This window comes from Janthinobacterium sp. GW821-FHT03C10, assembly GCF_059420865.1.
In genome coordinates this window covers 225242-282105 of record NZ_JBWKUN010000003.1, presented here as the reverse complement: position 1 = coordinate 282105, position 56864 = coordinate 225242, and the positions used below count along the sequence as shown (strand labels likewise).

Sequence of the window (56864 nt, the reverse complement as noted above, 5' to 3'; positions counted from 1 at the left end):
CGGCGTCGGCCACGGCGCGCACGGCGCGGGAGATCGCCGCGTCGTCGTAGTCGGCCAGCAGCAAGGCGCGCGCCGGCAGGTCGCGCACATGCAGCTTGGCGTAGCTGTGGCCCTGCAGCGCCAGCTGTTCGCCGATATGCAGCAGCAGGCGGCTGGAACTCGATGGGAGTTGCGGGCTGCCGCCCAATAACAAGATGCTCATGTGATGCCCGTCCCTGTACGTGATGGTTTGATTTGGCTACTTGGATGCCTGCAGCCTATCGCCATCAGCGGCCCGGTAAAACGAATGCTTTCGCGCTTCGATATGCGTTTTTTGTCTATCCGGGCCTGACGCCCCGCACGCCATGGCGCCGGCAGCCGCGCGGCTTTTTTCGCATATCCATGCGCGGTTTTCTTCGTGTACGGCGCGCGCCTGGCGGTGCAATATCGGCCTCATCGTCTTTCTGGAATGTCACTCATGTCTAGCGTTTTTCTCCATGCCGCCCGTCCCCAGCCGCCTGTGCAGGAACCCCTGCGGGACGCCATCAGCATCGCCACGTCGCTGGCCGCGCGCCTGGCCGAAACGGCCAATGCCCGCGACCAGGCCGGCGGCCATGCGGCGCAGGAACGCGAATGGCTGCGCGATTCAGGTCTGCTGACCCTGTCGATTCCCGTGGAATTCGGCGGCCAGGGCGCGTCGTGGCCCCTCGTGTATCAGGTGATCCGCATCCTGGCGCGGGCCGACAGCGCGCTGGCGCACGTCTTCGGCTTCCACCATCTGCAACTGGCGGGCCTGCAGCTGTACGGCAGCGCGCAGCAGCAGCGCCGCCTGCTCACCCTGACCGTCGACGAACGCCTGTTCTGGGGCAATGCCTTGAATCCCCTCGACAAACGGGTCACGGCCAGCGACAGCGATGACGGCTATCTCCTCGACGGCATCAAGAGCTTTTCTTCCGGTTCCGTGGGGTCGGACTGGCTGACCGTCTCCGCCTGGCATGCGCCCACGCAGACGGCGCTGATCGCCGCCCTGCCCACGCGCCAGGACGGCGTGACCGTGCAGGCGGACTGGGACGCCTTCGGCCAGCGCCAGACGGACAGCGGCAATGTCCACTTTGAAGGAGTCGCCCTGCCGCGCGAGCTGGTGCTGCAGGCGCCCGCGCAGGCGGCCACGCCGCAAGCCACCGTGCGCTCGCAGATCGCGCAGCTGATCATGAGCAATCTGTATCTGGGCATCGCCGAAGGCGCGTTCGAGGCGGCGCGCCGCTACACGGACGAGCAGGCGAAAGCCTGGTTTGCCTCGGGCGTGGCGCAAGCGACGGATGACCCTTTGGTGCAGCACCGCTACGGCCAGCTGTGGCTCTTGCTGCGCCCCGCGCAAGTGCTGGCCGACGCGGCGGCGCAGGAACTGGAAAAGGTCTTCCGCAAGGGCGCGCTGGTCACGGCGCGCGAACGGGGCTTGCTGGCCGTGGCCGTGGCCGAAGCCAAATGCCTGTCGCACAAGGCGGGACTCGAGATCAGCAGCCAGATGTTCGAACTGACGGGCGCCCGTTCCACCTCGGCCCAATATGGCTTCGACCGCTACTGGCGCAACGTGCGCGTGCATACCCTGCACGACCCCATCGACTACAAGCTGCGCGACCTGGGACGCTTTGCCTTGACTGGCACGGTGCCTGAGCCGACGGCATATTCATAATTCACACACCAAGGAGCCACCATGACCATCGCCCGCCGCAGCATCGTCCTCACCGCCCTGGCCCTGGCCTTGACGGCCAGCTTCGCCCACGCCAAGGACCCGAAAGAGATCACCATCGGCACCAGCGCCGGGCCGTACGCGGACCAGATCAAGCTGGGCATCAAGCCTATCCTGGAAAAGCAGGGCTACAAGGTCAAGCTGGTGGAATTCAATGACTACATCCAGCCGAACTTCGCGCTGGCCGAGGGGTCGCTGGACGCCAACGTGTTCCAGCACATCGTCTACCTGAAGAAATTCGCGCTCGAGCACAAGCTGGCCCTGACGGACCTGATCACGATACCCACGGCGCCGATCGCCATCTACAGCAAGAAGCACAAGACCCTGGACGACGTGAAGGAAGGCACGACGGTGGGCTTGCCGAACGATCCGACCAACCAGGCGCGCGCGCTGGTGCTGCTCGATCAATTAGGCTGGATCAAGCTGCGCGCCAGCTTCGACCCCGTGCGTGCGTCGGAAAAGGATATCGCCGTCAATACGAAGAAAATCAAGCTGCTGCCGCTGGAAGCGGCGCAGCTGCCACGCTCGCTGGGCGACACCGATTACTCCTTCATCAACGGCAATTACGCGCTGGCGTCGGGGCTGAAATTGACGGACGCGCTGGTGGCCGAGAAGATCTCGCCCAACTACATCAACCTGGTGGCCATCCGCACGGCGGACAAGGACAAGCCGTTCGCCAAGGACCTGGCGGCCGCCTACCGTTCGCGCGAATTCCTTGACATCACGAACAAACACTTTGCCGGCTACTCGAAACCCGATTACCAGCAAGCCTTGCAGACGGCGGCAAAATAAGCCATGGCCAAGACGATACGCTTCAACGCCTTCCAGATGAATACCGTGGGCCACCAGTCGCCGGGACTGTGGACGCATGCGCGCGACCGCAGCCACCGCTACACGGATCCTGCGCACTGGACGGAACTGGCGCAGCTGCTGGAAGCGGGCCTGTTCGACGCGGTGTTCCTGGCCGACGTGCTGGGCGTGTACGACGTGTACCGGGGCAGCCTCGATGCGGCCCTGGAACACGGCGTGCAGGTACCGCTGAACGACCCGCTGGCCCTCGTGCCCATCATGGCGCAAGCCACCACGCACCTGGGCTTCGGCGTCACCTGCGCCCTCACCTACGAACACCCGTACACGTTTGCGCGGCGCATCTCCACCCTCGACCACCTGACCGACGGGCGCATCGGCTGGAATATCGTCACCGGCTATCTCGACAGCGCGGCGCGCAACCTGGGCTTGCAACAGCAGCTGGGCCACGACGAGCGCTACGACCTGGCCGACGAGTACCTGGACGTCGTCTACAAACTATGGGAAAAGAGCTGGGACGACGACGCCGTCGTCAACGACAAGGCACGCGGCATCTATGCCGATCCGGCCAAGGTCCATCCGATCAACCATGCCGGGCGCCACTACAAGGTGCCCGGCATCCATCTGTGCGAGCCGTCGCCGCAGCGCACGCCGCTGCTGTACCAGGCGGGCACCTCGCCGCGCGGCACGCGTTTCGCGGCGCGCCACGCGGAAGCGACATTTGTCAGTGGCCCCAGCAAGACGGTCGTCAAACGCTACGCGGACGACTTGCGCGCCGCCGTGCGGCAAGCGGGGCGCGATGGCGATGCGCTGCTGATCTACGCGCAGGCGCTGGTCATCACGGGCGCCACGGAAGCGGAAGCGCGCGCCAGGCACGCCGACTATCTGCGCCACGTGAACATCGAGGCGGCGCTGGCGCTGCTGTCGGGCTGGACGGGCGTCGATTTCAGCCGCTACCCGCTCGACGCCACCATCGACTACATCGATTCCCCGGCCGGCCGCTCGGCGCTGGCCTCGTTCAGCCAGGCCGACCCGGACCGGCAATGGACGGTGCGCGAGGCAGCCGAATACATCGGCCTGGGCGGGCGCGGCCCCGTCATCGTCGGCGATGCGCGCCAGGTGGCCGACCAGCTGGAAAGCTGGCTGGACGAAACGGACATCGACGGCTTCAACCTCGCCTTCGCCGTGGCCCACGACAGCATGGCCGACGTGGTGGCCCACATCGTGCCGGAACTGCAGCGGCGCGGCCGCTACCGCACCAGCTACGAGGAAGGCACCCTGCGCCACAAGGTCTTCGGCCAGGGCCCGCGCCTGCCCGCCGATCACGCGGGCCGCCAGGTCAGCATCGCGCCAGAAGAGGCCACGCTCGCCGCGGCCTGAACGCCGCCCGCGTCCCCGCGGGCATTTGCATCCAGGCCCGTTCCGTGTCAGCATACGCCACCTTGGCAACACGGATAAGGACTGCAATGCCCCCCACTCCCCTACGCGCGCTGGCCCTGGGCCTGCTGCTGGCCGGTCATGGTTCACCGGCGCTGGGCACGCCGCCGACGCCTGGCTGCGAAGTCTGCGCCGCCTGGAATGCCGACCAGGCGCCGTTCCGCATCTTCGGCAATACCTATTATGTGGGCGTGAAGGGCCTCAGTTCCGTGCTCATCACGTCGCCGCAGGGCCATGTGCTGATCGACGGCGGCTTGCCGGAATCGGCGCCGAAAATCATCGCCAATATCGGCGCGCTGGGTTTTCGCATCGAAGACGTGAAACTGATCCTCAATTCGCACGGCCATATCGACCATGCGGGCGGCCTGGCCGAACTGCAGCGGCGCAGCAATGCGCTGGTGGCGGCCAGCCCGTCGGCCGCGCTGGACCTGGCGTCGGGCGAAGTGGGGCCGGACGACCCGCAATACCATGCACTGCCCAAGTACCCGCCCGTGAAGGACATGCGTCTGGCGCGCGACGGCGGCCAGTTCGATGTCGGCCCCATTACAATGACGGCGCACGCCACGCCGGGCCACACGCCCGGAGGCCTGAGCTGGACGTGGCAGTCGTGCGACGGCCCCCGCTGCCTGAACATGGTCTACGCGGACAGCATCAACGCCGTCTCGCGCCCCGGCTTCAGGTTCAGCGCCAGCAGCGAGTATCCGAACGCGGTGGCGGACCTGCGCCACAGCTTCGAAACGCTGGAAAAGCTGCCCTGCGATGTGCTCATTTCGGCGCATCCGGAAGCGTCGCAATTGTGGGAACGGCTGGAAGCGAGCGCCACGGCCGGCAGCGAGGCCTTCGTCGACCCGCAGGCCTGCCGCGCCTACGTGGCGGCGGCGCGCACCCTGCTCGAGGCGCGGCTGGAGCAGGAAAAGCAGCCGTGAACTTGTCAACCGTGCACGCCGGCGCGGCGCGTATCTGCTAATCTGGCGCCATTCATTTGAAGAAGGAAATGCCATGTTCAAGATCGCCAGACTGATCCCCCTCGCCGCCATCGTCGCCATCACGGCCGGCTGCGCGCAAACGCCCGTGCGCAGCGATGCTGCCGCCGCCGCGCCAGGCGCCACCTCGCCCGCCAAGCCGGCGCCGAAGCTGACGGGCACGCAGTGGAAACTGAAGGAATTGAAGGGCAAGAAGATCGTGCGCAAGGCGCCCGAGCAGCGCGAAGTCACGCTGCTGCTGGCCGAAGGCCGCGCCAGCGGCAACAGCGGCTGCAACCAGATGATGGGGGGCTATACCAGCGATGGCGTCAGCACCCTGGCCTTCTCGCAGCTGGCCGGCACCATGATGATGTGCCAGCCGCAGGACATGGACCTCGAACGCGAACTCCTGACCACCCTGGGCGAAGTCAATGGCTACCGCTACGCGGACCAGGAATTGCTGCTGCTGAAGGATGGCGTGCCCGTGGCCCGCTATGAAGCGCTGGCGGTGAAGTAAGGTTTTTGCAAAGCCAGGCGCCACGCCCGGCTTGAAGAGTGCCCGAAAAACGTTCAGGGCAAGGCGCAGCGCCGCAGGCAGTACGCTAGTACGGCCAGGCGCTGTAACGCCGCCATGGACGTTTTCTCGGCCACTCTTCAATCGTTGCGCATCTGCGCCTGCGATACATTGCTATTCGCTGGCACGCTCTGCGTCAGCCACACATTCCCCCCGATGGTCGATCCCGCACCGATGGTGATGCGCCCCAGCACGGTCGCGCCCGCGTAAATCACCACGTCGTCCTCGACGATGGGGTGGCGCGGCGTGCCCTTGATCAGCGCGCCGGAAGCATCGGCCGGAAAACGCTTGGCGCCCAGGGTGACGGCCTGGTACAGGCGCACGCGCTGGCCGATGATGGCCGTCTCGCCGATCACCACGCCCGTGCCATGGTCGATGAAGAACGATGCGCCGATGTGCGCGCCCGGGTGGATGTCGATGCCCGTCAGGGTGTGCGCGATGTCGGCGATCAGGCGCGCCAGGAACGGCGCGCCGAGCGCGTGCAGCCGGTGCGCCAGGCGGTGGTACAGAATGGCGATGGTGCCCGGATAGCACAGCATGATCTCGGCCACCGAGGTGGCGGCCGGGTCGCCCGCATAGGCGGCCTGCACGTCCGACACCAGCAGGGCGCGGATGTCGGGCAGGCTGGCGGCAAACGCGCGCGTGATGTCGCGCGCCTGCTGCGCCAGGGCCGCGTCGTCGCCGGCGCCCTCGCCCTCATCGCCGGCCGGCACGGCGTGAGCCGGAGCGGAGAACAGCAGTCCGCGCCGCACCTGTTCGCTGAGGCGGTTCAAGGTGGTGTTGAGCGTATCGCCGACAAAATAATCGATGCTTTCATCGGTCAGGTTGGGCCGCCCGTAATGCGTGGGGAACAGGGCCGCCGACAGGCCGTTGACGATGGTGGTGAGCGCTTCGCGCGACGGCAGTTCGCGCACCCTGCCGTTATGGCGGATCTTGTGCTTGTCTTCGCGCGAGCTGCGCAAGGCCTGGATCACGGGCCCCAGGTTCCACTGGGCCGTGTCGTCGGCGGGTGCCGCGGGATAAATGCTGTGCATGGCGTATCACTTCCAAAAAACGGCAAACAGGCCGGGTCGCCCCAGCCTAACGGTGGCGCAGAACAAAACAAACGAAGGTTTGCGAGCTTGCATATGCGAAAAACGCATATACAAGGCCAGCAGAGGCGTCGGCAAACCCGATTACGTCCACTAGCGTAAAATGACGGACTAACAAAAACACTCTTCAACATGACTAAATTATTAACCTGGATTTTGGCGGGCCTGGCGATGGTCGGACCGCTTGCAATTGATACCTATCTGCCGTCTTTCCCCGCCATCGCGCAAGATTTGAATGCCAGCCCCCTGCTGGTGCAGCAGACCCTGAGCTTTTTCCTGTTCACGTTCGCCTTCATGATGCTGTTTTACGGCACCCTGTCCGACTCGTTCGGCCGCCGTCCCGTGATTCTGGTCTCGCTGCTGCTGTATGTGATCGCCTCCGTGGGCGCCGCGCTGGCGCCGTCGCTGGGCTGGCTGCTGGCCTGGCGCGTGCTGCAGGGCCTCTCGGCCGGCGCCGGCTCCGTGATCGGCCGCGCCATCGTGCAAGACCGCTATGCGGGCGCCGCCGCGCAGAAAATCCTCTCGCACATCATGATGGTGTTCGCGCTGGCGCCGGCCATCGCCCCCGTGCTGGGCGGCTGGCTGCAGGTCAGCCTGGGCTGGCGGGCGATCTTCTGGTTCCTGACGGCTTTCGGCGTGCTGATGTTCGTCGTCGTCTGGCGCGCGCTGCCGGAAAGCCTGCCGAAGGAGCAGCGCCACGCCTTCCACCTGGGCGACATCGCCGTCAATTACTGGAAAGTGCTGTGCCACCGCCAGTTCCTGCTGCTGTCGACGGCCATCGGCGCCGCGTTTGGCGGCTTCGCCCTGTACATCGGCTCGGCCGCCTACTTCATCATCAACATCCTGCATTTGCCCGAAACGGCGTTTGCCTGGCTGTTCATTCCCCTGATCAGCGGCATGGTGTTCGGTTCGGCCCTGTCGGCGAAGATCGCCCACCGCTACAGCCAGCGCCAGATGATCTGGGCCGGCTTCATCTTGATGCTGGTCGCCGCGCTGGCCAATATCGGCTATAACTACTTCTTTGCCGCCGAAGTGCCGTGGGCCGTGCTGCCGCTGTTCTTCTACTCGTTCGCCCTGTCGATCGCCATGCCGCCGATGACCCTGATGGCCCTGAACCACTTCCCCAACAACAGCGGCCTGGCGTCGTCGATGCAGTCGTTCATCCAGATGCTGCTGTTCGCGCTGGTGTCGGGCCTGGTGGCGCCGCTGCTGTTCGACAGCGCCCTGAATCTGGCGTATGGCGTGATGGCGGGGCTGCTGGTGAGTCTGGTTTGCTGGGTGTTTGCGCAGGGTAAGGCAGAAGCGTAGGTCGGATTAGCGGGGCCGCCGAGGCGCGCAAGCGCGTAATCCGACAACATTGTTGGCGGGTGACGTCGGATTACGCGCAAGCGCTAATCCGACCTACGGCCACGGTGCCGGCGTCACATCCTGGTATTGCGCCCCGCCCTGCTCCGGCTCGGCCTCATCCTTCTGAGACGGCTGGTTCAAGGAACCGGCCGGCGAACGCAAACTCAATATCTCCTTGCGCGTCTCGACGAAGTCGGCGGAACTGAGGGGATGCTGCTGATCGGGCCAGTGGCTGACGGCCCATTCCTGCAAGGCTTCGAAACGCCGCCACAGTTCGGCGATGAATTCGCGGCGCGCCTCTTCCTCCTGCTGCGGCGTCTTTTCGGCGCCTTCCCCGATATGTACTTGCATGGCTGCTCCCTGGCTGATCAATCGTCCTGCCAGCCTACGCAGGGACCAGCCAGGCGTCTGTTCGCGAACGAACAAAGAGCTTATTCAGGCATCTTGCGGAAACCCACGGCCAGGCGGTTCCAGGTATTGATGGAGCCGATGGCCAGGGTGACGTTGACCATTTCCGCCGGCGTCAATTGCTCCGCCAGCGCCGCATACACGTCATCGGGCGCCTGGCTTTGCGGCAGCAGGGTCAGCGCCTCCGTCCAGGCCAGCACGGCCCGCTCGCGCGGCGTGAAGAACGGCGTTTCGCGCCAGACGGACACGGCATACAGGCGGCGCTCCGTTTCGCCCGCCTTGCGCGCATCGCTCGTGTGCATGTCCACGCAAAAGGCGCAGCCATTGATTTGCGACGCGCGCAGGCGGATCAGCTCGAGCAGTGCGTGTTCCACGCCCAGTTTGGCGATCGCCGCTTCCAGCGCATACATGGCCTTGACGGCGTCCGGCGAAGCTTGCGTGAAATCGAGTCGTTGCTGTGTCATGATGCATTCCTTGATGTTGAGAGATGCATCATTGTAGAAGCGCAAAAAGAGCGCGCGGCAGGCCAATCTCACCGAAAAACAGCAGACCACCAGCAAACACACCATGGAATTACATATCCTGATCGACGGCACGCGCGACCTGGGCGGCCAGCTGTACCGCCAGCTCAGCGAAGCCATCCGCTCGGGCCGCCTGACGGACGGCCAGCAATTGCCGCCCTCGCGCCTGCTGGCCAGCCAGCTGGGCCTGTCGCGCAAGACCGTGTCCGATGTGTATGACAAGCTGGGCTATGAAAAGCTGCTGGTCGGCAAAGTGGGCGTGGGCAGCTTCGTGCAGACGCCGCATGCCTCGCCGCAGCGCCGCCATGCCAGCGCGCCGCTGGCCAGCGCGCAGCGCATCGCCCGCTGGGAAGCGACGCCCACGCCCCTGCGCCGCGCCAGCCAGGAAACGCCGGCACGCTACGCCTTCATCGGCGGACGCGCCACGCCCGCGCACTTCCCGCAGGATGAATGGCGCGCCTGCATGCTGCATGCACTGCGCCAGGGCGGTCAGGCGCGGGGACGCTATGGCCCCGCGGAAGGCTTGCCCGCCTTGCGCGCGGCGATCGCCGGCCATGCCGCCTTCAGCCGCGGCATCCATTGCACCGAGGAGCAAGTGCTCGTCACCAGCGGCGCGCAGCAAGCCTTGCACCTGCTCGCGCTGACCCTGCTCGAGCCGGGCGACACGGTTGCCGTGGAAGAACCCGGCTATCCCGTGGCGCGCGCCGTGTTCGCCAGCCAGGGCGCGCGCGTGGTGGGCGTCGAAGTGGACGAGGATGGGATCATCGTCGCGCAAATCCCGGACGGCACGCGCTTGATCTATGTCACGCCCGCCCATCAATTTCCGCTCGGCATGCCGATGAGCATGGCGCGCCGCCATGCCCTGCTGGAACGGGCGCAGCAGCTGGGCGCCATCATCATCGAGGACGATTACGACAGCGCCTTCCGCTACGAGGGCCGGCCCGAGGATGCGCTGCAAAGCATGGACCGCTACGGCATCGTCGCGCACGTGGGCAGCTTTTCCAAGATCATGCTGCCGGAATTGCGCCTGGGCTATGTGGTGCTGCCGCAAGCCATCGTGGCCGCCATGCAGACGGTGAAATACCTGAGCGATTGCCATACGGCCAGCCTGGGCCAGCATGCGCTGGCCAAATTCATCGGCGATGGCCATTTGCTGCGCCATATCCGCCGCTGCCACGATATCTATGCGGGGCGGCGCGAGCGGCTGCAGCACTGGTTCAACGGCCCCTTGGCCCCATGGTTCCGCCTGGTGCCGGCCAGCGCCGGTTTCCACGTGGCGGCACTGGCGCAGGCGCCGCTCGATATCGCCGAATTGCTGCGCCGCGCGCGCCTGGCCGACGTCAGCCTGTATGCGCTGGCCAGCTTTTACCATGGCCCCGCCCGCCATGAAGGCCTGTTTCTCGGCTACGGCGCCATCGACAAACTCGATATCGACACGGCGCTGGCCAGGGTGCTGGCGATCCTGCACGAGATCGCGCCCCTGCCCCTCAACGGGGTTGCCAACGATAGTGCCCCGTGATCGGATAGCTGAATAAAATATTCTCCTCGCGCGCGCCCTCGCCGATGTTGTGGATGATCAGCGGCACGCCGCTCCACGACTGCTTGTCGCTGACGATGCCGATGTGCGTGAGGTTGCGCGGCAGGCGCCAGGTGACGATGTCGCCCGCGCGGTAAGCGTTCGCTTCCTTGCTTGGCGGCAGGCTGGTGCCGTGGCGGGCAAAGTAGGTACCCAGGTTCGGCACGCGGCGGTGGTCGATATTGCGGTCCGGCCCCTTCATCTGCCAGCGTCCCTGCTGCTGGTACACCTGCCACGCCTTGCGCATGTCTTCGTGCACGAGCACCTGCAAATCCTGCCCAAGTTTACGGTAGGCACGCACGACCACGTCCGTGCACACGCCACGCTCGAGCGGCACGTCGCCGCCCGGATAGGCGAGGCGTTCGTAGCGCGGGTCGTACTGCAGGGTCACGCCCACCTGGCTGCGGGCGGCGGCAACGAGGGCTTGCGGGCCGGATGCCGGCGCGGCGTGCAGCGCCAATGGCAACAGGGCAAATAACACAGTGGACAGCAGTTTGAACGGCATGACAGTCAGGTAATTGTGGCAATACAGCAAACTTTACCCTATGCGCGGGAAAAGCGCCGCTTCAGCGCCAGGCAATCGGCTTGGCGCTGAAACGTCAGGCCAGCGAGCGCTGCGCCCGCTTGCAGATGCGTGCCGTGGCGGCAACGGGGCTTTCCTGCAGCCATTGCGCGCACAGGCTGCGCACCCAGTCCGGCCGGCTCTTGGCCGCATCGTTAATCCAGTTGGCCACGGAATCCTGCACGTAGACGGCCGGGTCGGCGCGCAAGGGCTGCAACAGGGGCAAGGCCAGCTGCGGCTCTTCCTTTAGCTGGGCGATATGCGCGCACCACACGCCGCGCGGGCGCAGCGCCTCGCAGGCGAAGCGGCGCACTCTTTCCGACGGGTCCGCCGTCCACGGCGCCAGCAGCGCGATGGCATCCAGCAAATGCGCAGCCAGCCTGGGCCGCAGCGCCAGCCAAGCCCATTCGCGCACGCCGAAGTGGCCATCGTCGGCCAGCGGCCGCATGGCGGCCAGCTGCCGCGGCAAGGTCAAGCCTGCTTGCGTGGCGATGGAAAAGCAGACCCAGCCCCGCACCGTGTCGGACGGGTGCGCCTGCAGCAGCGCCAGGTCGGCGCCGGCATCGAGCAGCAATTGCGCCGCCAAGGCCATGCGCCCGGTGATGCCGGCGGCGGCCTGAGCCCGCATTTGTTCCAGCCGGGCCCCGCCGATAGCGGGCACGGCGGCAGCCAGCAACTGGGCAAAATCGATGGCCAGCCCTTCCGTCAGGGTGGTGCTGGCTACCATTCCCTGGTTCAGCAGGGCCAGGCGGGCGGGGGCGATATTGGCGACGCCGCGGCTCATGCAGCCGCCCGGTCCGTCTTGCGCCAGGCTTTTTCCAGCAATCCACTCAACAACTGCATCTCGTCCGGCGTGAAATCGGCAAACAGGCTGGCGATCCACTGCGCGTGCTCGTCGACCAGGGTGGCGGCCGCCGCTGCTCCCTTGGCGCTCAGGCGCACCAGCAGCTTGCGCCGGTCGAGCTGGTCCGCGTGGCGTGCCAGGAAGCCGTCGCGCTCGAGACCATCGAGCAAGCCCGTGATGGTGCCGCGCGTCACGCCGGCGCGCTCGGCCAGCTCGTGCGGAGAGAGTCCATCGGGCACGTCGCGCAGCAGGGCCAGCAGCACGAATTTGCCTTCGGACAAGCCATGCCGGCCCAGGCGCGCGGCGCAATCGCCATCGATGGCCGATGCCAGGCCCAGCACTTCAAAGCACAGGCGCAAGCGTCCGACGGATGCCGGCATGTCGGGGCCGGGCGCACGGCGCCGCACGTCACCCAGCAAGGCCGTGTATTTCTGTTCGAGTTTTATCATATGGCGCAATATAATATGGCGCCATATTAAATGTCAAATGGAAAACCTCAGGGGTTTTCCATTTGGACTCAGAAGCGGGCCTTGTCCCTCGCCCACGCAATGATGGCGTTGGCGTCGACGGCACCCGGCTGGCGCGCCACTTCCACGCCGCGCAAAAACAGGGCCAGGGTGGGAATGCTGCGGATATTGAAACGGCTGCCCAGGTCCGGCGACGCTTCCGTATTCACCTTGACGACGCGAAAGGCCGGTTCCAGCGTCCTGGCCGCTTGCACATAGAATGGCGCCATGCTGCGGCACGGACCGCACCACGGCGCCCAGAAGTCCACCAGCACGGGAATGTCGCTGCGCTCGATATGCTTGAGGAAACGGGCGCTGGCCAGGTCCACGGGCTGGCCCGTGAACAGCTCCTTCTGGCACTTGCCGCAGGTGGGCTGCTCCGTGAGCCGGGCGGCCGGCAGGCGGTTGACGGCGTCGCAATGGGGGCACACGATGTGCAGGGAGTCTGGCGTGGTCGGGGTCATGGCATTCCTGGAAAGCGTAGCATCAAGTTGACGGACATTTTACGGCGTATCGCGCGGCAGCGCCGGCTCGCTGGCGGCACATTTACACATACTCGCCTATAGTGCGCTGGAACGGTGCGCATATTGCCCGGCCGGCCAAGGAGAAACATGCCTGATGTCACCATAAACATGGCGCAGAACGCCGAACTGGCTGCCGCCCTGGCCTTGCAGCGCGCCGCCTGTCTGGCCCACCCCGTGCCCACGTTCGCCGAGCGCAAGCGCGACCTGCAGACCCTGCGGCGCTACCTGCGCGACCACAAACAAGCGCTGTGCGCGGCGATCAGCGCCGATTATGGCAACCGTTCTCACCACGAAACCTTGCTGGCGGAGATATTCCCCGCCATCGACGGCATCGATCACGTACTGAAAAAATTGAAGAAGTGGATGCAGCCGCAGCGCCGCAGCGTGGACTGGCGCAGTTTCCCTGGCGCCCGCAACCGCGTGCTGCCCCAGCCCTTGGGCGTGGTAGGCGTCATCGTGCCGTGGAATTTCCCCGTCAACCTGAGTCTGGTGCCCCTGACCTACATCTTTGCCGCCGGCAACCGCGCCATGGTCAAGATGAGCGAGAACTCGCGCCACCTGGCGCGGCTGCTGATCGAGACCATGCCCGCCTATTTCCCGCCGGAAAAGCTGCAGTTTTTTGACGAGACGGGCGGCGTAGGCATGGCGTTTTCGCAACTGCCATTCGACCACCTGCTGTTTACGGGTTCCGGCCAGACGGGCCGCGCCGTCATGGCGGCCGCCGCGCACAATCTCTGCCCCGTCACCCTGGAGCTGGGCGGCAAGGCGCCCGCCATCGTCTGCGCCGATTTCGACGTGCGCACGGCTGCCGAGCGCATCCTGTTCGTCAAGTACCTGAATGCGGGCCAGATCTGCACCAGCGTCGACCACGCCTGGCTGCCCGAGGCCGGCATCGAAGCCTTCGTCGAGCATGCGCGCCGGATCGTGCCCACGCGCTACCCACGGCTCGATACGCCCGACTATACCTCCATCATCGATGCGCCGTCGTTCGAGCGCCTGCTGCAGGCATTGGACGAAGCACGCGCGCGGGGCGCGCAAGTCATTTCACTGCTGCCGGGACCCGCGTACGACCGCGCCACGCGCAAGATCGCGCCGCACATCGTGCTGGGCGCGCCCGAGGACAGCCTGCTGCTGACGCGGGAAATCTTCGGCCCCATCCTGCCGCTGCGCGGCTATACGAAGCTGGAGACCGTGATCGCCAGTATCAACGGGGGGCCGCGCCCGCTGGCCATCTATCCGTTCAGCAACGACAAGCAGACCGTGCAGCTGCTGATCGACACGGTGATGTCTGGCGGCGTGTCCGTCAACGACGCGCTGTTCCACGTGGGCCAGCACGACCTGCCCTTCGGCGGCGTGGGCGAGTCCGGCATGGGCCACTACCACGGCGTCGAAGGTTTTCACACTTTCAGCAAGCTGCGGCCCGTCTTCTACCAGGCACGCTACAGCCCTTTGACGCTGCTGCGGCCGCCTTACGGCAAGCTGGCCAGCCGGGTATTGAACTTCCTGACCCGCTGATTACAAGAACAGCGAGGCGGCGATGGCCCACATGACGAGGGCGATGATGCCGTCGAGCACGCGCCAGGCCATGGGCTTGGCAAACACGGGCGCCAGGTAGCGGGCGCCAAAGCCCAGCAGGAAGAACCACAGGGCCGAGGCCATGATGGCGCCGCCGGCGAAGTAGAAACGTCCCACGCCTTCATGCTGGCCGCCGATCGAGCCGAGCAGGATGACCGTATCGAGGAAGGCGTGCGGGTTCAGCAGGCTGAACGCCAGCGCCGCGCCGATCACGGCCCAGTAGCCTTCCGGCGCCTTGGCGGCCGACACCGTCATGGCCGTCGGGCGCCAGGCCGACTTGGCGGCGCGCAAGCCATAGGCGATCAGGAAGGTGGCGCCGCCAGCCTTGGCCCACAGCAGGAAATTGGGGTTGTCGGCAATGAAGGTGCCCATGCCGGCCACGCCGGCCGTGATCAAAATCGCGTCGCACACCAGGCAGACCAGGATGCAGGTGAGCACGTAATGGCGCTTCAAGCCCTGCTTGAGCAAGAAGGCGTTTTGCGTGCCGATGGCCACGATCAGGCTCGCCCCGAGCCCCATGCCTTTCAAGAAAATTGCGCTGTCCATATCGATTCCTTTCCATTGCTTTCCATCACGCGCACGGCCGCCCACGCTCTGCCGGCAACGGCAAAGTCATCAGAGGTAGGTGGAGGGTGGTGCGGAACCTGGGGGACCGCGCGGGAGAGTGGAGTTGTTACCCTATTTCAACAGTGTAAAGAAAAAGTAAATATAAGTATAATGAATGATTCTAACCATATATAAGAGAAACTTATGCGCGTCGTCGATTACCGTGGATTGGCCGCCCTCGACGCCGTGATCGGCCTGGGCAGCTTTGAAAAGGCCGCGCAGGCGCTGGCGATCAGCCAGCCGGCCGTGTCGCAGCGCATCCGCACCCTGGAAAACCTGGAAGGCACTTTATTGATCATCCGCAGCCACCCGCCCCTGCCGACGGAAGCGGGCCAGCGCCTGATCGCCCACTACCGGCAAGTCAAGCTGCTCGAAGCGGCGCTCGATGCCCAGCCCGGACCCACGACGCAACTGCCGGCGCTGGCCATCGCCGTCAATGCCGACAGCGCCGCCACCTGGATCCCGGAAGCGCTGGGGCCGCTGCTCTCGCCTCCCTCGTGCCTGCTCGACATCCGCCTCGACGACCAGGACCATACCTTGAGCCAGCTGCGCGAAGGGCGCGTGTTTGCCTGCGTCACCAGCGCCAACGACCTGGTGGCCGGCACCACGGCCACGCCGCTGGGCGGCATGCGCTACCTGTGCGTGGCCTCGCCCGCATTCGCCCGGCAATGGTTTCCCCATGGTTTTACGGTGGAAGCCGTCAGCCAGGCGCCCGCCATCACGTTCGGCAGCAAGGATGCACTGCACGAACGCTATCTGCAGCACCGCCTCGGCTACACGGGCCGCTATCCGCACCATGTGCTCGGTTCGGCGCGCGACTTCGTGCGTTTCATCGAAGCGGGCTATGCCTATGGCATGGTGCCCCTGCTGCAGGCGGAAACGGCGCTGGCCGCCGGCCGGCTGGTCGATGTGGCGGCCGGGCAAGCGCTCGACGTGCCCCTGACCTGGCATGCCTGGGATATCCAGACGCCGCTCACGCGCACCCTGTCGGACGCCGTCATCGCCACGGCGCGCAAATGGCTGTTGCAGGATTGATTGACGCATGCGACAGTTATCCATAATAAAGAGCAACGTCCCCATGTGCGCCCTGCCCAGCCAGGCCTACACTGCAAGCATCCACCATCACCATCGGGAGCCCGCATGACGATCCTGCGCACCACCCTGCTCGGTTTGCTGGCGGCCATCCCGCTCGCTGCCGGCCTGGCCGCCTGCTCGCCCTTGATGGCCATCAATGCCCTGTCGTCCGGCAGCGCCTCGCACGTGACGCGCGATCTGCCCTACGGCCCCCTGCCACGTCAGAAACTCGATGTCTACGCCCCCAAGACCCGCACGGGACCCGTACCCGTGGTGGTGTTCTTTTATGGCGGCAACTGGACGACGGGCGAGCGCGCCGACTATGCCTTCGTTGGCCGCGCGCTCGCCGCGCGCGGCTACCTGGCCGTGATCGCCGACTACCGATTGTATCCGGACGTGCACTACCCCGAAATCCTGCAGGATGCGGCCCGCGCCGTGGCCTGGGCCGCGATGGAATCGAGCCGCCATGGCGGCGACCCCGCGCGTCTGTTCGTCATGGGCCATAGCGCCGGCGCCTACAACGCGGCCATGCTGGCGCTCGACGCCAGCCTGCTGGCGCGCCACGGCATGCGTCCGCAGGACTTGCGGGGCTGGATAGGCCTGGCCGGCCCCTATGATTTCCTGCCCATCGAAAACACCACGACCCGCCCCGTCTTCTTTTACCCGGACACGCCCGCCTCTTCGCAACCCATCCACCGCGTGACGGCCGATGCCCCGCCCGCCCTGCTGATCGCCCCCCAGCCAGGCCAGGACAAGCTGGTCGATCCGCGACGCAACACGGGTGGCCTGGCCAGCGCCTTGCGCGCGCTGCACCGGCCCGTGACGGAAACCTATTTCGACCACGTGGGCCACGCCACCCTGGTCGCCACGCTGGCTGCACCGTTGCGCAGGCTGGCACCCACGCTGGATGCCGTCAGCGCTTTCATCGATGCCAACAGCGGGAGCGGCGACGCCGTCTCGTCTGCGGACTTTTCCGATACGGCCTTGCCGGCAAGCATAGCCTTGCCGCCTCGCGCACCTGGCGCGGCCACACCGGCCCCAGAGCTGCACGCATACGACAAAACGCCCGCCCCGTGAAGGGCGGGCGCTCTGCCCAAACCAGCCTGCATGATGCCGCATGACGCTGCTGGCCTTCCCCGGAGCTCGGCCTCCGGAGTGGGCCATCAGCCGCAAGCAGTCTCGTGCTTACTCTTTACGGCTGGCGCTGCTGCTCTTGCTTTGTGCGGAGCCTGCTTGCGAGGCGCTGCCGCTGGCCGAGCTTTCGCTGCCGGACGACTGCTGGCTGCCCTGGTGGCTGGCGCTTTGCAGGCTTTGACCGTCGCGGCTTTGCGCACCACGCTGCTGGTCGCGGCTGGCGCCGTTTTGCTGGTAGGCCTGGAACGGTTCGGCCATGCGCTGCATCGCTTCCTGCTGCTTGCGCACGTTTTTCTCCGTTTCTTCCGACGCCGTACGGGCCACTTCTTCGGCCAGGGCCTTGGCGGTACGGCTCGTTTCATTCACATGACGCTCTGCCACATTGGCCAGTTCGACCTGCGTATCGGCCGCGAGGCGCGACACCTGTTGCTGGTATTTGCGCAATTGCTCGGCGGCAGGCTGGCCCGAGGCGGCAGCCACCTGGAACACATCTTCAGCGCGCTCGACCGTCAACAGGTTCTGGCTGGTGACCGTGCTTTCTTCCAGCAAGCCTTGTGCCAGCTGCATGTTCAGGTCACTGAAGTGCTGCATCGACTGAAACAGCGACTTCGACAGGCCATTGAAGAAAGCCAGTTGCGCTTCCAGGTGGTTCTTGGCGGCGGGGGTAACACTACGGGAATATGGATACATGGAGTTCCTCATTAAATAGCGGTTGGGTGGACATAAACAGATGGCGACACCACCGGCTGTCGAACGGTGAGGCAGACGGCCGGGCTACGCCACGAAACGCGAAAAAACATATCCGATTGGTGGGAAGATGCTTTGCAACGCGAGTCCCAAGGCTACGTGAGCACCGCAGGTGAGGCATGATCTGGATCAAAGGTGCGCGAGGCTGCGCAAAAAGTTTGGGCTGGACGGCTTGCTCTTGGCAAACGTCAGTAACGGAAAGGAAAATCTGTGCCAGGCAGGCTCAGCCAGCGGCGCCCGTGCCCGTGCCCGGCACGACAGGCTTGTAGCCATGGCTGCGCAGCGACGCTTCCAGCCAGCGGTTGCCGTACCAGCCGCGCGCCAGCAGGTAACTGAGTTCCGCGCCGGCCATCAGCAGCATCATCGGGCCGATGCGCAATTCGCTGGCCAGATGGCTGCCAAACCACAGGCACGCATCCATCGCCAGCATGAGCAGCAACAGCCACCAGCGGCGCTTGGCGACGGCCCAGAACGAGCCCAGGAACAGGGCCGGCCAGGAAAAACCCGCTTTGACGTAGGCATAGCGGCCGGCATCGTCGGCAAACAGGGTGGCGCTGTGCTTCATGCTGCTCTCTTCAGGTAATGACCGGCCTTAAGGCTCGGGGTGGTGGCAAACGGCTTCGACATTGTGGCCATCCGGTCCCAGCACGAAGGCGCCGTAGTAATTCGGGTGGTACAGGGCGCGGATGCCGGGGGCGCCGTTATCCTTGCCGCCCGCTTCCAGCGCGGCCTGGTAAAACGCATCGACCTGGGCGCGGTTGTCCGCCGCGAAGGCGAGATGCATGCCGGCATGCGGCGTGCCGCCCACGCCGAACCAGAAATCGGGCTTGCCATCCTTGCCCATGCCGATCCAGCCCTGCTCTTCCATCACCACCGATACGCCCAGGGGCGCCAGGGCGGCGGAAAAGAAGGCCTTGCTGGCCTGTGCATCGCTGACATTCAAACCGATGTGATCAAGAATCATGATGGCGCTCCCTGGAGGTCGTGAAATAGAAAATGCAGTATGCACCAACATTGCCTTTTAGGCAATCATCGCTGCATATCCGGCCCACTTGCTCCAGGGAGCGCCATGCGGATGTCTAGCGCAGGTTGCCTGTATGCCCCAGCGAATAACGGCCCGGCTGCGGCCAGACGGTCAGGCCGTGCGGTTCCTGGCCAACTTTCACTTTGGACACGTCGCCGCTGTTCGTATCGATGCGGTAGACCACATCGTCGAAGCGGCCGGACAGCCACAGATACTTGCCATCGGCGCTCACATTGCCCATGTCGGGGCTGCCGCCGCCGGGAATCGGCCAGTTCGACACGACTTTTTCCGTGGCGAAATCGATCACGCTGACGCTGCCCTTGCCCTTCGGCTTGCCGTGGATGCGGTGCGTGCCGCGGTTGGCCACGTACAATTTCTTGCCATCGCGGCTCGGATACAGGCCGTGTGCGCCCACGCCCGTCTGGATGAACCCGATTTCCTTCAGGGTGGCGCCATCGACGATGTGCACGCCGTCCGCGTCCATGTCGGCGATAAAGAATTTCTTGCCGTCCGGCGAGATGCGTATGTCTTGCGGCATGCCCTTCTTGACGCTGCAGATTTCATTCGCCGGGCCGCCCACGGGGCCGGACTCGGCAAAGCGCTTGGCCGGCATCTGCAGTTTCAGGTAACCGTCGACCTTGCGGCCCACCAGGTCGATCTTGGCGATGGTGCCGTCGAACTCGCAGGTGAACATGGCGTAGCGGCCGTCATTCGAGAAATCCGCATGGTTGATGCCGCCGCACTGGGGCGTGTCGATCGAATACTGCACGGCCATGGTCTTCGGATCGCGGAAATCGAGGCGGTGGCGCGCTTCGGCCACGACGATGGCCGACTTGCCGTCCGGCGTGTAATACATATTGTAGGGATCGTCGACGGGCACTTCCTTGCCCGGTTTGCCCGTCAAGGGGTCGACCGGCGTCAGGCTGCCCTTGTCCGTGCGCTCGGCATTGTTCGCCACCCACAGGGTGCGCAAGTCCCACGACGGCACCACGTGCTGCGGGCCGCTGCCGACCTTGAACTTGTCGACCACTTTCAGGCTGTCCTGATCGATCACGTAGACGTCGTTCGAGCGCAGGTTCGGCACATAGACGCGGCGCAAGTGATCCTTGACGACGGGGCTCATATTGCTGCTGCCGATGCTGCCGTACACGTTTTTCGGGTCCGCCAGCGGCGGCATGCCCGGCAGTGGAGAATAGACTGCCGCCGGCGCCGCGGCGACAGCGGCCGGGGCCGGTGTGCTGGCGCCGATGACCTGGCTGGCCACGCCCAGGCCGGCCAGTGCGGCAGCCAGGGCAGACAAGGTGACGATGGTGCGTCGTTGAGATGTTTTCATATGTTTTCGCGTCATTTCGTTGCAAAAGCCGGAAGTTCAGCACCTCCAGCGGAAGATAGATTTACTTATTTCGTTGCAGCAAATGCTTGATGGCAGCCACCGAGGTGTCCACCTGCAGCTTGATACCGATCTGACCCAGCTCCTTTGTTGCCCGCGTGGCGTCGCCGCGCACGCCGTCCGCCACGCCGGGCTTGGGTCCGTGGGCCATGGCCTCGCTGCGCACGAGCGACGGTTCCGTCGCCAGCATCAAGGCCGCATCCGCCAAGCCCGCATGGAGGCCGATCTCGGCGCCGCTGTGGCCGCGCTTCTGCAGTTCGGCAATATAGGCCGATTGCGTGATGTCATAGTAGTCGAGCAAGGCGTAGGCGCGCGCTTCCTTGCCCGCAGGTGTCTTGCCCCAGGCGCGGTTGAGTTTATTCGCCACGTTCTGCTCGTTCTTCTGGTAACCACCGTGATCGCCGAGGAAGATGATGTCGCGGAAACCGTGCTGGCGCAGGCTGGCGGCGGCCCCTTCCAGCACGGCTTCGAAGGCGGCGGGCGGTATCGAAATCGTGCCGGCAAAGCGCATGTGCCCGGCCGGCGGCGAAATCGCGCCTTCCGGCACGTAGGAAACGACGGGCGCGACGATGGTATTGCCCAGCTTTTGCGCAATCTGGCGCGCCAGCAAGCCGGCGCGCACATTGTGCTTGCCCAGCGCGATATACGGCCCGCTCTGCTCGACGCCGCCGATCGGCACCAGCACGGTCGTGGCGCCATGGTCGATACGGCTGCGCAGCTCCGTGCTGGTCAGCTCTTCCAGCATCACGCTGCTGCTGGCAGGCGCGGCCGCCATGACGGGCGCCGTGAGCAGCAGAGCCGAAAACGTCAGGACGAACAGGGAAACGAGGGGCTTGCGTGAAAGGCGGAGCGTGGATGGCGCGCAGGGCGCCGTTCGCTGGGGGAACTGCAGAGTCATAAGCCAACATCTTTCCGAGGTCAAAACGTGACGCCGTGCCCGGCCTTGCCAGGCAAGCTGGCTGCCACGCAAGAATTGTATTCCATCATGACGGGAACGGCACGTTAATTTGACGCGGTGCTTTGCCAGCAATTGACGAAGGGAAACTATCTATCAGGCTGTTGCCGCGTTAGCCCTGCCCGCCTCGCCATCATGGAGCGTTTCGTTGCGCTTCTCGGCATAGGCCTTGAGCGAGCGCATCGTTTTCGGAAGGCCTTCCCGAACTTGTCTGGCAACGCCTGGGCCGAACAGAAAGGCAAGCGCTCCAGTGAACCACACGCGGTGAACGACTTCCGATCCGCCATCTGCGGCAGTAACCGTGTGCTCGAAGTGGATGCGGAACAGCGGGATGTAGCCCTCGACGGTGAACGAGCGGCCTGCGGAGCGCTCCGTGACCAGCAGCGGAATCCCCATCCCCTTGCTGGGAACGATCCTGCCGTGTGTGCCAACTGCGAACGGCCCATCGAGCCGGGCTTGCTTTGTATCCGGATCCCACAGGTGCCATCGGTCGACCTCGCTCCAGATTTGGTCGATAACCGTGGGCGGGACTGCAATGTGGATGGTTTCTTCAATTTGCCTCAATTGCTGGATCTCCCTATCATTTTGACGAAAGTAACTGGGGCAGCTATCCGGCGCCGCGCAGTGCCCGGATATTGGTCGGCTGCATGGCATTCAATCATGCAGAATCTCCATGACAATTGCGACAATGGACGATTCTTCCAGCAGGAACACATCGCTGCTTTTCCATTGTATCGACAAAAACATACCTGCCGAGATTGCAGAATACACTGTTTTTTTGTCAAATAAATATAATTAAATTCTAGTTATAAGCTGGGCCATAATGGCGGCCTTCTTTGGAGTCTAGCTTGATTGAGGCATGCGCCAATAAGCAAGGGCGCGCTTGATAAGACAAGCAACGAGCCATGTATTTTTACACCGATTGAGTCCGCAGTTGCGGAGCAGACATTCGGCTATTCGGGCGCGTTCCTCAATGCGATTTTCATCCTGAGCCGCTCCCGACTCCTTCCAACCGCACCTGTATGAATTCCAGCAAAGCCCGAACCCGCGCAGTCACGGAATGCCGATGGCTGTACGCGCCAAGCAATTGCAGCGGCGCAGGGCACAGGTCCAGCGGCACTTCCCGCAATCGGCCCGCTGCAAGATCTTCCTGGCATGGGTAGGCCGCTACTATCGCGAAGCCGATGCCTTGTCGCGCGCCCGCCAATGCCAGTTCTCCGCTGTTAACACGATAGCGGCTACGCACAGCTACCTTCACGATTTCGCCTGTGGCGTCGAGAAACTGCCAGGGCTGGCCCTTTAACGCGCTCAAGGTGGTAATGCAAGGCAAGGACCTAAGTTCGCGCACTTGGCGCGGCATTCCAGTTTTGGCCAGCAGGGCGGGCGCCGCGACCACGATGCTGGGCAGCGTAGCGAGTTCGCGGGTGATGAAGTTACTGTCATCTTGGCGCCCACGATGAAAGACGATGGACAGGTCCATGTCTTCTCGGAGAGCTTCCAGACCGGTCAGGCGCGTATCGCATTCCAGTTCGACGCCGGGATGGAGGCTACAGAATTCGGCCAGGATAGGAGCTAGCAGCCTTGGAGCTTCGCCTGGCATGCACATCCTTAAGGGGCCACGCAGTTCACCCTGTACTGCGCCAAGCTCTACCTCGGTGGAGAGTAAGGCGTCGAGCAAGGGTTTTGCGCGTTCGTAGAGTAGCCTGCCAGCTTCCGTCATGCGCAGGTGGCGCGTGCTGCGTTCCAGCAAGCGGACGCCCAGCATGCGTTCCAGCGAGGCGACGTGGCGGCTGACGTTGGAAGATGGCAGGGTCAGCAGGCGTGCCGCGCCGGCAAAGCTTTGTTCATCGACGACCGCCACGTAGACACGGACTGTATTCAGGTCGAGGGCATTGCGCATTATTATCCCGATTAAGGTATGAAAGCCGCCCATTTTCACATACTAGTACTCCGCAGTGGCGGAATTTAAGATGCCGTCTCGTCCGATGGATCGCCGTCGGCGGCGCGTCGGGACGAATTGAATAGGAGAGCTTCAGCATGGAAATCGGAATACTTGGCGGCGGTATTGCAGGGTTGAGCGTGGCGCTTGCCTTGAGCAAGCAGGGGTACAGTCCCCGGGTATATGAGCGCCGGGCGGAGCCTGCGACTATGGGGGCTGGCGTTACGCTCTGGCCCAACGCCGGCTTTGTGCTGGAGGAACTAGGGCTGCTGCAAGACATAGCTGCAGTGGGAGGCCGGCCAGTGGCCATGCACCGTCAAGATGCCGCGGGCAATTCTTTGGGGGGCATCGATATTGCGCTGCTAGACCAGATTATGGGACATCCGACCCATACGATTTTGCGCCGGGACTTGCAGGCGGTACTGCTGGATCATGCGGCACAGGCCGGGATCCCGGTTGAATTCGGGCATCGGGCTGTGGCGATCGACCTCGATGCTAGCGGCAAAGCCGTGGCGCGGTTCGAAAACGGGGTAAGCATTCGTCCAGATCTGCTTATCGGCGCCGATGGCCGCATGGACTCGGTGGCACGCCGGTTCGTCGCGGGGGACAACACGCCAGTTTATCAGGGCTTCGTGAACTGGGTGGGTGTGGCGCAGGGGGAGAGTGCATTAGTGGGCGATATCGCGATTCGGGATTATTGGGGCTCGGGTGATCGCTTCGGTTGCGTGGCGGTCCGGCCGGATTTGGTCTACTGGGCGGCTGCGCAGGCACGGCCATTGCCGGGGGCGGCGCCCGCAGAGGATATGCGTAAGGAGATTGAGGATCTGTTCGCGGGATGGCCGGAGCCTGTCACCCGCATCATCCAGGCGACACCGGCGCATGCCGTCCGACTGATCGCCGTGCACGACCTGGAGCCGTTGCACACGTGGAGCCGAGCGAATGTGCTGCTCGTGGGGGATGCGGCGCACGCGCCGTTGCCGACATCTGGCCAGGGCGCCTGTCAGGCGCTGGAAGACGCCTGGCATCTGGCTCGGTGTCTGGTTGGGACGAACGGCTGCCTCGATGAAGCCTTGCTGCGCTTCGCGGAGCTGCGCGGGCCGAAGACCGCGAAGCTGGCCGAGCAGGGTCGCGTTTTCGCGCGCGGGCTGTTTGCTACTGATCCTGAAACCTGCCGCATTCGCAATGAGCGGGCCAAGGCGTCCGATCCCTTGCGTGACGTGCATGCCTTGGCAGCAGGATGGGCGCAGGATTTGCCGATGGCCGGCTGCACGGACGGCACGCCGGTGGACAGCGTTGGCTCCGGCAGTCTGTACCGCTTCTGAAAGACTGTGCCAATGTAGACACCGCATGGCGTCTCCGGCCGCGAGACGCCTCACTATTGAGCGAGCCCGGCATTTTCGGACACTTTCATTTGATAAGCTTGTGAATGGGAGTGAAGTCAAGGCTTCTGTCACCCGTTCGTATGTCTGCAATGGGGCGACTCGGAACATCCACGCTCCCGCACGAGACAGTGACATCACCAAAGAAAAACCCCGGCGTACCGGGGCGGTTACAACGATCAAGCGCGGGCGCTGCGGCCCGGCAGCGCCAGGCGCCGGCTGGCGGCACCTGAAGCCGGGGCCGGCAAGCCGCCCGCCACCTTCAATGATTTTTCCTTGGCATCGCCGCGCAGGCGGAATACGGCCACCACGTCGACCAGTTCCACGGCGCGGTCTTGCAGCGAGGATGCCGCTGCGGCGGCCTCTTCCACCAGGGCCGCGTTTTGCTGGGTGACCTGGTCCATTTGCGAAATGGCCTGGTTCACTTGCTCGATGCCGGCGCTTTGCTCGTGGCTGGCGTTGGCGATGTCGCCCATGATGTCCGTCACGCGACGGATGCTGGCGACGATTTCTTCCATCGTCGCGCCCGCCTGGTCGACCAGCGCGCTGCCCGTGTTGACCTTATCCACCGAATCCTCGATCAAGCCCTTGATTTCCTTCGCAGCCGCTGCCGAACGCTGCGCCAGGTTGCGCACTTCCGTTGCCACCACGGCGAAGCCGCGGCCCTGCTCGCCCGCGCGGGCCGCTTCCACGGCTGCATTCAGCGCCAAAATGTTGGTTTGGAAGGCAATGCCGTCGATCACGCCGATAATGTCGGCGATCTTCTTCGCCGATTCGTTGATCGAGCCCATCGTGCCAACCACTTGCGCCACCACGGCGCCGCCCTTGCGGGCCACGTCCGAGGCGGACACGGCCAGGGTATTCGCCTGGCGCGCATTGTCCGTATTCTGGCGCACGGCCGAGGTCAGCTCTTCCAGGCTGGAGGCCGTTTCTTCCAAGGAAGACGCTTGCTGCTCCGTGCGCACGGACAGGTCCGCGTTGCCGGCGGAAATCTGCGCGGCGGCCACGCTGACCGTATCAGCCGAGGCGCGCACGGTGGCGATCACGCCGACTATACGCTCCAGAAACTTGTTGAAGGCGGTGGCCGTGCGGCCTACTTCATCCATGCGCTCGACGGGCATGGCGGCGGACAGGTCCAGCGAGGCGCTGACCCTCTCCAGCGTATGTTCGATATTGCCCAGGCCGCCGCTGATGGTGCGGTAGATATGCCAGGCCAGCGCGCCCGTCAGCAGCACGGCCACGCCCAGCACGGCCAGCATGGTGTTGAACGCCGTGTCGTAGGCGGCCAGGCTTTCCGCTTTTACATCATCGACCAGCTTGTTGTTGTAGGCGATATGGTCATCCATGCTCTTTTTCGCCGCGGCGGCCGTGATGGCCAGCGGCGTGCCGGCCAGCAAGGTGGCGCGCACGCCATCCATGTCGCCCGCGTAGGCGGCGGCAAAGAATGGCACCAGCGCGCGGCGGTACGCTTCCATGGCGGCCTGGTCGGCGTCGAGCATCTTGCTGTCCGTCGCATCGTACAGGCGCTCGGCGCGGTAGGTGGCGATCACCTTGTCGAAATTCGTGTTGGCGTCGGCCACGGCCTTGTCCAGTGCCGTCTTGTCGGCCAGATTCGAGAACACGGACAGGCGGTAGCCGGCCAGGCGCGAATCGGCCAGGAAACCCTTGGCCGCATTCAAGCCCTGGATGCTGGGAATGATGCGGTTTTGCACGGTGTCGAAACGCTCCTGGGCGCGCTGCAGCTGGATGGCGCCGCCGGCGCCCAACAATAGCAGGGCCAGCAAGGCGATGGTGAGGGTCAGGATTAATTGCTTGGTGATATTCATGGTGTTTCACAGTAAAAAGGGTGGCCTGGCAAGGCCAGGCGGGATGAGTAGCTGCCGATCAGGTGGCCGGGACCGGTTGCAGGCGGCGCGGGCTTAGGCCGCCAGCGGGGCAGCATCAGGCGTGCGGCGCAGCAAGTCGCCATGCTGGCGGCAAAACGCCAGGCCCGCCTTGTGGCCCACGTCGAACAGCAGCTGCATGTTCGAGCTGGACCAGTCCAGGGTGTCGGGCCAGTGCTGTTCCGGAATGCCGCCCATCAAGTCGAGTTTCAACAGACGCCGCTTGGGCTGGCCCGTACTTCTGTCCGTGTTGTGCTCGAGTTCAAACAGGCGCAGTTCGCTCTTGGAAATCTTCACCAGCGGCGTGATGATGGAGCGTACCCAGGCGTCGTACAGGTTGCGCGGCTTGCGCAGCAAGCGCTCGTCGCCGAGGATGTCGAGAATGACCAGGGTATCGGCGTCATGGTGCTCGCCCTTGCCTTCGATAAAGGGGTCGAAATTGAGCGTGTCGAGCGCCGCGCCCTCGATGTAGTCGTCGCCGGCGATGGTCGTCGGTGCATACAGGAAAGGAAACGACAGCGCGGCGCGCACGTGGATGGCTTCAATCTCGTGCTTGCCCCAGATTTGCATGCGGTGCTCGCTGAGGTTGTAGGCATTGATGTAGAAATCGGGACGCATGCGCGCCACGCCCGAGAAATCGACGGCTTTTTCCAGGAAGGGCAAATGCGCGCACAGCCCCAGGCTTTTCGCCGACAGGTCCGATGGCGACAGCGATGACACCATCAGCTTGCCCCAGTCCGACCAGGCCGAGGGAATGCCCGCAAACGTTTGCTGGAAGGCCTGAAAAAAAGGATTGTTGGCCGGCGGCTGGAAGGCGTCGCGGAAGGTGCTCGCGTGCATGCCCGGCTTCTGGAACACCTTGTAGTTGATCGGGATCATCTTGTAGATGCTGTCGGCCACGCCCGTGTCGGCCCAGCTTTGCAAGGCCTGGCGCGGCGTGGCTTCATGCGGCGTCGTGTAAAGCAAACCCATCAGCACACCGGCGCCGGAGGCGGAAATGACGTCGAACTCGATGCCCTCGTCGAGGAAAGCGGCCAGGGCACCGGCGATCAGGGTGGAATTTGGTGCGCCGCCACCCAGCAGCAAACCCGTTTTGCGTGCCGGTTTCGCGGTCGCGGCTGGCGCCGGATTCGGCGGCGTCGTCATCACTGTCTTCATGCACACTCCCTGAACGGAACGGGGTTACCATCCCTTAATTGTTGGTTACTACACGCTTATGGCGCCTAATCCTGCACATGTCCCGGCAACGGCCGAAGCGATGCAATGTTGCAGAAACAGATATGAAATTAACATAAATAAATTCCTTATGGCAATTTCCATAACGAATAACCGGTATTCAGGAAGGGTATAAGCTGATGCTGTGCGGCATAGACTGATGCAGCGCAGCAAATATAAATCCAGCAGCACTAGGATTAATCTCTTTGGGGTAGGAATATTCCGCAACCAGCCGCCAGCGCGGCAGCCAGCGGTATCAAGGGAAGGACGCAGGGTCGGGAGGGGACGAGGAAAAATGCAGGTGGGTACACAAATGGTCAACAAAGACGCGAATCTTGGGCGACAGGTGGCGGCTTGACGGCCACAGCACCCAGAACTTGCTCGAGTACAGCAAGCAGTCGGCCAGCACGGCTTGCAGTTCGCCGCGCGCGATGGCGTCGCGCACGATAAAGTCCGGTAAATAAGCGAGGCCCACGCCCTGCGTGGCGGCACCGATCAGCGCTTCGATATTGTTGCAGGTCAAGGCGGTCGGCAAGCGCAGCTCGCCGCCGCTGTCGCCCTCGGCGCGCTGCAGCGCCCATTCCTGCAACTTGCCCGTGGTGGGAAACTTGTAGCGCACGCAGGCGTGCTCTTCCAGCGCGCGCGGCGTGGCCGGCACGCCGTGGCGGGCAAAATACGCTGGAGAACCGACGATGGCAAAGGCAAACGGCCCCAGTTCGCGCGCCATCAGCCGCGAATCCGTGAGCGTTCCGCTGCGCACGGCCACGTCGACGCCCTCGGCCACCACGTCGACCAGGCGGTCGTTGAAATCGAGGTCGAGCTCGATCTCCGGGTACTGGCGCGTAAAATCCGCCAGCAGGGGCAGGATGATGCGGTAGCCAATCACGGGCAAGCTGACGCGCAGCTTGCCGCGCGGCGCCTCGGCCAGGTGCGACAGTTCCGCCTCGGCATCGCCCAGGTCGGCCAGGATGCGCTGGCAGCGCTCGTAAAACAGCGCGCCCTCGTTGCTCAGGCTGATGCGCCGCGTGCTGCGGTTGAGCAGGCGCACGCCCAGCTTTTCTTCCAGCCGCGCCACGCTCTTGCCCACGGCCGAGGCCGACACGCCGAGCAGCCGCCCGGCCGCCACATAACTGCGCGTTTCCGCCGCGCGCACGAAGGCGGCAATGCCATTCAGATTATCCATGTCTTCACGATTAAGGAATATTTGTCCGCTATGAGTGGATTTTCAGCCACTTTTTCATGGATTGCATCCATATTATCATCAGATTCCCTCTTTCTGGAATCATTCCCATGGATACGAATCTTCCCGCGCATGCCCCGGACCAAGCGACTCTACGGCGTATGCTGGTCCTGGCCGCCGTCTGCCTGGCCGCGCTGTGCATGCCGCTCAGTTTCACGGGGCCGGCCATCGCCATTCCCGCCATCGCCGCCGACCTGCACGGCTCGCCGCTGGCGCTGGCCTGGATCACGAATGCCTTCATGCTCAGCTTTGGCGGCTGTCTGATGGTGGCCGGCGCGCTGGCCGACCGTTATGGCCGCAAGCGCGTGTTCTTGCTGGGCATGGCTGTGTTTTCCGCCGCCGCGCTGGCCTTGGCGGCCGCGCACGCCATCCTGTGGCTCGACGTGCTGCGCGCCGTCCAGGGCCTGGGCTGCGCCATGGCCCTGTCGAGTGGACTGGCGGCCCTGGCGCAGGAATTCGACGGCACGGCCCGCGCGCGCGCCTTCAGCCTGATCGGCACGGCCTTCGGCGTGGGCCTGGCCTTCGGCCCCTTCCTGGCCGGCACCTTGATCACGCATACGGGCTGGCGCGCCATCTTTGTCTCCACGGCCGTGGCCGGCCTGGCCGCCCTGCTGGCCGCCGCGCGCGCCATGCGCGAATCGCGCGATCCGCAGGCGCAAGGCGTCGACTGGCCCGGCGCCGTGACGTTTACGGGTGCGCTGTCCCTGTTTACCTATGGCTTGCTGCAGGCGCCGCACAACGGCTGGGGCAGCGCCGCCAGCCTGGGGCTGTTCGGCGGCGCGGCCTTGCTGCTGGCCGCGTTCATCCGCGTGGAGCGGCGCGCCGCGCGGCCCATGCTGGACTTGACCCTGTTCCGCCTGCCCGCCTTTGCAGGCGTTCAATTGCTGGCGGCCGCGCCCGCGTTTTCCTTCGTCGTGCTGCTGGTGCTGCTGCCGGCCCGCTTCATCGGCATCGAAGGCTACAGCGCGCTGGAAGCGGGACGCATGATGATCGCCCTGTCCGCGCCCATGCTGGTGCTGCCGGTCCTGGCCGGCATGGCGGCGCAGCGCCTTGCCGCCGCGCACATTTGCGCCAGCGGCCTGCTGCTGGCGGCGGGCGGCTTGCTGTGGCTCTCCACCTGCGCGCCAGGGCAAGCGCCCGCTACCGTGATCGGGCCGCTGCTGCTGATCGGCTGCGGCATCAGCCTGCCGTGGGGCTTGATGGATGGCCTGGCCATCAGCGTCGTGCCCGTCGAACGGGCCGGCATGGCGGCCGGCATCTTCAATACGACGCGAGTGGCGGGCGAAGGCCTGGCGCTGGCCATCGTCAGCGCGCTGCTGGGCACGCTCACTGTCGCGGCGCTGGGCGGCGCCGGCATTGCCGGCATCGGCGCGGAGCAGGCGGCGCGCGCGGGCCCCTTCCTGGCCCTCGGCGAGCTGCGCCATGCAGCGACCCTGCTGCCACAAACCGGCGCCGCCGAACTGGCGCAAGCGTATGGTACGGCCTTCCGCCACTTGCTGTATGTGCTGGCCAGCATTACGACGGCGTCGGCCCTGCTGATCCTGGCATTTTTGCGCCATCCGGCCCCTGCGGCAACGGACACGACCGCCCTGCCCGCCTGCGACGCTCCCTCCTGATTCCCTCTTGCCGTACCCGGCGGCGCCCATGTGCCGCCGCCCTCCCTGATGTTTCTCCGCAACACCTCAAAAGTTTCAAGGATTAAAACTAGTTTACTGATCAAAGCGCTTTGAACTATACTCAAAGCGCTTTGAAACATAACTAAAGCGCTTTGGCTGCGCAAATTGATGCGCGCCGATCCCACACCTATAAAAACACTGGAGACGCAATGAACCAACATTTCTTGAAAACTTTGCCTGCCGCCGTGGCGTTGGCCTTGAGCGCTTCGGCCGCCCAGGCCGCCCTGCCGATCGATTTCGGCGGCTACATCCGTTCGGGCTTCGGCACCAGCAGCGAAGGCGGCAAGGAAGCGTGTTTCGGCCTGGCCGGCGCCTCGTCCAAGTATCGCTTGGGCAATGAGTGCGAAACCTACGGCGAGCTGAAATTCGGCGGCGAAGCCTTCAAGGCAGCCAACGGCACCACGTTCCGCATCAATACCCTGGTGGCGTTCTCCGTCAACCAGAACCAGGACTGGGAACAATCGGACCCGTCGTGGCGCGAAATGAACGTCGTCGCCGACAAGATCGGCACGGGCGCCTTCGCCGAAGCGCGCGCCTGGGTCGGCAAGCGCTATTACGACCGCCAGGACGTGCACATCACCGATTACTACTTCTGGAATAACAGCGGCCCTGGCGCCGGCCTGGAAAACATCGACCTGGGCGCCGCCAAGCTGGCCTACGCCATCGTGCGCACGGCCGACGACAAGGACAGCAATCGCATGGGCCTGTCCCACGACTTGCGCTTCTCCGGCATCAAGGTCAACCCGGACGGCGAACTGACCTTGGGCCTGCAGTTCAACCAGAAACGCAATGCGCAAGGCGCGGCGCCCGTCGCCAGCGGCCACTTGCTGACCGTCATGCATACGCAAGGCAACCTGCTGGGCGGCTTCAACAAGGTGGCACTGCAGTACGGCAAAGGCAGCGCCGCCAACACGGGCGGCTTCAGCCTGGGCGCCGGCAAGGATGACAAGGTCGTGCGCCTGACGGAACAGATCATGATCCAGCCCAAAGGCGCCTGGTCGGGCATGGGCACCTTCGTCTACGAAGACAAGGAAACGGCGGGCGTGAGCAGCAAGTGGACGTCGATCGGCGCGCGTCCCGTCTACCACTTCACGGACAACTACAGCCTGGCCGTGGAACTGGGCCACGACATCGTCAAGCCGGAAGGCGGCGAGAGCCGCAACCTGACCAAGCTGACGTTCGCGCCGCAACTGTCGGCCGGCAACAGCTTCTGGTCGCGCCCCGTGCTGCGCGCCTTCTACACCTACGCCAAATGGAACAAGGCAGCCCAGTCGGCCGCCGCGGCCGAATCGGCGCTGTCGTCGACGGGCGTGTTTGGTGGCAAGACCAACGGCAGCTCCGTCGGTTTCCAAGTGGAAAGCTGGTGGTAATCGCCGGCATCTAGAACGTTGGCAGGCGTCCCCGGACGCTTGCCGGTGGCAGCAACACCGCCCGCTATCAAAGGGGTACGCATTACCCGGACCCACCATTTCGCCGCTGCACGCGATGGCCGGCAGCTTCAATGTAGTGATTCAGCAGTATCCTCTTTTAGCGCGGGCGCCCCTGGGTTTGCCCGCGTATTTTTTTGGGCACTGCCGCCGCTGGCCATACCCCTGATCATTCCGGCATTTATCAGATAAACTACCCGTCATCGCACCGCATCGCTCCCGACTCACCCTGGATAGACCCCGACTGCAGCATTCATGAACCTCAAAAATCTCGCCAAAACGCTAGGAATATCCGAAACCACCGTCAGCCGCGCCTTGAATGGCTATCCGGAAGTGAGCGAACGCACGCGCGAGCGGGTGCTGGCTGCCGCGCAGGCGGCCGGCTACCGCCCGAATCCCATGGCGCGCAGCCTGGCCGTGGGACGCACGAACATCGTCGGCATCATCTACCCGCTGATGCCGAACGACCTGGCCGACCCCATGTTCATCGACATCGTCGGCGGCATGTCCGAAGCGCTGGAAGCGCAGCAGATGGACATGATGATCGCGCCCGCCTCGGCCACCAATGAATTCCACACCTATGAACGCATGGTCAAGGGCCGCCGCATCGATGGCTTGATCGTCGGGCGCACGAAACCGTTCGACGAGCGCATCGCCTATCTGGCGCAGCAGGGCATGCCGTTCGTCGCGCATGGCCGCACGCAGCTGAACCAGCCGCACGCGTGGTTCGACTACGACAACGAGGCGGGCATGCGCCTGGCCGTCGAACGCCTGGCGCAGCTGGGCCACCAGCGCATCGGCCTGATCAGCGCCACGCCGGACCTGAACTTCGTGCGCCAGCGCGTCGAGAGTTTCCAGCACGCCATGCAGGCGGGCGGCCTCGCCGTCGATCCCGACAACCTAGTCGACAACGCGCACGACCGCCGCGCCGGCTACCAGGCCATGCAACGCCTGCTGGCCCGCTCGCCCCGCCCCACCGCCGTCATCGTCGACAACCACATGTCGGGCGTGGGCGCCGTGCGCGCCCTGCTCGACGCGGGCATCGCCATCGGCAGCGAAATGTCGCTGATCGTCTGGGGCGTGATGGAAGATTCCCTGGCCGGCCATAACGTCACCACCGTCGTCCAGCCCGACCCGCGCGGCGCCGGCGCGAAGATGATCCACATGCTGCTGGCCCTGATGGACGGCACGCCCGTCACCGACCTGCAGGAACTGTGGCCGTGCGAACTGTTGCCGGGCGAGTCGGCGGGACCTGTAATTAGGTAACTAAATATTGCATTGACCCGCAGCAGAAATCTGGGGTCAGACCCGGCGGGTCTGACCCCGGCTCTCCCGCCTTGTTGTCCTGAATCACCCTCATAAAAAAATCGTATGTCTGGCGCGTGTATCGCTTTACTTTTCAAAGCGCTTTGAACTATACTCATTTCATACCCAAAGCGCTTTGAATTTTAAAATAAGACGTTCGCCTACCAACCAGCAGCGTGCCCTGATAGCCACGGCTACAGACAACTTTTAAGAAATCATTCATGCCGACCATCCAGAACAATCTCGCCCACCTGCCCGCCGACTGGTGGCGCAGCGCCGTCATCTACCAGGTCTATCCACGCAGCTTCCTCGACAGCAATGGCGACGGCATCGGCGATTTGCCCGGCATTACCTCCAAGCTCGATTACATCGCCGCCCTGGGCGCCGACATCGTGTGGATTTCGCCCTTCTTCACGTCGCCGATGAAAGACTTCGGCTACGACGTGGCCGACTTCTGCGACGTCGACCCCATGTTCGGCACCCTGGCCGATTTCGACCGCCTGGTGGCGCGCGCCCATGAGCTGGGCTTGAAAGTGATGATCGACCAGGTGCTGTCGCACTCGTCCGACCTCCACCCGTGGTTCGTGGAAAGCCGCTCCAGCCGCGACAATCCCAAGGCCGACTGGTATGTGTGGGCCGACCAGAAACCGGACGGCACGCCGCCGAACAACTGGCTGTCCGTGTTCGGCGGTTCCGCCTGGCAATGGGAACCGCGCCGCGGCCAGTACTACCTGCACGATTTTCTCGTCAGCCAGCCCGACCTGAACTTCCACAACCCGGCCGTGCAGCAGGCGCAGCTGGACAACCTGCGTTTCTGGCTCGAGCGCGGCGTCGACGGTTTCCGCTTCGATTCCTGCAATTTCCCCTACCACGACCAGTTGCTGCGCGACAATCCGCCCGCCGCGCAGCGCGATGCGAGCAGCGTGTCGGCCATCAATCCGTACGGCATGCAGGCGCATATGTACGACAAGACGCAACCGGAAAACATCGCCTACCTGCAGCGCGTGCGCGCCGTACTCGATGAATACCAGGCCATTTCCATCGGCGAAGTGGGTGACGACAATGCGCTGGCCACGATGGCCGCCTACACGGGCGCCGACAAGCTGCACATGGCTTACAGTTTCAACCTGCTGACGGCCGAGTTTTCCGCCGCGCATATCCGCAAGCAGGTGGAAGAATTCGAGGCGCAAGTGGCCGACGGCTGGGCATCCTGGTCCGTGGGCAACCACGACAGCGTGCGCGTGATGACGCGCTGGGGCGGCCAGAACCCGTCGCCGTCGCTGGCCAAGGTGGTGCTGGCCGTGCAGGCGGCCTTGAAAGGCACGCCGTGCCTGTACCAGGGCGACGAGCTGGCCCTGACGGAAGCGGACATTCCTTTCGAGGCGCTGCAAGACCCGTACGGCATCCCGTTCTGGCCCCAGTTCAAGGGCCGCGACGGCTGCCGCACGCCGATGCCATGGGTGGCCGATGCGCCGCATGGCGGCTTCAGTAATGCCAAACCTTGGCTGCCCGTGCCGCCGGAACACCTGGCGCGCGCGGTGGATGTCGAAGAAAACGATTCTGCTTCACCATTGCAGTTTGCGCAAAATATCCTCGCCTGGCGCCGCACCTTGCCGCAATTGCTGCGCGGCGACATCGTCTTCTTCGATGCGCCGGAACCCGTGCTGGCCCTGCGCCGCGACTTGCCGGGACAGCCGTCCGTGCTGGCCGCCTTCAACCTGGGCACGCAAGCCGTCACCTTCGCCTGGCCTGACGCGGCGCCAGCAGCCGGCCTGACCGGTCACGGCTTGCCAGGCAGTAAAGATGGCCAGCAGATCAGCCTGCCCCCGCATGGCGGCTGGTTCGGCACCCTGGCGTAAATCGCAGGCATTGGCGGCCATGCCGCCAATTACAATAACGAGCCCCGCGCATCAGCAGGGACGGATAGACACAGTGAGGACGACATGGCAGGACTGAAATTAGCAGGGCTGAAGAAGGCATATGGCGACGTGCAAACCCTGCATGGCATCGACCTGGAGATCGCCGATGGCGAATTCATGGTCTTCGTGGGCCCGTCGGGTTGCGGCAAATCCACCTTGCTGCGCAGCATCTGCGGCCTGGAAGAAATCAGCGGCGGCGACTTATTCATCGGCAAGACGCGCATGAACGACGTGCCGCCCGCCAAGCGCGGCATCGCCATGGTATTCCAGAGCTACGCCCTGTACCCGCACATGAGCGTGGCACAGAACATGGCCTTCGGCTTGAAACTGGCCGGCATGAGCAAGGTCCAGATTGCCGACGCCGTGCAGCGCGCCGCGCAGATCCTGCGCATCGAACCTTTGCTGGAACGCAAACCGAAAGACTTGTCGGGCGGCCAGCGCCAGCGCGTGGCCATCGGCCGCGCCATCGTGCGCAAGCCCGACGTCTTCCTGTTCGACGAGCCGCTGTCGAACCTGGATGCCTCCTTGCGCGTGCAGATGCGCATCGAACTGGCGAATCTGCACCGTGAATTGCGCTCGACCATGATCTACGTCACGCATGACCAGGTCGAAGCGATGACCCTGGCCGACCGCATCGTCGTGCTCAACGCGGGACGCATCGAGCAGGTGGGCGCGCCGCTGGAGTTGTACCACCATCCCGCCAACCTGTTCGTGGCCGGCTTCCTCGGTTCGCCCCGCATGAACTTCCTTAAAGGCAAGATCCACAGCTATGTCGACGGCGTGGCCACCGTCGCCACGAATGCGGGCGGCATGCTGCAGGCGGCGTTGACGCAGCCGCTGGCCAGCGGTATGCCCGTCACCGTCGGCGCGCGCCCCGAGCACGTGCAGGCGTGCGCGCCCGGCGCCGCTGCCGCCATCACGGCCACCGTGCAGGCGGTGGAAAAGCTGGGCGATATCAGCTATCTGTATGTGCACGTGCCCGGCGGCGACGAGCCGCTGGTGGTGCGCGCCGATGCGGATACGGACTGGGCGATTGGCCAGTCCGTATCTCTGCAGGTGGCGCCCGCCCGTGTCCACGTGTTCGACGAACACGGCCAGACCCGCACCTGATCTATCCGCTTTAGGGGCCAGGCGCTACAGGCGCCGCCTGGCCTGGTTGCATCGTTTCAGCCTTGATACTCAACATAAACTTAGCATAAAAAAAGATACTGGAGATTGACATGTCCTTCACGCACCCGAAACGCAGCTTCATCAAAACCACCCTGATCGCCGCCGCCCTGGCCGGCATCGGCAACCTGGCCGCCGTCAGCATGGCAAACGCGGCCGAAGCAGGCACCCTGTTGATCTGGATCAATGGCGACAAAGGCTACAAGGGCCTGGCCAAGGTCGGTGAGGAATTCACCAAGAAGACGGGCATCAAGGTCGTCGTCGAGCATCCGGAAGATGCGCCGAACAAATTCCAGCAAGCGGCCGCCGCCGGCAAGGGCCCGGACATCTGGATCTGGCCGCATGACCGCATCGGCACCTGGATCGACGCGGGCTTGCTGCAACCAGTGACGCCAAGTAAGGAAGCGCGCGCCGCCATCCTGCCGCTGGCCTGGAACGCCTTCACCGTGGGCGGCAAGACCTGGGGCTACCCGATCTCGATCGAAGCCGTCGCCCTCGTCTACAACAAGGATCTGGTGCCGACCCCGCCAAAGACCTTCGAGGAAATCGCCGCGCTGGACAAGAAACTCTCCGCGCAAGGCAAGAAAGCCATCCTGTGGGATTACACGAATACCTATTTCACGTGGCCTTTGCTGGGCGCGGGCGGCGGCTTCCCGTTTGAAGTCAAGTCCGACGGCCGCTACGATGCAGCCAAGACGGGCGTGAACAATGCCGGTTCGCAAGCCGGCGTGAACGCGTTGATGACCCTGATCAACAGCGGCGCGATGCCGAAGGGCGCCGGCTACGCGGAAATGGAAGCGGGTTTCAACCAGGGCAAGATCGCCATGATGATCAACGGTCCATGGTCGTGGGACAATGCGCGCAAATCGAAGATCAATTACGGCGTGGCAACGATTCCTACCGTGGCAGGCAAGACGGCCACCCCATTCGTGGGCGTGCTGGGCGCGATGATTTCCAAGGCCAGCCCGAACAAGGACCTGGCGACGGAATTCCTGGAAAACCAGATGCTGCAGATCAACGGCCTGAAAACCATCAATGCCGACGTCCCGCTGGGCACGCCGGCGAACAAGGTGCTGTTCGCGGAATTGAAAGCCAATCCGAACATCCAGGCGACGATGGAAAGCGCGCAAGCGGGCCGCCCGATGCCGAACAACCCGGAAATGGGCCGCTTCTGGTCGTCGATGCAATCGGCGCTGGAAAACATCACCCAAGGCCGTCAGAGCACCAAGGATGGCCTGGATGCGGCGGCGAAGCGGATTACGACCGCCAATTAAGCCATATTTTGATTGAGCGTAGGTCGGATTAGCGTGTAGCGCGTAATCCGACATGTGCCGCCAACAATGTTGTCGGATTACGGCCCTTTGGGCCAAATCCGACCTACGTATCACTACAGGTATCCCATCGTGCGCAAGTTTATCGGCCCTACGGTATTGACCATCAGCATGGCGCTGGGTCTGTATCTGCTCTTCATGTTGTACATTTCCGGCCAGACCATGCTGGCCGCCGTTTTCCTCGGCTTGCTGACCTTGACGACGTTTGTCTTCACGTCGCCGCGCGCCTATGCCTACCGTTATCTGTTTCCCGGCATCACGGCGGTGATCGTCTTCGTGCTGTTGCCGATGGTGTACACGGTGTCGATCGGCTTTACCAATTTCAGCTCGCGCAACCTGCTCACCTACGACAGGGCCACGCAATACCTGCTCGACGAGACGCAGCGCGTGGAAAGCGCCGGCTATGCCATGACCGTGCATGCCGACAACAAGGAATACCGCTTGCGCCTGGAAAGCCCGGACACGGGCGAAGTGCTGCTGACGCCGCCGCTAGCCCTGAAGCGCGCCGTCCCGCTGAAGGTGGACGTGGCGCCGGCTGACCCCGTGCAGGCGCCCGTGCTGGCCCCTGCCCTGCCCATCAAGGACATCATCGCCCTGCAAAAGGACTTGAAGCTGCTCACCCTGGTCCTGCCGAACAAGATCGAGCTGCGCATGGTGGGCTTGCGCGAATTCGGTCCCGTCGCGCATGTCTACAAGCAATTGCCGGACAAGACCCTCAAAAAAGTCGCCACGGGCGAACTCGTGACGCCGAACTTCAAGACGGGCTTTTATGAAATGCCGGACGGCACGAAACTGGAACCGGGTTTCAAGGTCAATGTGGGCTTTGCCAACTTCGTGAAAATCTTTTCCGATGAAGCGTTCCGCGGCCCCTTCCTGCGCATTTTCGTCTGGACCATCGTTTTCGCCCTGATCAGCGTGGCCACCACGACGGGCCTGGGCATGGTGCTGGCCGTGCTCTTGAACTGGGATGCACTGCGCTTCCGCGGCCTGTACCGCACCCTGCTGTTCCTGCCGTACGCCGTGCCCGGTTTCATTTCCATCCTGGTCTTCAAGGGGCTGTTCAATAACAACTTCGGCGAAATCAACCTGGTGCTCGACGCCCTGTTCGGCATCAAGCCCGCCTGGTTCTCGGACACCACCTTGGCCAAGGCGATGATCCTGATCGTCAACACCTGGCTCGGCTATCCCTACATGATGGTCGTGTGCATGGGCTTGATCAAGGCGATCCCGTCGGACCTGTACGAAGCGTCGGCCCTGGCCGGCGCGGGACCGCTGACGAATTTCTTCAAGATCACCTTGCCGCTGATCATCAAACCGCTGACGCCGCTGATGGTGGCCAGCCTGGGCTTCAATTTCAATAATTTTGTCTTGATCAGCTTGCTGACGGGCGGGCGTCCCGATTTCCTCGACACGACGTTACCGGCCGGCACGACGGACTTGCTCGTGTCCTACACCTACCGCATCGCGTTCGAGGATTCCGGCCAGAACTTTGGCCTGGCCGCTGCCATCTCGACCCTGATCTTCTTCCTCGTGGCCGCGATTTCGCTGGTCAACATGCGCCTGACGCGCATGAACAAAGCATAAAGGACAGCATATGGCTATCGTTGTCGACCGTTCCAACCGCTGGCGCATCCTGGCGGCCCACGTCGCCGTGATCGCGCTGATCGCGCTGGTGATGTTTCCCTTCCTGATGATCCTGTCGATTTCATTACGCCCAGGCAACTTCGCCTCGGGCAGTCTGATACCGCCCGAGATCAGCTTCGAGCACTGGCGACTGGCGCTGGGCATGTCTTACCAGGCGCCCAACGGCGCCCTCGTCGAGCCGGACTTTCCCGTGCTGCTGTGGCTGTGGAACTCCATCAAGGTGGCCAGCATGAGCGCCACCGTCACCGTGCTGCTGTCGACCACCTGCGCGTATGCGTTCGCGCGCATGCAATTCCGCTTCAAGTCGCAGACGCTGTCCGCGCTGATGCTGCTGCAGATGTTCCCCGCCGTGCTGGCCCTGGTGGCCATCTACGCCATCTTCGACGTGCTGGGCAGCTACGTGCCGTGGCTGGGCATCGACCACCACGGCAGCCTGGTGCTGGCCTACACGGGCGGCATCGCGCTGCATATCTGGACCATCAAGGGCTACTATCAAACCATTCCCGTCGAGATCGAGGAAGCGGCCAAGGTCGACGGCGCCACGCAGTGGCAGGCCTTCGTCTACGTGCTGCTGCCGATGACGGTGCCCATCCTGATGGTGGTGTTTTTGTTGTCCTTCATCGGCGCCATCATCGAATACCCGATCGCGTCCGTGCTGCTGCATGAACAGAACAACCTGACCCTGGCCGTCGGCTCGAAACTGTTCCTGTACGAGCAAAAATACCTTTGGGGCGACTTCGCCGCGGCGGCCATTCTGTCCGGCTTGCCCATCACGGCCGTGTTCCTGCTGGCGCAAAAATGGATGATCTCCGGCCTGACGGCTGGCGGCGTGAAGGGCTGACATGCGACGCTCCCTGACTACGCTGGCCGCCCTGTTACTCAGCGCTTCGGCGCAGGCAGGCAGCTTCAGCTTCAGCTTCGCCGACAACCCCATTGTCTACTTTGCCGTGACGGACCGTTTCGCCAACGGCAATCCCGGCAACGACAATTCTTACGGCCGCGCCGCCGACCCGCAAGGCGGCGACGTGGGCAGCTTTCACGGCGGCGACATCGCCGGCATCACGCAGCAGCTGAAAGCCGGCTATTTCCGCGACCTGGGCGTCAACGCGCTATGGATCACGGCGCCCTACGAGCAGATCCACGGCTGGGTGGTGGGCGGCAAGCAGCAATTCCAGCACTACGCCTACCACGGCTACTGGGCGCTCGATTACACCACCATGGACGCCAACATGGGCACGCGAGACGAGCTGCGCGAGATGATCGCCACGGCGCACGCGCAAGGCATCCGCGTGCTGTTCGATGTGGTGCTGAACCATCCCGGCTACGCGGACTTGCGCACCCTGGCGCAATACAAGGTGCCCGTGCTGTGGCCCGGCCATGACAAGGCCACCCTGCGCGATTATCACAGCTTCATCGACTACAACAACTTCGAATTCAAGCAGTGGTGGGGCCCGGACTGGGTGCGCGCCGGCTTGCCCGGCTATTCCGACGGCGGCAAGGACGACTACACGATGCAGCTGGCCTACCTGCCCGACTTCCGCACGGAGAGCGGCAAGGCCGTGGGCTTGCCGCCCATCCTGCAACGTAAAAGCGACACGCGCGCCGTGGCCCTGCCCGATACCACGGTGCGCGGCTATCTGGTCCACTGGCTGGCGGACTGGGTGCGCGAATTCGGCGTCGACGGTTTCAGGGCCGACACCGTCAAGCACGCGGAGCCGGCCAGCTGGCTGGCCCTGCGCGCGGCTGCCACGGAGGCATTACAAGATTGGAAAACGCGCCATCCGGAACAGAAGATCGACGACGCACCGTTCTGGATGACGGGCGAAGCGTGGGGCCATGGCCCCGAGCGCAGCAGCTGGTTTGATGCCGGCTTCGATTCGATGATCAATTTCGACTTTCAACACCGCGCCGGCGGCGACTGGAAAAGCATCGACGGCGTGTACCGCCAGTACGCGGGGCTGCTGGCCAAGCGCATTGGCAATGAGCCCCATTACGACATCCTGTCGTACATCTCCTCGCACGACACCAGCCTGTTCCCGCGCGAGCGATTGAAGCACGGCTTGTCCGCGCTGCTGCTGGCGCCGGGCGGCGTGCAGCTGTTCTATGGCGACGAAAGCGCCCGCCAGCCTGGCGCGGCGCCCATCGGCGACGAACAGCAGGCCACGCGGTCAAGCATGAACTGGGGCTCGCTCGATGCGGCGACGCTGGCGCATGCGCGCAAGCTGGGCCAGTTCCGTTTGCGCCACCCTGCCCTGGCGCGCGGCGCGCATCGCCTGATCGATGAAAAACCGTATGCGTTCGCCCGCGTGACGCAGGATGACGCCGTCATCGCCGCGCCCGAGGCGCAGGGCCTCGTCTCGTTGAAAGTCCACGGTGTCTTCGCCGATGGCGCCCTGCTGCGCGACGCGTACACGCATCAAACATACTTAGTCAAAGATGGCGCCGTCGCGGTGAACGCGGCCGGCACCGTCCTGTTGGAAAAGGCGGCACCATGAGTACCTATGATATTTTAGTGGTCGGCGGCGCCGGCATCGACACCATCGTGCGCGTCCCCGACCTGCAATTGCCCGTGGCCGATTCGCTGCACGTGCCGCCCATCCGCGACTACGTGGCGCACACGGGCAATGGCGTGGCGCTCGGCTGCCACGCGCTGGGCCTGCGCTGCAAGTTCATCGATTTCATCGGCGACGATGCGCAAGGCGCGGCCATCCTGCAGCGCTATAAAGATGCCAGACTCGATTTTTCACACATCGTCGAACCGTCGGGCACGCGGCGCAGCGTCAACCTGGTCGACCCGCAGGGGCGCCGGCTGTCGCTGTACGACGGCCGCCACCCGGAAGACGTGCGCATGCCCGCCGCTTTTTATCTTCCCTACCTGGGGCCGGCGCGCCACGCGCACTTTTCCATCATGGGCTGGGTGGCCGAACTGTTTGACGATGCGCTGACGTGCGGCACGACGGTATCGACCGACCTGCACGACTGGGATGGCGTCAACCCGCACCACAAGGTCTTCGCGCTGCGCGCCGACCTGGTCTTCCTCAGCACGGCGGCGCTGGGCGAACGTACGGAGTCCGTCATGCGCGCAATTATTTCGCAAGGCCGCGCGCAAGCCGTCATCGCCATGGCCGGCGCGCACGGCGCCTACCTGCTGGAACGGGGCAGCGCGTCCGTGCGCCACACTCCGACGGCAGGCTTGACGCTGCCCGTGGTGGACACGAACGGCGCCGGCGACTCGTTCGTGGCCGCCTTTTTACACGCCTGGCTGGCAGGACTGCCGCTGGAGGACGCCATGCGCCGCGGCGCCATCGGCGGAGCATTCGCCTGCGCACAGCATGGCACGCATGAACGGTTTATCGGCCAGACGGAGCTGCATGACTTATATCAAGACCGCACTAGCTTATGACTTAATATTCTATCAAGCGTAGCAAGCAGTTAACGGGGGCATGGCACAATGGCTGCGAATTTCAAACGCTTCACCATCGCAGACCAATCGAACCGGAGACCACATGAGAATCGAAACCCTGGCCGTGCACGCCGGCTACACCCCCGACCCGACCACCAAGGCCGCCGCCGTCCCCATCTACCAGACCGTGGCATACGCCTTCGACAATGCCCAGCATGGCGCCGACCTCTTCGACCTCAAGGTCGCCGGAAATATCTACACGCGCATCATGAACCCCACGCAGGACGTGCTGGAAAAGCGGGTCGCGGCGCTGGAAGGCGGCGTGGCCGCGCTGGCCGTCGCGTCGGGCATGGCGGCGATTACCTACGCGATCCAGACCATCGCCGAAGCGGGCGACAATTTCATCTCCGCCAGCCAGCTGTATGGCGGCACCTACAACCTGTTTGCCCACACTCTGCCGCAGATCGGCATCGAAGTGCGCTTCGCCGATGCGCGCCAGCCCGAGAGCTTCGCCGCCCTGATCGATGCGCGCACCAAGGCCATCTTCTGCGAATCGATCGGCAACCCGCTGGGCAACGTGACGGACGTGGCCAAGCTAGCCGAGATCGCGCATGCGCACGGCATCCCGCTGATCGTCGATAACACCGTGCCGAGCCCCTATCTGTTCCGTCCCATCGAGCATGGCGCCGACATCGTCGTCCATTCGCTGACCAAGTACCTGGGCGGCCACGGCACCACCGTGGGCGGCGCCATCGTCGACAGCGGCAAGTTCCCCTGGGCCGAGCACAAGCAGCGCTTCAAGCGCCTGAACGAACCAGACGTGTCCTACCACGGCGTGGTCTACACGGAAGCATTCGGCCCCGCCGCCTTCATCGGCCGCGCGCGCGTCGTCCCGCTGCGCAACATGGGCGCAGCCATTTCGCCCCTCTCCGCCTTCCAGCTGATCCAGGGCATCGAGACCCTGGCCCTGCGCATGGACCGCATCTGCGACAACACGCTGGCCCTGGCCAAGCACCTGAAGCAGCATCCGAAAGTCGCGTGGGTCAATTACGCGGGCCTGGAAGACCACCCGGACCACGCGCTGGTGAAAAAATACATGCACGGCCGCGCCTCGGGCATCCTGTCCTTCGGCCTGAAACTGGCCGCCGGCGAAGACCCGCGCGCGGCCGGCGCCCGCGTGCTCGACGCCCTGCAGCTGTTTACGCGCCTGGTCAACATCGGCGACGCCAAGTCGCTGGCCACGCACCCTGCCTCCACCACGCACCGCCAGCTCAATCCCGAGGAACTGGCCAAGGCGGGCGTGTCCGAAGACATGCTGCGCCTGTCCGTCGGCATCGAGCATATCGACGACTTGCGCGAAGACCTGGAACAGGCCTTGAACGCGGCCTGAGACGCACACCGCCTGGAGGGGACTTCATGCCATAATCCGGTGCCATGTCCAGTCAGGCGGCCGCGCCAGCATCACCAACCTGCACGGTGGGCGCTATAGCAATGTCGTCGGATTACACGGCATGCGCCGCTAATCCGACCTACGCGGCGGTATCCGCGTGCGCCGCCGTGGCAACAACGTAGGTCGGATTAGCGCAGCGTAATCCGACACCGCCGCGCATCCGTCATTAAGATCCCGCCAGCACTTTTTCCACATGCCTGATCCTGTCGTCCACCGAACCAGACACATTGATAAAGGCGATCCCCCGCCGCGCCAATTCGGCCTGGTACCACGCATGCTGGCGCGCGCGAAAATCCTCGTCGCGGCGGGTGCCATCCTGGATGAAGGGAAAGTCGGGGGCGCACAGCAGCACCAGGTCGTAGCGGTGTTCGGCCAGCCGGGCCAGTTCCTGCTCGGCCCTGCCGAACATCTCGACGCAGTAAAAATACGTGGTCATGGGCGAGGTATCGCAAAACAGCCAGCGCCGCGCAGCCAACAGCGCCTGCGCTTCGCGGCGCAGCTGTTCCCGGCCGATCTTCAGCAAATCCTCATAGGCCAGCACGCCATCCTGGTTTTCCCATAGCTCTCGGCCGTATTCGGCCACCCAGCCGGTATCGAAATGCGCCGCCAGCGCTTGCGCCAGGGTCGTCTTGCCGCTCGACTCGCCGCCGAGCACGCACACGCGCGTGACAAAATCGGCGCGCACAACGGGCGACAGGAAGGCGCCGTGCGCCTGCGGGTCTTGCCGCACGAGGGTGCCGGACACGGGGACCAGGCTCCTCGCCTGGTCCACGCTGACGTGCGCCACCGGCCCGCTTGCATAATGCCGTTCCAGCACCTGCGCGAAGCCGGGACCATACTCTTCGCTGGTGAAGACGGCATCGACGGGCAAGTCCAGCACCGTCCAGCACAGCCAGCCCATGAAATGGCGATGCAGTTCGCCATCGGCGTCGTTGTGCGGCAGCGCGCGCGCCGGCATGCCGCGCGCCGCGCACAGGGCGGCCAGGCGCGCATCGTCCAGCACGACGACGTGCGCCTGCGGGAATTGCGCGCGCAGCCACCGTTCCCGGCGCGCCGGTTCCAGGCCGGGAAATTCCGGCTTGGTGTAGCTGACCACCAGCAGCTCTTCGCAAGCGTCTTGCGCACGGTTGATCAACAACTCGTGGCCCAGGTGCAGCGGGCAGAATTTGCCGACCACGAGGCCGCGCTTATAAAGGTTCATGCTGCCGCTTCCTGCAAATCCGAGGTGTATTGAATGATCTTGTCTTCCGCCAGCAAGGTCTCGACCGTGATGGCGCCGAAAAAGGGCGCCAGCAAGGCGCGCGCCTGGCCGGCCTGCGGCATGGCGCCCGGCGCCAGGCGCAGCACGACGCTGCCGTCGCCATGCTGATGCACGCCGAACAGGGCGATGGCCAGCGGTTTCAAGGCATGCGTGATGTCGATATTGTTGATCCACTCGCCGTTGACCGTCCTGTAGCGCAGGGGGCTGCGTCCCGCCAGCCCCACCAGCACGGGACCGTCGGGGCCATGCGCCAGCGAGGCGTAGTCGCCCGTGCGGTAGCGCACGAGGGGCAGGCAAAAATTGAAACCGCCCGTCACCGTGATCTCGCCACGGACTCCATCGGGCACGGGACGGCCATCCGCGTCGAGGATTTCCACGTACAGCCGGTGCTGCAGCAGCACGTGACCGCCCGCCCGCTCGTCGTACACGGCCACCGGCCCCACCTCGTTGAGCGAATAGATGTCGAGCACGGGGCAGCCGAACGCCGCTTCCAGGCGCGCGCGCATGCCGGGCAACAGCATCATCGAGACGGAAAGCAGCGCGGCCGGCTTGTGCGTCATGGGCAAGGTCAGCAGCTCGGCGAACGAGATGGGGTCGCCCGCGATCAGCTCGGGCGCCATGGCATCGAGGTAGCGCGCGCGGTCTTCAGGCTGGCGCCAGTCGTCCACGTGCAGGTTGATCTTCGCCAGGCCCGATTCGTTCATCGTCGGCGTGACGGAGACATAGGTGAAGCAGCGGCGCTGGTGCCCCAGCAGCATCACGCCCACCTGGCCCGCGCCATGGCGCAGAGTCACGCCGAAGCGGCGCAGCGCGCGCTTGTGGAAGGCCAGGTAGCGCCCCGCCACCAGCGGGTGCGAGGCGATCAGCAAGGGGTGGCCCGTGGTGCCCGTCGTCTGGAAGTTGATCATGCGCGCCAGGTCCGCCTCGTCGGGCACGAAGGCGGCGATATCGTGCGCCAGCTCGGCGCGGCTGACGGGCGCCACGTCCGCAAGGCGCGCGGGGGGCGAGCCGCAGGCGCGGTAATGCGGCACCGTGGCGTAGGCCGTCCTGAGAAACTCCGCCAGCCAGGTCGGCGGCGCATCGGCGCTCCAGCCGATCGCCGCCTGCATGACTTCCTGCTCGTAGGCGCGCAGGGCGTCGACTTCCGCCGCCTGCAGCTTGTTGCCGCTGCGGTTGCGGTACCGGGGCGCGCAAGGATGGCTGCGCAGTTTGTCCAGCATGCGCGCGCCCGCCGGCGTCAGGGTGGGACAATAGTCGCGGTCCGATTCCCACGCGCCGCCGGGCAGGTTGACGTCAGGTTTGCCAGCGAGCGTCATTCGCGCGACCACTTGTCGGCCGACTCCTCGGCCGCCTTCTTCGCCAGCGCCTCGCGGATCTCTCGCGCGCGCTGCTCGGCCAGACGGCTCGCCTCGAGCAGGCGGCGGCGCTCCGTGCCGCTGATGGCGGACAATCGGTCCGTAGCTTGCGCCACGCTTTCGTCGCGGGGCCGAAAGCCCAGGCGTGCCAGCACGATGCGCGCCAGTTCCTCGCGCCGCTCCGGGTCTTGCGTGAACTGGTGGGCCGGCGTACTGGCGGCCAGTTCGCGCGCCGCCTCGCCCAGCACCTGCAGCAGATCATGCTGCGGCAACCGCTGTGCGATGAACCACTCATCGGCCAGCAGCCAGCAGACGATCATGGCCAGCGCCAGGCGGTTGCGGTCCGCCTTGACCTGCGCGCCGACAAAACCCTGCAGTGACGCGGCCGGCGCGCGCGCGCCATGCAGCAGCAAAATGTCGTTGACCAGCGCGGCCACCGCCACGGCCTGCGCATTGGCGACGCCGGCGATACGGGGCTCGCCGAGGAATTCGACGGGCGTGTCGGCCAGGCGGTGGGTCAGGGTTTCGAGGTGGGGTCCGGGAGTCTGCATGTCATGGTTGTCTATAGTGGCGCCGGCTGAACGCCCGCGCAAAGTCCAGCAAGTCCTCGTAGCGCTCGACGGCATGGATATCCCAGTCCTGCTCGCGGCGCGCGCGTTTCAGGTCGTCATAGGTCTGCTGCAGCCACTTGTGACTCGCCGCGCCATCCCAGTCGCGCGCCAGGTTCAGGGCCATGGTGCCGCCCGCGCCGCCCCGGGCCAGCGCTTTCGCCGAGATATCCCAGCCGCTGTTGCCCAGTTCATCCTTGTCGAACATGGTGGTGATGCCGTCGTCGGAAATCATCAGGATGTGCGCGGGCCGTTCGCGCTTGGCCGCATAGGTCTGGCGCAGACAGTGGATGGGGAAGCAGGTGCCGCCGCCAAAGAATTCCGTCAGCACGCCCAGGATCAGGTCTTCATCGCGCACGAAACCGGGCGTCTGCATCACCTGGTTCTTGCCGCTCCACAGGGTCACCTGCACTTTCGCGCCGGCGCGCAGGGCGGACAGGGCGATGACGGCGCCGGCCAGTGTCAAAAACGAGGTGTGCGCCTGCGGGTTCGGCATGGAGCCGGAACTGTCCACGTACATGTCCAGGTCGACGGGCACGGCGTCGATGGCGCGCGCCGGTTCGCGGCCGTACACGCGGCGCACGGTGGTCACGCCCGGCACGGGGCGCGGCGACTGCATCACGGATTGCAGCCAGTCTATTTCCTCGAGCGGGTCGCCGATCTCCCACGCTTCCAGCCCCTCCATCTGCGGCTCCTGCGACTCGGGCGCGGGGCGGCTGGGAAACGCCACCAGGTGCGGCAAGGCCCGCTCGCGGTAGTAGCGGATGGCGATTTCATGGTCGCTCAGATCGATGCCCGAGGCTTTTAAAATGTCGCCCAGCTCGAACGGTTCGCGCAGCTGGCCGCCGCCCTGCCTGGCCGGCGCCTCGCCTTGAGGCTCCTCGCCATCGAGGCCGGAAATGCGCTTGTCGTGCACCGGGTGGATGGCACCGCCCTCCTCGTCATCCTCGATCTGCTGCGCGCCATACGTCTGGCAGCCACGGGCCGCGTCGCGCGTGTCCTGCAGATAGCGGCTCGGGCTCAGAGCGTCCGTATCGTCGACCAGATAGGGCAGCAGCAAGGTGGCGAAGCGCCCCGCCGCCACCATCCAGTCGTTCGCATACACGCGTATCAGGCGCGCGCCCAGCCAGGCATCCGTGTCCAGGCGTTCGTCGGCCTCGTTCTCAGCCCCTGCGCCGCCCAGCTCTCCCTTTTCCAGCTGCCACAGGTTTTCATAGATGCGCATGTAAAGGGTCCACACGCCGCCGCTTTTTGCGTCAGCTTGCGCCGTGCGCCCCTGCTGCAGCTTGCGGTAGATGTCGGCCATGCGCAGATTCGCCTGGCGCTGCAGGCGGTCGTTGATGAACATATCCGTGTACAGATTGGCCACCATGGGCGCGTGCTGCTCCAGGGTGGGCAAGGCGCGGCGCATGCGCGCCAGCAAACGGAACTGGTCGCCGGCGCTGCCCGGCGCGAGGATATGGTGGCCGATTTCATGGGCGAGGATTTCCAGCGCGTAGCCGTCCAGCCCCAGCTCCGTCACCAGCGGCAAGTCCACCACCACGCTCTGGTCCAGCAGGCGGATCATGGCGAAGCTGCCGGACAAGCCCTGCTTGCTGGCCTCGACATGGCTGGCGCACAGGCTGGGGTCGCGCAGGCGCGTGAACTTGCTCCACACGGCCAGGGCCTCGGGCCAGGCGGCGCGCCAGGCGTCGATCAGCGCGGTGTCGGCATCCTTCTTCATGCGAGCGGCAGCAAACGGATCGCATGCGTCCACGGCGACGTGATGGCGATAGTGTGCGCATTGGCGGCGATGGCGATGTCGCCGGCCGGCACATCGAGTTCGATGCGGCGCACGCCGAGATGCAGGGTCGTCCCGTCGAGGCGCACGGCCGATGGCGTGCCCGTTTGCGCCTGCTCGAACTCCTGCGCCGTGGCGCTGTGCAGCACGGCGCCATAGGCGTCGGCCACCAGCAGGTAATGGTGCTCGGCGCTGCGCACGACAAATCCGTCTGCCGCAGCGCGCACCTGGGGCGGCGTGCCGAAGTCGCCACCGAGGCCTGTGAAGCTGCCGAACTCCCGGCCCTCCGCATTGCCGCGCCACGGATTGCCCAGCAACTGCGCATGCACCTGCGGCCATTGCGCGCCGGGTTCGCCAAAGGCGGCCAGCGCCAAGGCGGGCGGCAAGGTATCGGCGGCGGTCAGCGCGCCCTGGCGGAAATGCGCGACGCCCGCGCGCCAGGCCAGCACCTGGCCCACGGCGCGCAGCTGCGCCAGCGAGGCGATCCGCGCCGCCAGCGCGGCCAGCTCGCGCTGCCACTGCGCGGGCCGCGCGCCCGCCACGGAGGCGATGTGGATGGCGGCGTTGCTCAGCATGCCCAGCACGTCGACAGGGGCAGTGGCCAGCAGCGGCGCAAACGATGGCGCCAGCTCGCGCCAGATGGTATTGAGGAAGGGATTTTTTGCGGCCGGACCGGCCAGCCCATGGCCCACCAGTTCCAGGGCCATGTCGTAGGCGGCCAGGGTCACGCTGCCCGCGCGCTCGGGCGCGGCGGCGGCCACGGCGACCACCAGCGGATCGACGCCGTCGTGCAAGAAGACGCCGAAGGCGGCCATGTCGAGCGAGGGAAAGCGCCGGCGCGCTTCCGCCGCGCGCGCATTGAACTGGGCGCGGCCGCTGGCAAGTATCGAGGCAAAGGCAGGAGAGATCATCGTTGCCCCTCAGTCGCTGTGCGAAAAGTGCAGCAGATAGCGTTCATCGCCCAGTTCGAACGCGATCTCGTCCCAGTGGATCGCGTACCAGAAACCGGCGGGCGGCGTCATCCTCACGGCGTACGGGGAAAAACCGCCCAGCGCCTCATCGAGCAACTCCAGGAACCTTGCCACCGGCTGCGCGCGAAAGCGTCCCGGCGGCGCCGCCTGCATGTGCCGCGACGAGAAAAACCAGCGCTGGCACACCTGCTCCAGCTGCGCGCGCCCGCACGGCGCCAGCTTGATGTGCCATAAGGGGGCCGGCAAGTCGCGTGCGGGTGCGATGACGTGCAAGGCATGGTCTTCCACGCGCAGGCCCAGCGCCGTGGCAAGGTCCGGCGCGTCGGGCAGGCGTGACAATTCGTAGCTCGCGCACAGGTCGCTCGCCTCGCCATTGAGCATGGCCAGCGCTTCCAGGAAGCCTTGACAGTGCAGCACGCTCATTGCGAACGCAGCCAGCTGCGGTAGTTGGTATAGCGCTGATGCAGGTATTTGAGCTTGAGCAGGTCGTCGTACAGGGGGCCGTACAGCTTGCGCCCTTTCGTGCGCTCGCCGATCAGCTTTTCGATGCGGTTCAGGCGCGCCAGGGTTTCGCGCTCGCTGACGCCGTCGAGGCCCAGGTCGAATTCGGCCGACAGCACGCCCACCGGATCGTCGCGGTCCAGGTCCAGGCGGTTGAATTCATCGTTGGACAGGTCGAACAGGCGGCGCAGCCAGCCCAATCTGTCGCTGCGGTAGGCGGCGTTTTCCGGCAGCGCGAAAAACGGCGCGTCCGGGTCCGGCTGCAGCTTGTTATGCAGGACGAAGGGCAGCACCTGGCGCAAGTCTTCCAGCTCCACTTCGCCATTGCCGCGGAAATAAGCCATGGCCTTGGCGTAGATCATGAGCGCCATCAGGGTGCGCACGGAGATGCCGTTCAAGGTCTGGCAACCGAGATCCTTCAAACGGTCGCGCCCATTGTCGGCCGCCTGCGCGGCGCCCCGGTCGGCGCCGGCCAAACGGGCCGTATCCTTGGTCATGTATTCGAACTGGCCGCCGGCCGTCTCGAACAGCTCGAACTGGCTGGCAAAAAATTCCAGGCGGCGGCGCACGGCGTCGGGTATGCCCACCTGGCGGATCGCTACACCGATCTGGTCTACCTCCCCTTCCGTGAAGATGATATCGGGCGGCACCAGCTCTTCGGGACGCACGTTTTCTTCCACGCGCAGCAGCAATTCGTTCAGGAAGCGGGGATTGAAGGCCAGCGCCTGCACCGTCACGTCGACCCGGTCGCGCAGCGCCTCGATCACCTGATACGTGCCGCCGCCCTGATCGTCGTTGGCCGTCAGGTACCAGGCCGCTTCCGGGCACTCGTAGATATGGTTCAGCACTTCCGCGTAATTGTCGCCCATCACGGTGAGCAGCGCGCTTTGCGTGCGCGTGGGGATGCGGTTGTATTCATCGACGATCTTCACGCGCATGCCCAGCCAGGCGCGCCAGGCGATGCGGATATCGTCCATGCTTTGCGCGTTGACCAGGTCCGCCGGCAGTGGATTGCCGAGCAAGTCGGCCACCGTCATCTGCGGGTGGCCATGCTGCATCGCGCGTTTCACCTCTTTCACCGTCGAACCGGCCAGCACGCCCATCAGCAGCGCGCTGGCCGTCTTGCCCCGCCCCGGCCCGCCGACGAACAGGCATTTGCGGCGCGTGGCGAACGTCAGCAGGGGCAGCAAAATAAAACTCGAATAGCTTTGCGCCGACGGCAAATTCAGGGTACGGCGGCTGTCGCCCACGGAGTAGGTCTGCGACGGACCGTCGTTGTACTCGATGTCGTAATGGGGGCTGATGATGGCGTGGTTGACGATCCAGAAATACGCCTGGCGCAGCTTTTCATCGAAAGGCCGCGCTTGCGCCTCGCCTTCCGCTCCCAGCGCGATGGGGCCCTGGTACAGATCCGCCACGTCGAACTGGCGCGCGGCGGGCGCGGCCTTGGGCTTGGTGGGGGCTTGGGACAGGCGCTGGAACAGATTAAAGGCGGACATGTTTGCTTGACACCTGTCAAAACCTGCTGCGCGTCGGTTTTGTCAGGCGTTGTTATTTAATGTGGAAATGAAATTATTACATATCAAGTGCCTTCGGCCTTGTTCAAATCGACAACGGTTTCCTCCACCTTGCGCCAGCGCCACCAGCCCAGTGCCACGCAGGCCAGCAGCAAGGCCAGCAAGCCCGCCACTTCATGGCGGATTTCATACAGCGAGGCGCCCATCTGGTTGAGCGCAACAAAGCCCTGGATGCCGGCCGTGGAAGGCAGCAGCCAGCGCAGCCATTGCAGCACGACGGGCATGGACGACACGGGCCAGGTCAGGCCCGCGAGGAACAGCACGGGCATCGAGGTGGCGATCATCAGCTGCGTGCCCCGCTCGCGCGTGCGGAACAGCATGCCCAGCAGCATGCCGAACGCCGCCTCCGCCAGCGAGAACAGCACCAGCAGCAAGAGCATGCCGCCGAAGTTGCCGCCACGGGGGTAATCCTGGAACCAGAAGACGAAGCCGAAGAAATAGCAGCAGTTGAGGAAGGCCACGCAGGCAAACGCCAGCAGCATGCCCGCATAGCCGCCCGCCGTGCGCTTGCCTGCCACGGGGAAAGTCTTGCGCTGATACCAGGTGCCGAACAGCATGGTCATGCCGATCAGCAAGGTCTGCTGCACGATCAAGGTCGCTACGCCGGGCACGACATACGCGCCATAGCCTTCCTTGACGTTAAACAAGGGCACGGCGTCGAAGGCGATGGGCGAGCGCTGCTGGTTGGCCTGCACGGTCGACGGCGTGCCTGCGCCCAGGCGCTTGAGCTCGATGCCGGCCGACACCGTGCCCACCACTTCCGCCAGGCCGTTCAGGGCCACCTTGTTCAACATCAGATACAAGCCATTGCCCGCCACCTGCGCATGCGCGGCGCGGCCGGCCAGCACGTCCGTCTGCAAACCTTCGGGAAGGATCAGCACGCCCATGACCTGGTCGCGCCACAATAAATCCTGCGCGACGGGCAAGTCCGGCGTGACGGCCACGACTTGCAATGAGGGATGGGCCATGGCGAAGCGCGTGAGCTGGCGCGACATGGCGCTGCGGTCCTGGTCGACGACGGCCACGGGCACGCGCTGGACGATTTCCGTCGAATACGGCAAAGGATAGAAGAAGGAATAGATGATGCCGCCGATAAACAGCAAGGTCAGCGCGCCCTTGTCCGTCAGCATGGCGCGCCAGGTGGCGACAAAGGCGGTCCACATCATGCGCGCCCCCATGCCGCCGGTGCATGCGCGCGGCGCGCCAGCAGGAACACGCCCACGGCGCCGCAGCCGATGGCAAAGCCGGCCAAGATCAGCATTTCCTGCACGCCATAGCGCCACGGCGCGCCGGCCAACCAGTATTTCGTTTGCAACTGCAGATAATGCGTGAGCGGCAAGGCTTCCGCCCAGGCGCGCGCTGGCGCCGGCATGGCCATCAAGGGGAAGGCCTGGCCCGCGAACGCGAAGGCCGGTGCGGTAATAAATGCCGCGCCCGACAGGGCCAGGCGCAGGGACAGGGTGGCGCCGATCAGCAGGGTCGCCAGGCCGCAATACGCGAGCACCAGCAGCAGCATGCTCAGCAGCAAGGCTGGCAAGCTGCCCGCCACGGCCCAGCCCCGCGCCAGGCTGAAGAACAGCAAGTACAGCAGCGCCAGCACGCAGTAGGCGATCACGGGAAACAGCAGCTTGACTCCCACGGCGCGCAGCCAGCTGCCGTTGGCCGAGGCCAGCCATTGGGGCACCGTGCCGTCGCGCAACTCGCGTCCGATGGATGTGACGACGGCGACGACGATGAAAATCTGCAGCATGGCCGGCATCAGGGCCAGGGTCAGAAACGCTTCATAGCTGATGTTCTCGTTATATAAACTGTTCAGTGTCGTGCGTATCGGTTCGAACTGGGCCGCCGCCTGCACGCCCGACATACCCTTCTTGACGCGCGCCGTCATCTCGATGCCGGCCGACAAGGTCGTGCTGACCGTGCGCACGTCGCGCAGCAAAGCGCCCGCGTGCGAGGAAAACTGCGCGTTGTACAGCCATTGCACGGTGGCTTGCCGGCCGCCCAGCAGTTTCTGTTCGAAATCGTTCGGAATCAGCAGGTAGCCGTACGCCGTGCGCTCGCGCAGCCGGTGCAGGGCTTCGTCGCTGGACGCCACTTTCGCCGCCACGGCGATGCCGGGCGACGCGTCGAGCCAGCGCGTGAGCTGGCGCGACAAGGTGGAGTTGTCGTTATCGATGACGACGATGGGCAAGTCGCGTGCGATGCCGGCGGAAAACACCAGCCACAGCATGCCGCACAGCACCACCGGAATCCAGCTGAGCATGCCGAAGTCCCAGACATCGCCGCGCAAGCGCCGCCACTCGCGCGCCAGCGCTGAATCCGGCCCCTTATCCGCTTCGTTCATCGCGTATCAGAGCGGGGGAAACACGACCGACATGCCAGGACGCAAGCCCTCGACCTTGATGGCGGGACGCAGCCGGATTTCAAACGTGCGCAAATCCGTGCCGCCCGGGCGCGCCGCGCGCCACGTGGCGAAATCGGGCAGCACGGCGACTGAGCTGACCTTGAAGCTCACTTGCTGTTTCAGCGCCGGCACATTGGCCGTATGCGTGCTGCCCATGGCAAACGCGGCCATTTCATCTTCGCGCACCTGCAGCACGGCCCAGGCGTCGTCGAGGTTCACCAGAGTAATCACGGGGAAACCTTGCGGCGCCAGTTCGCCCGGCTGTATCTGTATCTTGCTGACCTGCCCCGCCACGGGCGCGGCGATCTTCGTTTCCGCCAGGGCGACCTGCGCTTCCGTCAGCACGGCGCCCACCTGGCGCGCCTGGGCGGCGGCGGCCGTCTTGTCTTCCGGACGGGCGCCTTTTTGCGCCATGTCATATTGCGCGCGGGCCGCTTGCGCCAGCTGGTCGGCGGCGCGCCATTGCGCCTGCGCCTCGTCGCGTTTCTGCTGGGCAATCACGCCTTGCTCGTACATATTGTTGACGCGGGTGTACGTGGTCTTGGCGATGGTGGCGCCCGTTTTCGCCCGCTCCCAGTTGGCTTTGGCGGCGGCGATTTCTTCGGGACGCGCACCGGCTTGCGCCTTTTGCGCCACGGCATCGGCTGCCTGCGTGGCGGCCGTCGCTTGCGCAACCTTGGCATCCACTTCCGGACTCGTCAGCTGGAACAGCAACTCGCCTTTCGGCACCGTCTGGCCCAGCTTGACGTACAGTTCGCCCACCCTGCCCGGCACTTTCGACGACACATTGACTTCCTGCGCATCCATCTGCCCCTGCAAAGGCAGGCGCTGCGGCTGGAACGCCTGGTACAAGCCCCAGCCCACGAAAGCCAGGACGATGACGGCGGCGACTATGGCCAATGGTTTTTTGGATGTGCTCATTATTATTTGTCCACAGGTAATTGAATATCGGCCGCGGCGGCCAGACTGCCCAGGCGCTGCGTCTCGCCCGTCGCTTCCAGCAATTGCGCCAGCCCCATCACATAGTTATACGCCGTCTGCGCGCGCTGGGTCTCGACCTTGGCCAGGTTCAGGCGCGCGTCGACCACTTCCAGCGACGTCACTTGCCCTTGCTGGAAGGCGACCGTTTGCAAACGGATATTTTCGCGCGCCAACTCCACCGACGACGCCGTGGACAGGTACTGGATGCGGGCGTTTTCCAGCGCGCGCCAATTCTTTTCGATCAGAGTGGGAATGTCGCGCTCGGCCTGGCGCGCCACCACTTCCACGCGCTCCTGGTCCAGCTTGGCGGCGGCGATCATCTTGCCCGTGTTGATGCGGTGCACCAGCGGCACAGCCACGACGAGGCCGATGGCCCAGTTCGAGCGCACGAGTTTTTCGTTACCGCGATTCAGGTTGTAGTTACCGATGGCAAAGACGGTGGGCGCATATTCCTTGCCGTGCAGCTTCAAGGCTTGCTCGGCCTGCACGCGCTTGCTGTCGATCTTTTTCCAGTTCGCATTTTCGCGCATGCCCGTGCTGATGAACGATTGCAAGGTCCCCACCGGCAAGCTGTTGACGAACAACGGCGTGCTGGGCCGCACTTGCGTATTGACGGCGAGTAAACGGTCGAGCGCCACCTGGGCGATTTCCTCGTCGCTGCGCGCCTGCGCCTCGTCGCTGCGGGCGCTGTCCAGGGCCACGTCGGCACGCAGGCGTTCCGCGCGCGAAATCAGGCCGCCCTTTTCCAGCCTGGCCGCATCGCGCTGGTGCTGCGTCACGCCGGCCGTCACTTCGGCCCGCACAGCCACCACGCGCTTGGCCAGCAATAATTGAAAATAGCGCTGCGCCACCAGGGTGGCCAGCTGTTCTTCCGCTTCCGTGCGCTCCGCCTGCGCGGCCAGGGTCAGGCTCGAAGCGAGGCCCTTGACGGCGTCCAGGCGCCCACCCGTGTAGATGGGCCACATGCCCAGCAAGCCGAACGAGGTCAGGTCCGTCACCACTTCGCGGCTCAGGGAGTTGGGAATCTGTGGCTTGGGTAAGCCGGGAATCGACGG

At 64.6% G+C, this 56864-nt stretch carries 52 protein-coding genes (2 of these 52 running past the window's edge); 22 read left to right on the top strand and 30 right to left on the bottom strand.

From position 1 onward, the window contains the following. Positions 1–202 carry the beginning of an NADPH-dependent FMN reductase gene (ssuE, locus tag AC07VH_RS12445; protein ID WP_489628028.1) on the bottom strand. 419 nt of this gene lie to the left of the window's left edge, so the window shows 202 of its 621 coding nt (coding positions 1–202); the start codon lies at positions 200–202; the stop codon falls past the left edge of the window. Positions 203–457: 255 nt separating this feature from the next. Between ssuE and AC07VH_RS12440 the strand changes: the two genes are divergently transcribed. From AC07VH_RS12440 to AC07VH_RS12420, 5 genes are all read left to right on the top strand, one after another. Next, a complete protein-coding gene (locus AC07VH_RS12440) occupies positions 458–1672 on the top strand; it encodes an acyl-CoA dehydrogenase family protein (RefSeq protein ID WP_494788047.1) in 1215 nt (404 codons plus the stop codon). A gap of 21 nt (positions 1673–1693) precedes the next feature. Continuing rightward, on the top strand, positions 1694–2521 hold the full coding sequence (locus tag AC07VH_RS12435) for a MetQ/NlpA family ABC transporter substrate-binding protein (protein WP_494788046.1): 828 nt from the start codon (positions 1694–1696) through the stop codon (positions 2519–2521). 3 nt (positions 2522–2524) lie between these two features. Further along, entirely contained in the window at positions 2525–3916 is a 1392-nt protein-coding gene (locus AC07VH_RS12430) for an LLM class flavin-dependent oxidoreductase (protein WP_494788045.1), read from the top strand. 86 nt (positions 3917–4002) lie between these two features. Continuing rightward, a complete protein-coding gene (gene bla, locus AC07VH_RS12425) occupies positions 4003–4899 on the top strand; it encodes a subclass B3 metallo-beta-lactamase (RefSeq protein WP_494788044.1) in 897 nt (298 codons plus the stop codon). Between the two features lie 73 nt (positions 4900–4972). Further along, a complete protein-coding gene (locus AC07VH_RS12420) occupies positions 4973–5452 on the top strand; it encodes an META domain-containing protein (protein ID WP_494788043.1) in 480 nt (159 codons plus the stop codon). 137 nt (positions 5453–5589) lie between these two features. On the opposite strand, the gene epsC is transcribed toward AC07VH_RS12420, so the two are convergent. Then, positions 5590–6543, bottom strand: coding sequence for a serine O-acetyltransferase EpsC (gene epsC, locus AC07VH_RS12415; protein WP_494788042.1), 954 nt, complete (start codon positions 6541–6543; stop codon positions 5590–5592). A gap of 189 nt (positions 6544–6732) precedes the next feature. Here epsC and AC07VH_RS12410 point away from each other — a divergent pair, with 189 nt between their 5' ends. Next, positions 6733–7908 carry a multidrug effflux MFS transporter gene (locus AC07VH_RS12410; protein ID WP_494788041.1) on the top strand — a complete coding sequence of 392 codons (1176 nt, stop codon included), beginning with the start codon at positions 6733–6735 and terminating at the stop codon, positions 7906–7908. 93 nt (positions 7909–8001) lie between these two features. Here AC07VH_RS12410 and AC07VH_RS12405 read toward each other — a convergent pair whose 3' ends face one another. Next, the gene (locus AC07VH_RS12405) at positions 8002–8298 is read right to left on the bottom strand and encodes a hypothetical protein (RefSeq protein ID WP_070312374.1); all 297 of its coding nucleotides are present in this window, start codon (positions 8296–8298) and stop codon (positions 8002–8004) included. 80 nt (positions 8299–8378) lie between these two features. Continuing rightward, a complete protein-coding gene (locus tag AC07VH_RS12400; RefSeq protein WP_070312373.1) occupies positions 8379–8819 on the bottom strand; it encodes a carboxymuconolactone decarboxylase family protein in 441 nt (146 codons plus the stop codon). Positions 8820–8922: 103 nt separating this feature from the next. On the opposite strand from AC07VH_RS12400, the gene pdxR reads away from it, so the two are divergent. Next, entirely contained in the window at positions 8923–10395 is a 1473-nt protein-coding gene (gene pdxR / locus AC07VH_RS12395) for a MocR-like pyridoxine biosynthesis transcription factor PdxR (RefSeq protein WP_494788040.1), read from the top strand. Here the strand turns inward: pdxR and AC07VH_RS12390 are convergent. From AC07VH_RS12390 to trxC, 4 genes are all read right to left on the bottom strand, one after another. Continuing rightward, complete coding sequence (locus AC07VH_RS12390) at positions 10364–10957, bottom strand: DUF1287 domain-containing protein (protein ID WP_494788039.1); 594 nt, start codon at positions 10955–10957, stop codon at positions 10364–10366. The genes pdxR and AC07VH_RS12390 overlap by 32 nt on opposite strands. Before the next feature lie 94 nt (positions 10958–11051). After that, a complete protein-coding gene (locus tag AC07VH_RS12385; RefSeq protein WP_494788038.1) occupies positions 11052–11798 on the bottom strand; it encodes a HEAT repeat domain-containing protein in 747 nt (248 codons plus the stop codon). Then, a complete protein-coding gene (locus tag AC07VH_RS12380) occupies positions 11795–12304 on the bottom strand; it encodes a MarR family winged helix-turn-helix transcriptional regulator (RefSeq protein WP_494788127.1) in 510 nt (169 codons plus the stop codon). The genes AC07VH_RS12385 and AC07VH_RS12380 overlap by 4 nt, the downstream gene beginning before the upstream one ends. A 71-nt stretch (positions 12305–12375) precedes the next feature. After that, the gene (trxC, locus tag AC07VH_RS12375) at positions 12376–12828 is read right to left on the bottom strand and encodes a thioredoxin TrxC (protein WP_086147600.1); all 453 of its coding nucleotides are present in this window, start codon (positions 12826–12828) and stop codon (positions 12376–12378) included. Positions 12829–12975: 147 nt separating this feature from the next. Between trxC and AC07VH_RS12370 the strand changes: the two genes are divergently transcribed. After that, a complete protein-coding gene (locus tag AC07VH_RS12370; protein ID WP_494788037.1) occupies positions 12976–14403 on the top strand; it encodes a coniferyl aldehyde dehydrogenase in 1428 nt (475 codons plus the stop codon). Here the strand turns inward: AC07VH_RS12370 and AC07VH_RS12365 are convergent, their stop codons facing one another. Further along, positions 14404–15009 carry a LysE/ArgO family amino acid transporter gene (locus AC07VH_RS12365; RefSeq protein ID WP_475416281.1) on the bottom strand — a complete coding sequence of 202 codons (606 nt, stop codon included), beginning with the start codon at positions 15007–15009 and terminating at the stop codon, positions 14404–14406. It abuts the gene before it with no gap. Between the two features lie 204 nt (positions 15010–15213). Between AC07VH_RS12365 and AC07VH_RS12360 the strand changes: the two genes are divergently transcribed. Together AC07VH_RS12360 and AC07VH_RS12355 are read left to right on the top strand one after the other, a co-directional pair. Then, on the top strand, positions 15214–16104 hold the full coding sequence (locus AC07VH_RS12360) for a LysR family transcriptional regulator ArgP (RefSeq protein ID WP_489628038.1): 891 nt from the start codon (positions 15214–15216) through the stop codon (positions 16102–16104). A 105-nt stretch (positions 16105–16209) separates the two neighbouring features. After that, on the top strand, positions 16210–17220 hold the full coding sequence (locus AC07VH_RS12355; RefSeq protein WP_494788036.1) for an alpha/beta hydrolase: 1011 nt from the start codon (positions 16210–16212) through the stop codon (positions 17218–17220). Between the two features lie 108 nt (positions 17221–17328). Here the strand turns inward: AC07VH_RS12355 and AC07VH_RS12350 are convergent, their stop codons facing one another. The 7 genes from AC07VH_RS12350 to AC07VH_RS12320 all read right to left on the bottom strand — a co-directional run bounded on the left by AC07VH_RS12350 (position 17329) and on the right by AC07VH_RS12320 (position 23293). Further along, on the bottom strand, positions 17329–17967 hold the full coding sequence (locus AC07VH_RS12350; protein WP_475416284.1) for a phasin family protein: 639 nt from the start codon (positions 17965–17967) through the stop codon (positions 17329–17331). 280 nt (positions 17968–18247) lie between these two features. Beyond that, complete coding sequence (locus AC07VH_RS12345; protein WP_475416285.1) at positions 18248–18589, bottom strand: DUF2628 domain-containing protein; 342 nt, start codon at positions 18587–18589, stop codon at positions 18248–18250. Positions 18590–18616: 27 nt separating this feature from the next. Beyond that, complete coding sequence (locus AC07VH_RS12340) at positions 18617–18988, bottom strand: VOC family protein (protein WP_475416286.1); 372 nt, start codon at positions 18986–18988, stop codon at positions 18617–18619. Positions 18989–19103: 115 nt separating this feature from the next. Next, entirely contained in the window at positions 19104–20381 is a 1278-nt protein-coding gene (locus AC07VH_RS12335; RefSeq protein ID WP_475416287.1) for a YncE family protein, read from the bottom strand. 61 nt (positions 20382–20442) lie between these two features. Beyond that, the gene (locus AC07VH_RS12330) at positions 20443–21336 is read right to left on the bottom strand and encodes a creatininase family protein (RefSeq protein WP_494788035.1); all 894 of its coding nucleotides are present in this window, start codon (positions 21334–21336) and stop codon (positions 20443–20445) included. Positions 21337–21489: 153 nt separating this feature from the next. Next, on the bottom strand, positions 21490–21957 hold the full coding sequence (locus tag AC07VH_RS12325) for an SRPBCC family protein (RefSeq protein WP_494788034.1): 468 nt from the start codon (positions 21955–21957) through the stop codon (positions 21490–21492). 418 nt (positions 21958–22375) lie between these two features. After that, the gene (locus AC07VH_RS12320) at positions 22376–23293 is read right to left on the bottom strand and encodes a LysR family transcriptional regulator (RefSeq protein WP_494788033.1); all 918 of its coding nucleotides are present in this window, start codon (positions 23291–23293) and stop codon (positions 22376–22378) included. Between the two features lie 137 nt (positions 23294–23430). Between AC07VH_RS12320 and AC07VH_RS12315 the strand changes: the two genes are divergently transcribed. Beyond that, positions 23431–24654, top strand: coding sequence for an FAD-dependent monooxygenase (locus tag AC07VH_RS12315; RefSeq protein ID WP_494788032.1), 1224 nt, complete (start codon positions 23431–23433; stop codon positions 24652–24654). Between the two features lie 236 nt (positions 24655–24890). Here the strand turns inward: AC07VH_RS12315 and AC07VH_RS12310 are convergent, their stop codons facing one another. From AC07VH_RS12310 to AC07VH_RS12300, 3 genes are all read right to left on the bottom strand, one after another. Continuing rightward, on the bottom strand, positions 24891–26537 hold the full coding sequence (locus AC07VH_RS12310; RefSeq protein ID WP_475416483.1) for a methyl-accepting chemotaxis protein: 1647 nt from the start codon (positions 26535–26537) through the stop codon (positions 24891–24893). A gap of 93 nt (positions 26538–26630) precedes the next feature. Further along, positions 26631–27752: a patatin-like phospholipase family protein gene (locus AC07VH_RS12305; protein WP_475416484.1), complete on the bottom strand. Its 1122-nt coding sequence runs from the start codon at positions 27750–27752 to the stop codon at positions 26631–26633. A 313-nt stretch (positions 27753–28065) separates the two neighbouring features. Next, a complete protein-coding gene (locus AC07VH_RS12300) occupies positions 28066–28992 on the bottom strand; it encodes a LysR family transcriptional regulator (RefSeq protein ID WP_489628048.1) in 927 nt (308 codons plus the stop codon). A gap of 107 nt (positions 28993–29099) precedes the next feature. Here AC07VH_RS12300 and AC07VH_RS12295 point away from each other — a divergent pair, with 107 nt between their 5' ends. The 11 genes from AC07VH_RS12295 to AC07VH_RS12245 all read left to right on the top strand — a co-directional run bounded on the left by AC07VH_RS12295 (position 29100) and on the right by AC07VH_RS12245 (position 44311). After that, complete coding sequence (locus AC07VH_RS12295) at positions 29100–30665, top strand: MFS transporter (protein WP_494788031.1); 1566 nt, start codon at positions 29100–29102, stop codon at positions 30663–30665. 209 nt (positions 30666–30874) lie between these two features. After that, entirely contained in the window at positions 30875–32095 is a 1221-nt protein-coding gene (locus AC07VH_RS12290; RefSeq protein ID WP_489628050.1) for a maltoporin, read from the top strand. Between the two features lie 312 nt (positions 32096–32407). Continuing rightward, complete coding sequence (locus AC07VH_RS12285) at positions 32408–33418, top strand: substrate-binding domain-containing protein (RefSeq protein ID WP_034757092.1); 1011 nt, start codon at positions 32408–32410, stop codon at positions 33416–33418. A 260-nt stretch (positions 33419–33678) separates the two neighbouring features. Beyond that, positions 33679–35316 (top strand): alpha-amylase family glycosyl hydrolase, encoded by a 1638-nt coding sequence (locus AC07VH_RS12280; RefSeq protein WP_494788030.1) that lies wholly within the window; start codon positions 33679–33681, stop codon positions 35314–35316. Positions 35317–35400: 84 nt separating this feature from the next. Then, on the top strand, positions 35401–36486 hold the full coding sequence (locus AC07VH_RS12275) for an ABC transporter ATP-binding protein (protein WP_494788029.1): 1086 nt from the start codon (positions 35401–35403) through the stop codon (positions 36484–36486). A gap of 110 nt (positions 36487–36596) precedes the next feature. After that, complete coding sequence (gene malE, locus AC07VH_RS12270) at positions 36597–37817, top strand: maltose/maltodextrin ABC transporter substrate-binding protein MalE (protein ID WP_494788028.1); 1221 nt, start codon at positions 36597–36599, stop codon at positions 37815–37817. 129 nt (positions 37818–37946) lie between these two features. Next, complete coding sequence (gene malF, locus AC07VH_RS12265; protein WP_409026685.1) at positions 37947–39458, top strand: maltose ABC transporter permease MalF; 1512 nt, start codon at positions 37947–37949, stop codon at positions 39456–39458. Between the two features lie 10 nt (positions 39459–39468). Next, positions 39469–40359: a maltose ABC transporter permease MalG gene (gene malG / locus AC07VH_RS12260; protein WP_070218276.1), complete on the top strand. Its 891-nt coding sequence runs from the start codon at positions 39469–39471 to the stop codon at positions 40357–40359. Position 40360: 1 nt separating this feature from the next. After that, a complete protein-coding gene (locus AC07VH_RS12255; protein ID WP_494788027.1) occupies positions 40361–42013 on the top strand; it encodes an alpha-amylase family glycosyl hydrolase in 1653 nt (550 codons plus the stop codon). Next, positions 42010–42921: a carbohydrate kinase family protein gene (locus tag AC07VH_RS12250; RefSeq protein ID WP_494788026.1), complete on the top strand. Its 912-nt coding sequence runs from the start codon at positions 42010–42012 to the stop codon at positions 42919–42921. Before AC07VH_RS12255 ends, AC07VH_RS12250 begins: the two co-directional genes overlap by 4 nt. Before the next feature lie 103 nt (positions 42922–43024). Then, complete coding sequence (locus AC07VH_RS12245; RefSeq protein ID WP_475416495.1) at positions 43025–44311, top strand: O-acetylhomoserine aminocarboxypropyltransferase/cysteine synthase family protein; 1287 nt, start codon at positions 43025–43027, stop codon at positions 44309–44311. Between the two features lie 226 nt (positions 44312–44537). Here AC07VH_RS12245 and AC07VH_RS12240 read toward each other — a convergent pair whose 3' ends face one another. From AC07VH_RS12240 to AC07VH_RS12190, 11 genes are all read right to left on the bottom strand, one after another. Next, the gene (locus AC07VH_RS12240) at positions 44538–45572 is read right to left on the bottom strand and encodes an AAA family ATPase (RefSeq protein WP_494788025.1); all 1035 of its coding nucleotides are present in this window, start codon (positions 45570–45572) and stop codon (positions 44538–44540) included. After that, positions 45569–46948 (bottom strand): AMP-binding protein, encoded by a 1380-nt coding sequence (locus AC07VH_RS12235; protein ID WP_494788024.1) that lies wholly within the window; start codon positions 46946–46948, stop codon positions 45569–45571. The genes AC07VH_RS12240 and AC07VH_RS12235 overlap by 4 nt, the downstream gene beginning before the upstream one ends. After that, positions 46945–47538, bottom strand: coding sequence for a hypothetical protein (locus tag AC07VH_RS12230; RefSeq protein ID WP_494788023.1), 594 nt, complete (start codon positions 47536–47538; stop codon positions 46945–46947). The genes AC07VH_RS12235 and AC07VH_RS12230 overlap by 4 nt, the downstream gene beginning before the upstream one ends. A gap of 1 nt (position 47539) precedes the next feature. Further along, positions 47540–49318, bottom strand: coding sequence for a VWA domain-containing protein (locus AC07VH_RS12225; RefSeq protein ID WP_494788022.1), 1779 nt, complete (start codon positions 49316–49318; stop codon positions 47540–47542). Beyond that, on the bottom strand, positions 49315–50286 hold the full coding sequence (locus AC07VH_RS12220) for a hypothetical protein (protein ID WP_494788021.1): 972 nt from the start codon (positions 50284–50286) through the stop codon (positions 49315–49317). The genes AC07VH_RS12225 and AC07VH_RS12220 overlap by 4 nt, the downstream gene beginning before the upstream one ends. A gap of 9 nt (positions 50287–50295) precedes the next feature. After that, entirely contained in the window at positions 50296–50763 is a 468-nt protein-coding gene (locus AC07VH_RS12215; protein WP_494788020.1) for a hypothetical protein, read from the bottom strand. 2 nt (positions 50764–50765) lie between these two features. Next, positions 50766–52346 carry an AAA family ATPase gene (locus tag AC07VH_RS12210; RefSeq protein WP_489628064.1) on the bottom strand — a complete coding sequence of 527 codons (1581 nt, stop codon included), beginning with the start codon at positions 52344–52346 and terminating at the stop codon, positions 50766–50768. Between the two features lie 83 nt (positions 52347–52429). Beyond that, the gene (locus tag AC07VH_RS12205; protein WP_494788019.1) at positions 52430–53590 is read right to left on the bottom strand and encodes an ABC transporter permease; all 1161 of its coding nucleotides are present in this window, start codon (positions 53588–53590) and stop codon (positions 52430–52432) included. Beyond that, positions 53587–54768 (bottom strand): ABC transporter permease, encoded by a 1182-nt coding sequence (locus tag AC07VH_RS12200; RefSeq protein ID WP_494788018.1) that lies wholly within the window; start codon positions 54766–54768, stop codon positions 53587–53589. The genes AC07VH_RS12205 and AC07VH_RS12200 overlap by 4 nt, the downstream gene beginning before the upstream one ends. Positions 54769–54774: 6 nt before the next feature. After that, positions 54775–55749 carry an HlyD family secretion protein gene (locus AC07VH_RS12195; protein ID WP_494788017.1) on the bottom strand — a complete coding sequence of 325 codons (975 nt, stop codon included), beginning with the start codon at positions 55747–55749 and terminating at the stop codon, positions 54775–54777. A 2-nt stretch (positions 55750–55751) separates the two neighbouring features. Further along, a protein-coding gene (locus tag AC07VH_RS12190; RefSeq protein ID WP_489628068.1) for a TolC family protein crosses the window boundary here: on the bottom strand, positions 55752–56864 show its 3' portion. The gene runs 297 nt beyond the window's last position; the window shows 1113 of its 1410 coding nt (coding positions 298–1410); the start codon falls outside the window, past its right edge — the gene reads right to left on this strand; the stop codon is at positions 55752–55754.

Coding starts and splice junctions, on each gene's coding strand:
- AC07VH_RS12240 (WP_494788025.1), bottom strand. CDS start 45,572: ATGAACCTTTATAAGCGCGGCCTCGTGGTCGGCAAATTCTGCCCGCTG.
- AC07VH_RS12355 (WP_494788036.1), top strand. CDS start 16,210: ATGACGATCCTGCGCACCACCCTGCTCGGTTTGCTGGCGGCCATCCCG.
- AC07VH_RS12410 (WP_494788041.1), top strand. CDS start 6,733: ATGACTAAATTATTAACCTGGATTTTGGCGGGCCTGGCGATGGTCGGA.
- AC07VH_RS12220 (WP_494788021.1), bottom strand. CDS start 50,286: ATGATCTCTCCTGCCTTTGCCTCGATACTTGCCAGCGGCCGCGCCCAG.
- AC07VH_RS12255 (WP_494788027.1), top strand. CDS start 40,361: ATGCGACGCTCCCTGACTACGCTGGCCGCCCTGTTACTCAGCGCTTCG.
- AC07VH_RS12340 (WP_475416286.1), bottom strand. CDS start 18,988: ATGATTCTTGATCACATCGGTTTGAATGTCAGCGATGCACAGGCCAGC.
- AC07VH_RS12430 (WP_494788045.1), top strand. CDS start 2,525: ATGGCCAAGACGATACGCTTCAACGCCTTCCAGATGAATACCGTGGGC.
- AC07VH_RS12210 (WP_489628064.1), bottom strand. CDS start 52,346: ATGTCCGCCTTTAATCTGTTCCAGCGCCTGTCCCAAGCCCCCACCAAG.
- AC07VH_RS12280 (WP_494788030.1), top strand. CDS start 33,679: ATGCCGACCATCCAGAACAATCTCGCCCACCTGCCCGCCGACTGGTGG.
- AC07VH_RS12360 (WP_489628038.1), top strand. CDS start 15,214: ATGCGCGTCGTCGATTACCGTGGATTGGCCGCCCTCGACGCCGTGATC.
- AC07VH_RS12315 (WP_494788032.1), top strand. CDS start 23,431: ATGGAAATCGGAATACTTGGCGGCGGTATTGCAGGGTTGAGCGTGGCG.
- malG (WP_070218276.1), top strand. CDS start 39,469: ATGGCTATCGTTGTCGACCGTTCCAACCGCTGGCGCATCCTGGCGGCC.
- AC07VH_RS12310 (WP_475416483.1), bottom strand. CDS start 26,537: ATGAATATCACCAAGCAATTAATCCTGACCCTCACCATCGCCTTGCTG.
- AC07VH_RS12330 (WP_494788035.1), bottom strand. CDS start 21,336: ATGACTCTGCAGTTCCCCCAGCGAACGGCGCCCTGCGCGCCATCCACG.
- AC07VH_RS12335 (WP_475416287.1), bottom strand. CDS start 20,381: ATGAAAACATCTCAACGACGCACCATCGTCACCTTGTCTGCCCTGGCT.
- AC07VH_RS12235 (WP_494788024.1), bottom strand. CDS start 46,948: ATGACGCTCGCTGGCAAACCTGACGTCAACCTGCCCGGCGGCGCGTGG.
- AC07VH_RS12225 (WP_494788022.1), bottom strand. CDS start 49,318: ATGAAGAAGGATGCCGACACCGCGCTGATCGACGCCTGGCGCGCCGCC.
- AC07VH_RS12300 (WP_489628048.1), bottom strand. CDS start 28,992: ATGGATAATCTGAATGGCATTGCCGCCTTCGTGCGCGCGGCGGAAACG.
- AC07VH_RS12195 (WP_494788017.1), bottom strand. CDS start 55,749: ATGAGCACATCCAAAAAACCATTGGCCATAGTCGCCGCCGTCATCGTC.
- AC07VH_RS12205 (WP_494788019.1), bottom strand. CDS start 53,590: ATGATGTGGACCGCCTTTGTCGCCACCTGGCGCGCCATGCTGACGGAC.
- pdxR (WP_494788040.1), top strand. CDS start 8,923: ATGGAATTACATATCCTGATCGACGGCACGCGCGACCTGGGCGGCCAG.
- AC07VH_RS12290 (WP_489628050.1), top strand. CDS start 30,875: ATGAACCAACATTTCTTGAAAACTTTGCCTGCCGCCGTGGCGTTGGCC.
- AC07VH_RS12405 (WP_070312374.1), bottom strand. CDS start 8,298: ATGCAAGTACATATCGGGGAAGGCGCCGAAAAGACGCCGCAGCAGGAG.
- AC07VH_RS12230 (WP_494788023.1), bottom strand. CDS start 47,538: ATGCAGACTCCCGGACCCCACCTCGAAACCCTGACCCACCGCCTGGCC.
- AC07VH_RS12245 (WP_475416495.1), top strand. CDS start 43,025: ATGAGAATCGAAACCCTGGCCGTGCACGCCGGCTACACCCCCGACCCG.
- bla (WP_494788044.1), top strand. CDS start 4,003: ATGCCCCCCACTCCCCTACGCGCGCTGGCCCTGGGCCTGCTGCTGGCC.
- AC07VH_RS12320 (WP_494788033.1), bottom strand. CDS start 23,293: ATGCGCAATGCCCTCGACCTGAATACAGTCCGTGTCTACGTGGCGGTC.
- AC07VH_RS12295 (WP_494788031.1), top strand. CDS start 29,100: ATGGATACGAATCTTCCCGCGCATGCCCCGGACCAAGCGACTCTACGG.
- AC07VH_RS12435 (WP_494788046.1), top strand. CDS start 1,694: ATGACCATCGCCCGCCGCAGCATCGTCCTCACCGCCCTGGCCCTGGCC.
- AC07VH_RS12420 (WP_494788043.1), top strand. CDS start 4,973: ATGTTCAAGATCGCCAGACTGATCCCCCTCGCCGCCATCGTCGCCATC.
- AC07VH_RS12350 (WP_475416284.1), bottom strand. CDS start 17,967: ATGTATCCATATTCCCGTAGTGTTACCCCCGCCGCCAAGAACCACCTG.
- AC07VH_RS12390 (WP_494788039.1), bottom strand. CDS start 10,957: ATGCCGTTCAAACTGCTGTCCACTGTGTTATTTGCCCTGTTGCCATTG.
- AC07VH_RS12345 (WP_475416285.1), bottom strand. CDS start 18,589: ATGAAGCACAGCGCCACCCTGTTTGCCGACGATGCCGGCCGCTATGCC.
- AC07VH_RS12275 (WP_494788029.1), top strand. CDS start 35,401: ATGGCAGGACTGAAATTAGCAGGGCTGAAGAAGGCATATGGCGACGTG.
- AC07VH_RS12305 (WP_475416484.1), bottom strand. CDS start 27,752: ATGAAGACAGTGATGACGACGCCGCCGAATCCGGCGCCAGCCGCGACC.
- AC07VH_RS12385 (WP_494788038.1), bottom strand. CDS start 11,798: ATGAGCCGCGGCGTCGCCAATATCGCCCCCGCCCGCCTGGCCCTGCTG.
- AC07VH_RS12440 (WP_494788047.1), top strand. CDS start 458: ATGTCTAGCGTTTTTCTCCATGCCGCCCGTCCCCAGCCGCCTGTGCAG.
- epsC (WP_494788042.1), bottom strand. CDS start 6,543: ATGCACAGCATTTATCCCGCGGCACCCGCCGACGACACGGCCCAGTGG.
- trxC (WP_086147600.1), bottom strand. CDS start 12,828: ATGACCCCGACCACGCCAGACTCCCTGCACATCGTGTGCCCCCATTGC.
- AC07VH_RS12285 (WP_034757092.1), top strand. CDS start 32,408: ATGAACCTCAAAAATCTCGCCAAAACGCTAGGAATATCCGAAACCACC.
- AC07VH_RS12200 (WP_494788018.1), bottom strand. CDS start 54,768: ATGAACGAAGCGGATAAGGGGCCGGATTCAGCGCTGGCGCGCGAGTGG.
- AC07VH_RS12370 (WP_494788037.1), top strand. CDS start 12,976: ATGCCTGATGTCACCATAAACATGGCGCAGAACGCCGAACTGGCTGCC.
- AC07VH_RS12400 (WP_070312373.1), bottom strand. CDS start 8,819: ATGACACAGCAACGACTCGATTTCACGCAAGCTTCGCCGGACGCCGTC.
- AC07VH_RS12365 (WP_475416281.1), bottom strand. CDS start 15,009: ATGGACAGCGCAATTTTCTTGAAAGGCATGGGGCTCGGGGCGAGCCTG.
- AC07VH_RS12250 (WP_494788026.1), top strand. CDS start 42,010: ATGAGTACCTATGATATTTTAGTGGTCGGCGGCGCCGGCATCGACACC.
- malE (WP_494788028.1), top strand. CDS start 36,597: ATGTCCTTCACGCACCCGAAACGCAGCTTCATCAAAACCACCCTGATC.